The organism is Streptomyces sp. NPDC007346 (genome assembly GCF_040703535.1).
Classification (GTDB): Bacteria; Actinomycetota; Actinomycetes; order Streptomycetales; family Streptomycetaceae; genus Streptomyces.
Genome location: NZ_JBEYKR010000039.1, coordinates 1 through 49,233 on the forward strand (window position 1 = coordinate 1; position 49,233 = coordinate 49,233).

The 49,233-nt window shown below is 71.4% G+C and carries 48 protein-coding genes and 4 pseudogenes; 23 read left to right on the top strand and 29 right to left on the bottom strand.

Going from position 1 to position 49,233, the window contains the following annotated elements:
- The coding region (locus AB0917_RS13110; protein ID WP_366819589.1) for a class I SAM-dependent methyltransferase at nucleotides 1-813 on the bottom strand (813 nt) is incomplete at its 3' end.
- Between the two features lie 88 nt (nucleotides 814-901).
- Here AB0917_RS13110 and AB0917_RS13115 point away from each other — a divergent pair.
- Entirely contained in the window at nucleotides 902-1,522 is a 621-nt protein-coding gene (locus tag AB0917_RS13115) for a CGNR zinc finger domain-containing protein (RefSeq protein ID WP_366819590.1), read from the top strand.
- Here the strand turns inward: AB0917_RS13115 and sodX are convergent.
- Complete coding sequence (gene sodX, locus AB0917_RS13120) at nucleotides 1,435-1,986, bottom strand: nickel-type superoxide dismutase maturation protease (RefSeq protein WP_366819591.1); 552 nt, start codon at nucleotides 1,984-1,986, stop codon at nucleotides 1,435-1,437. The genes AB0917_RS13115 and sodX overlap by 88 nt on opposite strands.
- Nucleotides 1,987-2,107: 121 nt before the next feature.
- Here sodX and sodN point away from each other — a divergent pair, with 121 nt between their 5' ends.
- Nucleotides 2,108-2,503 (top strand): superoxide dismutase, Ni, encoded by a 396-nt coding sequence (gene sodN / locus AB0917_RS13125; protein ID WP_109163657.1) that lies wholly within the window; start codon nucleotides 2,108-2,110, stop codon nucleotides 2,501-2,503.
- Between the two features lie 7 nt (nucleotides 2,504-2,510).
- On the opposite strand, the pseudogene AB0917_RS13130 reads toward sodN, so the two are convergent.
- The 7 genes and pseudogenes from AB0917_RS13130 to AB0917_RS13160 form a co-directional block, all read right to left on the bottom strand.
- Nucleotides 2,511-2,900, bottom strand: a pseudogene (locus tag AB0917_RS13130) (site-specific integrase); the annotation flags it as partial.
- 13 nt (nucleotides 2,901-2,913) lie between these two features.
- A complete protein-coding gene (locus AB0917_RS13135; RefSeq protein WP_366819592.1) occupies nucleotides 2,914-3,447 on the bottom strand; it encodes an SMI1/KNR4 family protein in 534 nt (177 codons plus the stop codon).
- A gap of 82 nt (nucleotides 3,448-3,529) precedes the next feature.
- A complete protein-coding gene (locus tag AB0917_RS13140) occupies nucleotides 3,530-4,195 on the bottom strand; it encodes a hypothetical protein (RefSeq protein ID WP_366819593.1) in 666 nt (221 codons plus the stop codon).
- Nucleotides 4,196-4,311: 116 nt separating this feature from the next.
- Entirely contained in the window at nucleotides 4,312-4,857 is a 546-nt protein-coding gene (locus AB0917_RS13145) for an HAD domain-containing protein (RefSeq protein ID WP_366819594.1), read from the bottom strand.
- A gap of 15 nt (nucleotides 4,858-4,872) precedes the next feature.
- Nucleotides 4,873-5,565: a class I SAM-dependent methyltransferase gene (locus tag AB0917_RS13150; RefSeq protein ID WP_366819595.1), complete on the bottom strand. Its 693-nt coding sequence runs from the start codon at nucleotides 5,563-5,565 to the stop codon at nucleotides 4,873-4,875.
- Nucleotides 5,566-6,477, bottom strand: coding sequence for an aminoglycoside phosphotransferase family protein (locus tag AB0917_RS13155; RefSeq protein ID WP_366819596.1), 912 nt, complete (start codon nucleotides 6,475-6,477; stop codon nucleotides 5,566-5,568).
- A 76-nt stretch (nucleotides 6,478-6,553) separates the two neighbouring features.
- Nucleotides 6,554-7,302, bottom strand: a pseudogene (locus AB0917_RS13160) (hypothetical protein).
- A 202-nt stretch (nucleotides 7,303-7,504) separates the two neighbouring features.
- Here AB0917_RS13160 and AB0917_RS13165 point away from each other — a divergent pair.
- From AB0917_RS13165 to AB0917_RS13175, 3 genes are all read left to right on the top strand, one after another.
- Nucleotides 7,505-8,860, top strand: a complete 1,356-nt coding sequence (locus AB0917_RS13165) for a tetratricopeptide repeat protein (RefSeq protein WP_366819597.1) — start codon at nucleotides 7,505-7,507, stop codon at nucleotides 8,858-8,860.
- Nucleotide 8,861: 1 nt separating this feature from the next.
- Complete coding sequence (locus AB0917_RS13170) at nucleotides 8,862-9,392, top strand: NUDIX domain-containing protein (RefSeq protein ID WP_366819598.1); 531 nt, start codon at nucleotides 8,862-8,864, stop codon at nucleotides 9,390-9,392.
- A gap of 100 nt (nucleotides 9,393-9,492) precedes the next feature.
- Nucleotides 9,493-10,395: a hypothetical protein gene (locus tag AB0917_RS13175; RefSeq protein ID WP_366819599.1), complete on the top strand. Its 903-nt coding sequence runs from the start codon at nucleotides 9,493-9,495 to the stop codon at nucleotides 10,393-10,395.
- 352 nt (nucleotides 10,396-10,747) lie between these two features.
- Here AB0917_RS13175 and AB0917_RS13180 read toward each other — a convergent pair whose 3' ends face one another.
- Nucleotides 10,748-10,963, bottom strand: coding sequence for a DUF6243 family protein (locus tag AB0917_RS13180; RefSeq protein WP_366819600.1), 216 nt, complete (start codon nucleotides 10,961-10,963; stop codon nucleotides 10,748-10,750).
- A gap of 339 nt (nucleotides 10,964-11,302) precedes the next feature.
- On the opposite strand from AB0917_RS13180, the pseudogene AB0917_RS13185 reads away from it, so the two are divergent.
- The 7 genes and pseudogenes from AB0917_RS13185 to AB0917_RS13215 all read left to right on the top strand — a co-directional run.
- Nucleotides 11,303-11,473: pseudogene (locus AB0917_RS13185) on the top strand (alpha/beta hydrolase); the annotation flags it as partial.
- Between the two features lie 140 nt (nucleotides 11,474-11,613).
- Nucleotides 11,614-12,582: an alpha/beta hydrolase gene (locus AB0917_RS13190; protein ID WP_366819601.1), complete on the top strand. Its 969-nt coding sequence runs from the start codon at nucleotides 11,614-11,616 to the stop codon at nucleotides 12,580-12,582.
- The gene (locus AB0917_RS13195; RefSeq protein ID WP_366819602.1) at nucleotides 12,575-13,759 is read left to right on the top strand and encodes an acyltransferase; all 1,185 of its coding nucleotides are present in this window, start codon (nucleotides 12,575-12,577) and stop codon (nucleotides 13,757-13,759) included. Before AB0917_RS13190 ends, AB0917_RS13195 begins: the two co-directional genes overlap by 8 nt.
- A gap of 1 nt (nucleotide 13,760) precedes the next feature.
- Nucleotides 13,761-15,149: a sensor histidine kinase gene (locus AB0917_RS13200; protein ID WP_366819634.1), complete on the top strand. Its 1,389-nt coding sequence runs from the start codon at nucleotides 13,761-13,763 to the stop codon at nucleotides 15,147-15,149.
- The gene (locus AB0917_RS13205; protein ID WP_366819603.1) at nucleotides 15,146-15,823 is read left to right on the top strand and encodes a response regulator transcription factor; all 678 of its coding nucleotides are present in this window, start codon (nucleotides 15,146-15,148) and stop codon (nucleotides 15,821-15,823) included. Before AB0917_RS13200 ends, AB0917_RS13205 begins: the two co-directional genes overlap by 4 nt.
- A gap of 97 nt (nucleotides 15,824-15,920) precedes the next feature.
- Nucleotides 15,921-17,129: a DUF1266 domain-containing protein gene (locus AB0917_RS13210; RefSeq protein ID WP_366819604.1), complete on the top strand. Its 1,209-nt coding sequence runs from the start codon at nucleotides 15,921-15,923 to the stop codon at nucleotides 17,127-17,129.
- Between the two features lie 32 nt (nucleotides 17,130-17,161).
- The gene (locus AB0917_RS13215; RefSeq protein WP_366819635.1) at nucleotides 17,162-18,361 is read left to right on the top strand and encodes a DUF1266 domain-containing protein; all 1,200 of its coding nucleotides are present in this window, start codon (nucleotides 17,162-17,164) and stop codon (nucleotides 18,359-18,361) included.
- Between the two features lie 21 nt (nucleotides 18,362-18,382).
- Here the strand turns inward: AB0917_RS13215 and AB0917_RS13220 are convergent, their stop codons facing one another.
- The 5 genes from AB0917_RS13220 to AB0917_RS13240 all read right to left on the bottom strand — a co-directional run bounded on the left by AB0917_RS13220 (nucleotide 18,383) and on the right by AB0917_RS13240 (nucleotide 23,387).
- A complete protein-coding gene (locus tag AB0917_RS13220) occupies nucleotides 18,383-19,264 on the bottom strand; it encodes an NAD(P)H-binding protein (protein WP_366819605.1) in 882 nt (293 codons plus the stop codon).
- Nucleotides 19,261-19,473, bottom strand: coding sequence for a hypothetical protein (locus AB0917_RS13225; RefSeq protein ID WP_366819606.1), 213 nt, complete (start codon nucleotides 19,471-19,473; stop codon nucleotides 19,261-19,263). The genes AB0917_RS13220 and AB0917_RS13225 overlap by 4 nt, the downstream gene beginning before the upstream one ends.
- 22 nt (nucleotides 19,474-19,495) lie before the next feature.
- On the bottom strand, nucleotides 19,496-21,040 hold the full coding sequence (locus AB0917_RS13230) for a choice-of-anchor A family protein (protein WP_366819607.1): 1,545 nt from the start codon (nucleotides 21,038-21,040) through the stop codon (nucleotides 19,496-19,498).
- 145 nt (nucleotides 21,041-21,185) lie between these two features.
- The gene (locus AB0917_RS13235) at nucleotides 21,186-22,187 is read right to left on the bottom strand and encodes an NAD-dependent epimerase/dehydratase family protein (RefSeq protein ID WP_366819609.1); all 1,002 of its coding nucleotides are present in this window, start codon (nucleotides 22,185-22,187) and stop codon (nucleotides 21,186-21,188) included.
- A gap of 246 nt (nucleotides 22,188-22,433) precedes the next feature.
- On the bottom strand, nucleotides 22,434-23,387 hold the full coding sequence (locus tag AB0917_RS13240) for a LysR family transcriptional regulator (RefSeq protein ID WP_366819610.1): 954 nt from the start codon (nucleotides 23,385-23,387) through the stop codon (nucleotides 22,434-22,436).
- A gap of 285 nt (nucleotides 23,388-23,672) precedes the next feature.
- Here AB0917_RS13240 and snpA point away from each other — a divergent pair, with 285 nt between their 5' ends.
- Nucleotides 23,673-24,329, top strand: a complete 657-nt coding sequence (gene snpA / locus AB0917_RS13245; protein ID WP_366819611.1) for a snapalysin — start codon at nucleotides 23,673-23,675, stop codon at nucleotides 24,327-24,329.
- Between the two features lie 305 nt (nucleotides 24,330-24,634).
- Here snpA and AB0917_RS13250 read toward each other — a convergent pair whose 3' ends face one another.
- From AB0917_RS13250 to AB0917_RS13275, 6 genes and pseudogenes are all read right to left on the bottom strand, one after another.
- Nucleotides 24,635-24,991: a GntR family transcriptional regulator gene (locus AB0917_RS13250; RefSeq protein WP_366819612.1), complete on the bottom strand. Its 357-nt coding sequence runs from the start codon at nucleotides 24,989-24,991 to the stop codon at nucleotides 24,635-24,637.
- 2 nt (nucleotides 24,992-24,993) lie between these two features.
- Complete coding sequence (locus tag AB0917_RS13255) at nucleotides 24,994-25,965, bottom strand: DUF1648 domain-containing protein (protein WP_366819613.1); 972 nt, start codon at nucleotides 25,963-25,965, stop codon at nucleotides 24,994-24,996.
- Nucleotides 25,966-26,296: 331 nt separating this feature from the next.
- Nucleotides 26,297-26,956, bottom strand: a pseudogene (locus AB0917_RS13260) (DUF6304 family protein); the annotation flags it as partial.
- A 63-nt stretch (nucleotides 26,957-27,019) separates the two neighbouring features.
- Entirely contained in the window at nucleotides 27,020-27,616 is a 597-nt protein-coding gene (locus AB0917_RS13265; protein WP_366819615.1) for a GNAT family N-acetyltransferase, read from the bottom strand.
- A gap of 94 nt (nucleotides 27,617-27,710) precedes the next feature.
- Nucleotides 27,711-28,754, bottom strand: a complete 1,044-nt coding sequence (locus AB0917_RS13270; protein WP_366819616.1) for a family 2 encapsulin nanocompartment cargo protein polyprenyl transferase — start codon at nucleotides 28,752-28,754, stop codon at nucleotides 27,711-27,713.
- 93 nt (nucleotides 28,755-28,847) lie between these two features.
- Complete coding sequence (locus AB0917_RS13275) at nucleotides 28,848-30,254, bottom strand: family 2B encapsulin nanocompartment shell protein (protein WP_366819617.1); 1,407 nt, start codon at nucleotides 30,252-30,254, stop codon at nucleotides 28,848-28,850.
- A gap of 176 nt (nucleotides 30,255-30,430) precedes the next feature.
- Here AB0917_RS13275 and AB0917_RS13280 point away from each other — a divergent pair, with 176 nt between their 5' ends.
- The 3 genes from AB0917_RS13280 (at nucleotide 30,431) to AB0917_RS13290 (ending at nucleotide 33,161) form a co-directional block, all read left to right on the top strand.
- A complete protein-coding gene (locus AB0917_RS13280; RefSeq protein WP_366819618.1) occupies nucleotides 30,431-30,877 on the top strand; it encodes an Rrf2 family transcriptional regulator in 447 nt (148 codons plus the stop codon).
- Between the two features lie 99 nt (nucleotides 30,878-30,976).
- Nucleotides 30,977-32,173 carry a globin domain-containing protein gene (locus tag AB0917_RS13285; RefSeq protein ID WP_366819619.1) on the top strand — a complete coding sequence of 399 codons (1,197 nt, stop codon included), beginning with the start codon at nucleotides 30,977-30,979 and terminating at the stop codon, nucleotides 32,171-32,173.
- Between the two features lie 34 nt (nucleotides 32,174-32,207).
- Entirely contained in the window at nucleotides 32,208-33,161 is a 954-nt protein-coding gene (locus tag AB0917_RS13290) for a pyridoxal-phosphate dependent enzyme (protein ID WP_366819620.1), read from the top strand.
- Between the two features lie 44 nt (nucleotides 33,162-33,205).
- Here the strand turns inward: AB0917_RS13290 and AB0917_RS13295 are convergent, their stop codons facing one another.
- A complete protein-coding gene (locus AB0917_RS13295) occupies nucleotides 33,206-34,807 on the bottom strand; it encodes a Na+/H+ antiporter (RefSeq protein WP_366819621.1) in 1,602 nt (533 codons plus the stop codon).
- Nucleotides 34,808-34,842: 35 nt separating this feature from the next.
- Here AB0917_RS13295 and AB0917_RS13300 point away from each other — a divergent pair, with 35 nt between their 5' ends.
- The 3 genes from AB0917_RS13300 to AB0917_RS13310 all read left to right on the top strand — a co-directional run bounded on the left by AB0917_RS13300 (nucleotide 34,843) and on the right by AB0917_RS13310 (nucleotide 36,698).
- Nucleotides 34,843-35,103 (top strand): UBP-type zinc finger domain-containing protein, encoded by a 261-nt coding sequence (locus tag AB0917_RS13300; protein WP_030560950.1) that lies wholly within the window; start codon nucleotides 34,843-34,845, stop codon nucleotides 35,101-35,103.
- Nucleotides 35,104-35,334: 231 nt separating this feature from the next.
- Nucleotides 35,335-35,748: an anti-sigma regulatory factor gene (locus AB0917_RS13305; protein ID WP_014048265.1), complete on the top strand. Its 414-nt coding sequence runs from the start codon at nucleotides 35,335-35,337 to the stop codon at nucleotides 35,746-35,748.
- Nucleotides 35,749-35,771: 23 nt separating this feature from the next.
- Entirely contained in the window at nucleotides 35,772-36,698 is a 927-nt protein-coding gene (locus AB0917_RS13310) for an RNA polymerase sigma factor SigF (protein ID WP_366819622.1), read from the top strand.
- A 76-nt stretch (nucleotides 36,699-36,774) separates the two neighbouring features.
- Here AB0917_RS13310 and AB0917_RS13315 read toward each other — a convergent pair whose 3' ends face one another.
- On the bottom strand, nucleotides 36,775-37,224 hold the full coding sequence (locus tag AB0917_RS13315) for a hypothetical protein (RefSeq protein ID WP_366819623.1): 450 nt from the start codon (nucleotides 37,222-37,224) through the stop codon (nucleotides 36,775-36,777).
- A 158-nt stretch (nucleotides 37,225-37,382) separates the two neighbouring features.
- Between AB0917_RS13315 and AB0917_RS13320 the strand changes: the two genes are divergently transcribed.
- Nucleotides 37,383-38,351: a diacylglycerol kinase family protein gene (locus AB0917_RS13320; RefSeq protein ID WP_366819624.1), complete on the top strand. Its 969-nt coding sequence runs from the start codon at nucleotides 37,383-37,385 to the stop codon at nucleotides 38,349-38,351.
- Nucleotides 38,352-38,670: 319 nt separating this feature from the next.
- A complete protein-coding gene (locus AB0917_RS13325; RefSeq protein WP_003953983.1) occupies nucleotides 38,671-38,928 on the top strand; it encodes a WhiB family transcriptional regulator in 258 nt (85 codons plus the stop codon).
- Between the two features lie 180 nt (nucleotides 38,929-39,108).
- Here AB0917_RS13325 and AB0917_RS13330 read toward each other — a convergent pair whose 3' ends face one another.
- Both AB0917_RS13330 and AB0917_RS13335 read right to left on the bottom strand, forming a co-directional pair.
- Nucleotides 39,109-40,575: a PAS domain-containing sensor histidine kinase gene (locus tag AB0917_RS13330; RefSeq protein ID WP_366819625.1), complete on the bottom strand. Its 1,467-nt coding sequence runs from the start codon at nucleotides 40,573-40,575 to the stop codon at nucleotides 39,109-39,111.
- A 429-nt stretch (nucleotides 40,576-41,004) separates the two neighbouring features.
- On the bottom strand, nucleotides 41,005-42,087 hold the full coding sequence (locus tag AB0917_RS13335; protein WP_366819626.1) for an SIS domain-containing protein: 1,083 nt from the start codon (nucleotides 42,085-42,087) through the stop codon (nucleotides 41,005-41,007).
- Between the two features lie 230 nt (nucleotides 42,088-42,317).
- Here AB0917_RS13335 and nagB point away from each other — a divergent pair, with 230 nt between their 5' ends.
- Nucleotides 42,318-43,103: a glucosamine-6-phosphate deaminase gene (gene nagB, locus AB0917_RS13340; RefSeq protein WP_366819627.1), complete on the top strand. Its 786-nt coding sequence runs from the start codon at nucleotides 42,318-42,320 to the stop codon at nucleotides 43,101-43,103.
- A 237-nt stretch (nucleotides 43,104-43,340) separates the two neighbouring features.
- Here the strand turns inward: nagB and AB0917_RS13345 are convergent, their stop codons facing one another.
- The 4 genes from AB0917_RS13345 to AB0917_RS13360 form a co-directional block, all read right to left on the bottom strand.
- Nucleotides 43,341-44,864, bottom strand: coding sequence for a glycoside hydrolase family 3 protein (locus tag AB0917_RS13345; RefSeq protein WP_366819628.1), 1,524 nt, complete (start codon nucleotides 44,862-44,864; stop codon nucleotides 43,341-43,343).
- Nucleotides 44,865-44,873: 9 nt separating this feature from the next.
- The gene (locus AB0917_RS13350) at nucleotides 44,874-45,734 is read right to left on the bottom strand and encodes a carbohydrate ABC transporter permease (RefSeq protein WP_366819630.1); all 861 of its coding nucleotides are present in this window, start codon (nucleotides 45,732-45,734) and stop codon (nucleotides 44,874-44,876) included.
- Nucleotides 45,731-46,738 carry a sugar ABC transporter permease gene (locus tag AB0917_RS13355; RefSeq protein WP_366819631.1) on the bottom strand — a complete coding sequence of 336 codons (1,008 nt, stop codon included), beginning with the start codon at nucleotides 46,736-46,738 and terminating at the stop codon, nucleotides 45,731-45,733. Before AB0917_RS13355 ends, AB0917_RS13350 begins: the two co-directional genes overlap by 4 nt.
- Nucleotides 46,739-46,852: 114 nt before the next feature.
- Nucleotides 46,853-48,151, bottom strand: coding sequence for a sugar ABC transporter substrate-binding protein (locus AB0917_RS13360; protein ID WP_366819632.1), 1,299 nt, complete (start codon nucleotides 48,149-48,151; stop codon nucleotides 46,853-46,855).
- A gap of 279 nt (nucleotides 48,152-48,430) precedes the next feature.
- Here AB0917_RS13360 and AB0917_RS13365 point away from each other — a divergent pair, with 279 nt between their 5' ends.
- On the top strand, nucleotides 48,431-49,195 hold the full coding sequence (locus AB0917_RS13365; RefSeq protein WP_366819633.1) for a GntR family transcriptional regulator: 765 nt from the start codon (nucleotides 48,431-48,433) through the stop codon (nucleotides 49,193-49,195).
- Nucleotides 49,196-49,233 lie beyond the last annotated feature (38 nt).

Consider the following 49,233-nt stretch of genomic DNA (forward strand, 5'->3'; position numbering starts at 1 on the left):
GGCCGGGTCGAACTGGCGCACGATGGCCTGGCCCTTGAAGTCGAAGCCTTCGGTCATCACGGCCAGGACCAGGCTGTCCGAGGGCGAGGCCCAGACCGCCCGCGCCTCACCGAAGCCGGAGGCGAGCAGGGTGCGGGCGTGCCAGTCGGCGGAGGGCATGTCGCCGTCCGCGTGCTCGCCGTAGATCGCGAACCGTTCGGCGGTGGGACCGGCGAGGACGGGATCCTCGGCGGCGAGCGCCCACCACTCGGCCCAGTCCAGGGCGCCCGCGGCCTTGGCGCGGTCCATGGCGGCGTGCCGGTGGGCGCGTTCGGCGGCGTTGATCCGGGGGGTGTCGGGGTCGATGGTGCGGTCGGCGTTCATGAAGAGGCCGCCGTCCCGGACGAGCCCGCCGAGCTGCCCGTACAGCACCGCCAGCGGCTCGCTGTGGAGCCAGTGCAGGGCGGTGGCGGTGAGGACGGCGTCGTACGAGGTGTGGGGCAGCCGCGTGGTCCACTCCGGGTCCTTCAGGTCGGCGGTGACGAGGGTGACCCGGTCGTCGCCCTCGAAGGTGCCCCGGGCGATGGCCAGGAGCGCGGGGTCGAGGTCGACGCCGGTGCTCGTGGCCTCCGGGAACCTCTTGAGGAGCCGGTCCGTGATACTTCCCGTACCGCACGCGAGGTCCAGGACCCGGGGCGCGGGGCCGACGACCGCCTCGACCATGTCCAGCATCACCCGGAACCGCTCCTCGCGGTCGGGCATGTACCACTCCTGCTGCCGGTCCCAGCTCTCCTGCCAGGACTGCCAGTCGGTGCTCGTCCCCGTCTCCGTCACGCCATCCTCCAAGTAAGACTCATGAACGCCAGCCACCCATTACACTGACCGACACTCCGACCCTAGACCGACCCGGTAAGGACTACAAGTGGAACTGGCCTATTACTCGGACTACGCCGTACGCCTGGTCAACACCGAGGAGCCGGCCCGCAACAAGGACGCCCTCACCTCGGTCGAGGCGGTACGGGAGCTGTTCGGCGCCAACCAGCAGGCGGCGCGGCGGACGACGGACGCGGACGTGACCCGCTTCCGTTCCGTACGGGGCCGGCTGCGGGCGGTCTTCGAGGCGGCCGACGGCGACGACGAGACGCTCGCCGTCGACCTGCTCAACTCGCTGCTGCTGGAGTTCCCGGTGAGCCCGCAGATCTCGGGCCACGACGTACGGGACGAGGACGGCAGGCCGGACTGGCACATGCACCTGGCCGACCACCCGTCGAACGCGACCGCCGGATACGCGGCCATCGCGGCGATGGGCCTCGCCTTCCACCTGACCTCGCACGGCGTGGACCGGCTCGGCCTGTGCGAGGCGGCCCCGTGCCGCAACGCCTACCTGGACACCTCCACCAACCGCTCCCGGCGCTACTGCTCGGACCGCTGCGCGACCCGGGCCAACGTGGCCGCCTACCGGGCCCGCAAACGCGCGGAGGCGGACCGGACCGGCCTCACCGCCGAGACCGCCCAGCCGAGCACCGAGGCCACCGAGAGCTGACCCTTCGCCGGGGGCCGGTAGCGGGCCCGCACCCGGGCGAGCACCAGCTCGTCGGGGACCACCCCGTAGTCGGTGCTGTCCCCGCCCGCGAACGTGTTGTCGCCCCGCACCCACCAGCCGCCCGGCCGCCGTTCGACCGCCCGCTTCACCACCAGCAGGTCCTGCTGGAAGGGGTGACGCAGGATCACCACGTCACCGGGGCGCACGGGCACCCCGTACCGCACCAGCAGCAGATCCCCGTGGTAGAGCGTGGGCACCATCGAAGGCCCCGTCACCTCCACCACCCGCAACGGCCGCCGCCCGGCCCGCCCGCCTCCGGACACCCGTCCCCGCTCCGGCACCTCGGCCACCTCCCGCTCCTCCTCCGGCACCTCGGCCACCTCCCGCTCCTCCTCCGGCACCTCGGCCACCTCCCGCTCCTCCTCCGGCACACCGTCCCGCGTACCGCGTTCCGCTCCGTACATTCGGCCGACGGCCCGGTTCTCACCCCGGACTTTTGACCTAAGCCCCCGGGGCAGCCACGGAAAGCGGCGCCCCACGGAGTAATGTCCCACCTGAGAAGACGATCACGAGGAGGACAGCTCCATGCTTTCCCGCCTGTTTGCCCCCAAGGTGAAGGTCAGCGCCCACTGCGACCTGCCCTGCGGCGTCTACGACCCGGCCCAGGCCCGTATCGAGGCCGAGTCGGTCAAGGCCGTCCAGGAGAAGTACCAGGCCAACGAGGACGCGGACTTCCGCACCCGCGCCGTTCTGATCAAGGAACAGCGCGCCGAGCTCGCGAAGCACCACGTCTCGGTGCTCTGGAGCGACTACTTCAAGCCCCCGCACTTCGAGAAGTACCCGGAGCTGCACCAGCTGATCAACGACACCCTGAAGGCGCTCTCCGCGGCCAAGGGCTCGAACGACCCGGCGACGGGCCAGAAGGCCCTGGACCTGATCGCCGAGGTCGACAAGATCTTCTGGGAGACCAAGAAGGCTTGATCCCCGGCTAAACGGTCTGACCTGCGGTTTCGCGGGTCGTGCCGCTTAGCTGTCCGCACCCGGTCCGCAGGCCGCCGAGCATGGCGTCCATGACGGACCGGGTGCGGTCTTCTTCGCCCGGCCACAGGTGCGCGTAGATTCGCAGCGTGCTGACGGCCTTGAGGCCGAGCGACTCCCCTATCCGCAGACCAGATCCGGCGAGCGTGACGACGGCCGCGCGGATGTACGGCGGCATCACCCGCGCCATGGCCTCGACCTGTGCGACGGTGGGCGGAGTGGCCTCCTCGTCCGGCATGACCGGAAGGGTGATCCGGCGGCACGGGCTGGAGGCGATGGCCTTGTCGTCCACGGCCGCCGTCATGACGCGCACGAGGACGTCGTGGACGCTCCGGACGCTGATTAGTTCGCGTTCACCGGCAAAGCTTCATGATGGTGTCATCGAAGTCAGGGAACTCGTCCGCAGCCTGAGCGATGATCGCTGCGGCCGACGCACGGTGGTCCGGAGCAAATCGCTCCGCAACTGCCGCCAGGTCACCATTGCCCTGCGGAGCCCAATCAGGCTCGGGCTCGTCCGAAGTGGCAGCCTCCCACGGGCCGAAGCCGTCAGCCAGAAGCCAGAGGAAGGCACCCATGTCGCTGGCGACGACGCCCGTCTCACCTTCCGACCCCAGGAAGACGACAGGCTGCTGTACGAGTTCCCTACCCGGCCGGACCAACCAGAACGCCGCGTAACCGCCCGTGCCGTCCTGGCCGAAGACACGGAAGTCGTCTCCGTTCAGCTCGGCGTTGCCTGTCCACGCGCGAAACCAGTCGGTGGTCTCATCGGCAGTCAGAAAGGACCCGTAGGGCTCGAAATCGACCCTGTCCTCGCCGATGCAATCGAGCCGAATTGCCATCGCAGCGGCGAGGGCGGCAGGAAGCTGGCGATCACCGTTCGCGGTCATGCGACGAGGCTATCGATCGCCTCTTGGTTGGCGCCGCCGCCTACCTTGCCTCCTCCCCAGCCGAGACAAGGTGAACGACAGGTCAGCCGACGCCGGCCACACCTCCTCGCAGGCCCCACTCATCGAGGCCGGCGTAGATCACTGCAACGCGGCCTCTGGGGAAGTCCAGCGAAGCGGCCTCACCGCTGTAGAGGGCGACCAACGAATCGGGGCCTCGCCACCAGGTGTCGGTCAAGCCCATCACCTCGCGTACGGGCACATATCCTCCCAAGTCAACGCTGGCGACATCGTCTCCGACGAGCTTGGTGACCTGTTTCGCCCATTTGGATGCGTGGTGAGCCAAGGCCAGCGCTTCCACCCACCCCTCGATGGTCTTGTGGAGAGGAGCCCACTTTTCCGCCTGGATGCCGAACTCACCGGATGGATCGATCATGAACGAGTAGGGGACTGCGGCCCGCTGCGTCCCGGCTTCGAACCACCACCCTGCGGAGTCCTCTTCCGGCGAATCCGGATCGAGGTACTTGGGGCCTCCGTCGTACTGCGGTGCGGGTGGCAGGAGCAGACCGCCCCATCGGTCCTGGTAGGCCGCCATCCGATCAATCACCGCTGGTGGAACGTCTCGTTCGAGCCACCACCCCCGGTGCCCCTCAACGGGGCGAACGTCTACTTTGACGCCATGCGTGCCGACAAAGGTTCGCGCTCGTCGGGTCAGACCGTCGGGCACATCATTGATGAGATGAAGATTCATCCGAGGACGCTACCCCGGCCGGTGCAGGAGGGGCCTTGAGCTTCTCCCGGGGGAAGAACTCCCCAACAACGAGACTCGCTTTCCCTACTCGCCCGTGGCGGCGAGGGTATCGGTCGTCAGACGGCGCGGGCTGTGGGTAACTGCGAGACCCATGTCGTGAGTTCGGTCAGGTGCTCGGGTTGTAGACCGAGGTGCGGGTCGGGCTGAATGAGGAGGGTCGCCGTTCCCCTCGTAGTGCGCTCCATCGCCCAGTCATGATCAAGGCCGGTGAAGTCGTCGTCGATCCAGACGGCGGGGGCGTCTGCCAGCCAGACGGCGACGTGGTCGCGTTTCCAGAGGTAGCCATCGGGGTGACTGGTGGTGATCTGAGGATGAGGCAGGTCGAGGTAAGGGAAGTCGGGCAGTCCCAGGAGAGGGCCGATGATCGTGGTGGCGTCCTTGCGCCAGCTCGTGCACCACACGGGGGTGACGAGTCCGCTGGTCAGGAAGTCGGTGAGAATGCCGCCCTGGCTCGGATCGAGCCAGATGGGCACGGGATTGTCGGGGTGTCGGCCGGTGGGCAGGACGGTGTGGCGGACGTGGGTGGGCGGGGTGCTGCCGTCGGCGGCCGGGAACGGGATGAGGACGCCGTCGATGTCCAGGAGCAGGTAGGGCGGGGTCATCGTTGCCTCCGTCGGTCAGCGTTTGCGGGCGGTGATCAGGAGGGTGGTGGGCCACCGGTCACGGCGCGGGTGCCGCAGCTCCACCGTCGAGGTGGCACGCAGGCCCGTCCGGGAGAGGTGAGCTCCCCAGCGGCGGGCGTCGAACTCCCATCGGGCGAGGGGTAGTCGGGTGCGGTCGGGCATGGTGACGTAGTCCCCGCGCGGACGGTCGTCCGTGGATGGATGTCTTCCGGCCCGTGCCGGGTGAGGGACGGAGAAGGCCAGGACACCGCCCGGTTCCAGGCGTCGGGAAATGGCGGCGAGGAGGAGCTCGGGGGCGACGAGGCCGACGGCGCCGAAGACGGAGTAGATCGCGTCGAAGGTCCGGCCGGTGGCCTGCAGGTGGTGCAGTGCGTGGCCGGCGGCGAAGGTGGCGCCGTCGATGTGGCCGTAGTGGGAGCGGGCTCGGCGTACCTGGAGGCCGACCAGGTCCACACCGGTGACGCGGGCCTGGTGATGCTTCGCGAGGTGGGCCACGTTGTGGCCGGGGCCACAGCCCAGTTCCAGGACGCGTTTGCCGCAAAGGTCCTGGCCCAGGATCTCGGCGCCGGGACCGATGCCCGCGTGGGTGCTCCATTCCATCCGGGCCGGTGCGGTGAGGGCGTGCGCGGGGGCAGTGGCTGTGCGCTGGGCTGCGTGGGCGTACCAGGGGGAGACCTGGGCGAGCACCTAGACCTCCAGGAGTTGGACCACGTCGGTCAGGTGGCGGCGGACGACGGGGATGTACGCGGGGTCCTTGGCCGGGTCGCCGATCCAGCGGATGGCCTGCTCCATGAACCACTCCACGGCCCACATGCGGTGCCAGCCCAGGGCCCATGCCTCTGCGGCCAGGCCGCCCCGGGAGGCGAGGGCGTCTTCATGACCGCCTGCGGTGACGTACTGCTCCAGGAACACCCGCATACGGAAGGGGCTCGGTACGTCGGTGGTGCCATGGTACGAGGCCAGGTCGATCAGGCCGGGGCCGGTGAAGGCGCGTGCGAAGTCGAGGAGGTGCCAGCCGTTCTCCCCGATGTGGACGCTCGTGGGGTGGAACTCGGAGTGCACCCAGCCGAACGGGGCGAGCGTCGCCCCCTGGACACGCGCCTCGGCTGCGGCGGAGATCTTCCCCAGCGCGGTCTCGATGTCGTCGCAGTCCGTCCATCGGTCGGTCTTCCGCAGCCGCTGGAGATGATCTAGGGCTCGGCCAGGCAGGGCAGCGAGGCCCTCGCCGTCCAGGAGGGGCAGACCGCTGGCCGGGCGGGCGGCATGGAGCATGACGGCGGCGGCGACGCCGTCGAGGTCGTCGGCGTCTCGTACGGGGGCGCCGAGGTCGTCCATGAGCATCCCGAGCCACTTGTCCTGCATGGCGGTGGCGTGGAGGGCGGGGACCGGAAGCCCACGCTGGTAGGCCATCCGCAGGGCCTGGGCCTCACGGTCGAAGGGTTCCTTGGCGTACTTGAAAACGGCTGTGGTGCCGTCGGGGAAGGCGACGCGTTCGACGCCGGACATTCCCCAGACACGCATCTCGGTACGTTCGGGGAGGGGCTTGCCGACGAGGGTGCACAGCTCGTCCAGCAGGGTGGCGGACAGGTTCTGGTTCATGGGGGTCTCCAGGGGCGGGTGGGCCCCGGGGCGGGTACGCGCGAGCCGGCCCGCCCCGGGCCGTACTGGGGTGGGGCTACTCGACTGCGGTCACGCGGTGGGCGTAGACCTGCTCGATCCAGCCCGCCTTGAACGCGGCCAGGTCGTCGCGGAAGTTGGCCATCGAGGCACCGTAGGGCGCGACCACGCCGCCGGACTGGTCGGGCACGGACTGGCAGCCGTGCACGAGCCGGCCGCCGCGCGCGGCGTGGGCCTTGATGGACTCGATCCGGCGGTGCTCGTTGAACCAGCCGCCGTGGTAGACCTCGTCCAGCATTCCGCCCGTCTCGTCGTCCAGGTCGAAGACGACGGAGGTGGCGGCGGGAAAGAACCAGCACGGGCCGACGTTGGAGATGTGCCCGTCCAGCTCGACCTTGTTGAGCGCCATGAGCGTGGCCGCCTCGCGCAGCATGCGCAGGTGGTCGGCGGTGATCTGCGGGAGACCGATGCCCGCCAGGTGCTCCTCGCGGAAGAGGTACGAGTACACCCCGTACGCCGTCGCCAACACGCGGGCCGCGCCGGAGGTGGATTCGCCGTGGTTCTTGATGAAGTCGAGCGCGAGCTGCTCGACCGCGCTCTCGGTCGTCTCGTCCACGTCCAGGAGTTGGGCCTTCACCAAGTCCCAGTCGGTGACGAGCCAGGTGCTGGACTCGAAGCGGAGAAATACTCGGCCGGGTCGATGGTGATACGCCGGCCGTCCACCTGGATGCCGGGCAGGCGATTCCAGCGCGGGTCGAAGGCGTCGGGCAACTCGACCGTGATGGTCGCGGTGTCGATGGTGGTCACCGTTTCTCCGTCTCTGATCGTCCGGGCCAAGGCATAGAAATGCCCGAACCTGTTGGGGCGTACGGAACTTGGGAGCCGCCTAGCCCGCGATGCCGTGAGTCGGGCGGCTGTCGATAAGTGAACCGCCCGCTACGCAGAGTGGGTACGGTGTGACCGAGGCCAAGCGGTATACACCGTTTACGGATCCGGAGCGGAGGCGATCGTGCCGACACCGACCAGCGCCAACTCCCGCCTGCGCGACACGATCAACGCCACCGGGTGCACGTACGAGGCACTCGCCAAGGACGTACGCCGCATCGCCGCCGAGAACGGCGAACTACTCCAGACCAACAAGTCGGCCATCTCCCACTGGGTGGGCGGTGCCCGCACACCATCCGGCCAGGCAGGCCAGTACCTCGCCGAAGCCCTCTCCCGGCGTCTGGGCCGCGTCGTCACCCGAACCGAGCTCGGCCTCCACTCACCCGACACGGAGTCGCCACCGGACACCGACCCCGTCACCGCGGTCACCGACCTCGGCCGCGCGGACGTCGAGCGCCGCCGCTTCCTCGCCATCGCCGCGTTCACCACGGCCGGCGTGGCTATGCCGCTGCTGCACGACCACGAGGCCACCTCGCGTATGCTTCGTGCCCGCGCCGCCCGCTCCGTCGTCGGCAGCGGCGACATCGACGTCGTACGACAGATCACGGCAGCCTTCAGCGCCGCCGACGAACGCCTCGGCGGTGGCCACGGCCTCACCACAGTCACCGCCTACCTCGCCGACACAGCAGCCCCCATGCTGCGCGGCCGCTTCCCCACAGAAGCCTTACGCCAGGCCGCCTTCGGCGCCGTCGCCGAACTCGCCTACCTCGCAGGGTGGAAGCACCACGACCTCGGCCACGAAGGCGCCGCCCAGCGCTACTACCAGGTCGGCTACCAACTCGCCTGCGAAGCCGACCCCCACGGCCACGCCGCCTGGATGATGCGCACCCTCGCCCACCAGTCCCTCAGCCTCAAGCAACCCCACCACTGCGTGGACCTCGTCAAAGGCGCCCTCGCCCGCGGCCTCGGCCACGTAGACGGCCAGACGGAAGCGCTCCTCCACATCACGCACGCCCGCGCTTATGCAGCCGTAGGCGAGAACCCGTTGGCCACTCGTGCTCTCCTCGCCGCCGAAGACGCTCTCCTGCGCGAGGACGGTCCCCAGCCCAGCTTCTCCCGCGTCAGCGGCCCTGCCGCCGGCACCGTGGCCAGCCACACCGCACGCACCTTGACCGACCTCGCCGACCACATCGGTACGGAACAGCAGCACCGCGACGCGCTCACCCGCTGGGACCCGGAGAAGTACAAGCGCGTCCACGCCCTCACCTACGCCGACCTCGGCGACAGTCTCGCTGCTCAGGCCCGCGCCGACGAAGCCGTCACCGCCTGGACCCAGGCCCTGCTCCTCATGGAGGGCATGACCTCCGACCGAACCCGCAAGGCGATCACCTCGATCCGCTCCACCCTCGCGATCTACCAGCGCCGCCGCGTCCCTGGAGCCGCAGATCTCGCCCGCCGAGCCCGCGAGGCCCTCGCCTAACATGCCCAACAACCTGCCCGACGAAGGGAACCCCGTGGCTCAGCAGACCGACAACCGCCCCCCAGCCCTCAAGCCGGCGCTCGAATCGATGACCCTGCTGGTCGCGGCCGTCATCGTCCACGACAATGCCACCAACCGCGTCGTACTCCTCCAGCGCAGCGAGAACGCGAAGTTCGCCCAGGGGATGTGGGACCTGCCCGTCGGCAAGAGCGAACCGGGCGAGCCCATCACCGAGACGGCAGTCCGCGAGCTCTACGAGGAGACCGGCCTCACGGTGAAGCCGGAGTCCCTCAAGGTCGCCCACATCATTCACGGCGCCTGGGGCGTCGAAGCCCCCAACGGCTTCCTCACGGTCGTCTTCGCCACCCACGAATGGACCGGCGAACCCGAAAACCGCGAACCCCGCAAGCACTCCCAGGTCCGCTGGGTCGACGCCGACGCCATCCCCGAGAACTTCGTAGAGACCACCGACAGCGCGCTCCATCGCTACCTCGCGGGGGGCCCGCAGGTCTCGCTCAACGACTGGCGCTAGAGCGCCAAATGCGGTCCATTCGCCATCTACGCTCGGCAACCGAGTCGACCGCGTAATCATCAGCGATCCGTAACATCAACCCGCGTACTAGCATCCTTCTGTGACGATCGAGACAGAGGCGGATCTGCTCCTGGTCTGGCTGCGCAGGGAGTCCAACAGCGACACCCAAGCCCTGGTGGACGCGGAGCCCTTTTGGTATCCCCCTGGCGATGACCACCTGATCACCCTCATCGACTACCTCAGGGGCACGGGCATGGTGCACAACACCGAGCTCTGTGCCTCTGGAACGTCCTGCTCGCTCACTGCACGCGGAGTGGCTGAGGCTGAGCGGCTCATTGCAGACCGCGACAACCCCCGCATAAGGCTCGAACATGCCATCAACGGACTTGTCACAGCCGCCATGGAGAGCTACCCAACAAGTCGACTGGAGTTGATGGGCTTTCTGCTCTCCGTGCGCATGGCCGTTCTGGACGAAATTCTGGAGGTTGCCGAAGTCTTCCGGGCCGTCGATTACCTAGAGGCGAACGGGATCGTGACGGTTGATTCCCAGTCACCTCAAACAGTTCGTGCCATCACCCTGACCACCCTTGGCATCGAGTGCGGGTTCAAAGATCCCATCTCTGTGAGGAACTTTTTGAACGATCAGCGACAGCCCAGGATCCACAACGAGTGGAACATCACCGTTAACGGCGGCGCGCCCCAGATGGGCCAGGAGAACACCCAGAACAACACCTTCGGCTATGACCCCCAGCAGCTCACTCAGTTCGCGCGCGAGGTTCTGGCTGCCGCGCATTCCGCGGACGTGCCGGAGGAGGCCCGAGCCATGGTCGTCGCCGACGTGGAGGCTCTGCAGGCGGAGCTCGTCACAGCCGCGCCTGAGCCCGGTCGGGTTCGCCAACTCGCGGAGATACTGCTGCAGAGTGCCAGGGCCAACCTACCCGCCCTCGGCTGGACAGGGGTTGCGCAGTTGGTATCGGCAAGCCTCGGCATCCCACTCTTCTGAGCCGCGCCTAGCACTCGGCAGTCCGCACACAGTCCGCAGGACACCCGATCGGGACCGTCGCACCCCATCGCTGGCCAACAGCAAAAGGCCAGGTCAGCGATCCGCGGGGAAGACCCCCGCAGGTCGCCGACCCGGCCCATTACTTGGAGACCAAGAAGGCTTGATCATTCGCCCGTCCCTTCGCGGCTTTGGCCGCAGGTCAGACGGGTGAACAAAGTGCCCAGCCGCTTCGCGCGGCTGGGCACTTCGGTCGTTCAAGGCCGTTCAAGGCCGTTTGCGAGACGTCGGCGTGGCCCTGCTGGTCGCGGTCTACCGACGGGAGGCACCTGACGCCGGGTGCGGCGGCGGTGAGTCAGCTCTGCGCGGTGTCGTCGCCCGTCTGCCCGGTGCTCCCGGCCGCACCGGCCTTCTCGCGCATCTTGCGCACCAGCTCTGCCTTCTGGGCGGCTGCGCCCTGGCGGTCGAGGTTGCGGTGCGGGCCGTTGTTCTGCCGTTCGGCGCGGGACAGCTTCTTGCGCTGGCCGCCGCCCTGGCCCACGGGGTTGTTGATGTTCTTGCTCACGGTCATGGGTTCTCCCGGTAATGATGTGAAGTGATCTACGGATTCATCGGTGGGGGACGGGCGGCGACGTCGAAGGGCGTCGGCGGGGGCCCATCACGCTCTCAGTCGTGAATCGGCGTCTGGAAGAACATGGCAAAGACGTTACCCGGTTCCGTCGGCCCCGCGCACCAGCCGGGCGACCGGGGAGGTCCGGTTGCCCGGTTCGGGCTCTGGGTGCCCCGTTCCCTTCATTCTTCTCCGAGCGGACGAGTGGCTGAGCGGCTCACGCGTTACTGCGAGATGTTGACGATACGATACGTCTCGTCTCTCACTTGCTGAACAGCGAGGACCCTCATGCAACGCTTCGTCGTCGCCGCGCCCGCCGAACCCGTCCATCCGCCGCCCCACGCCCACCACATCGCCCAGGCGGTCCGAGGGGCGCGGCTCGTCGAGATCCCGAGCATGGGGCACGCGCTCCCCCGCGAGGTGCACGTCCCGCTCGCCGAAGCGGTCCTGGACCACACCGGGCGGAGCTGACGCCGTTGCGCGTACGCGGCGTCATACCTGAGAGCCACCCCGCAGGTGCCCTCCCCAGCGGGACGCCGACTACCCCGCCGCCTCCGTAACTTCTGTACCGGAAACAGGTAAAACCCCTGGTACGGAAGGAACTCCACCCCATGGCGGACCGCCTGCGCAGACGCCGTCTGCGCCGCACCCTGCTCGCCGCCCTCGTCACGTTCTCGGTGGCCGTTCCGGTGTCCGGGGCCGCCCGGCCCGCCGCCGTGCCCGCCCCCGCGCCGACCGCGCTCGGGCCGTTGCGGGACGCGAGCGCGGCGGCGCTGGAGGAGCGGTACGGGGTCGGCCGGCGGGACATCCTGGCCGCCGAGCGGGCGGCGTACGGGCACGGCGACCTCAAGCGGGCGGCCTCCCTGCGGGCGATGGCCGCGCCGGGGCGGCAGTTCCTCTCGTTCGACGGGCGCGACGGCGGGCGGAGCGTGGAGGTCGTCGGGGAGCTGTCGGCGGCTCGGCGCATCGCGGTGCTGGTGCCGGGGGCCGGTGTCGGGCTCGACGCGTACGGGCGGCTCCGGCGCGGGGCGGTGGCCCTGCGAGGGGAGTTGGGGCAGGGCGGGGCGGTCGTCGCCTGGCTCGGGTACCGCCCGCCCGCCACCCTGGGCCCGGCCTCGATGACCGATGCGCGGGCCGTCGAGGCCGCGCCGGGGCTGCGGGCGCTGGTGGACCGGCTGGCCGCCGCGCTGCCGGGTGCCCGGATCACGCTGCTCTGTCACTCCTACGGTTCGGTGATCTGCGCCCGGGTCGCCTCGGGGACCGCCGCCGACGCCGTCGTCCTCTACGGGAGCCCCGGCACCGGTGTCCGGGACGTGGGGTCCCTGCGCACCGAGGCCCGGGTGTGGGCCGGCCGCGGCGGGGACGACTGGATCGCGCGGGTGCCCCATGTGCGGGTGCGGGTGCCGTTCGTCGGGGCCGTGGGGTTCTGGACCGATCCGGTGGCGGACCGGTTCGGGGCCGAGGTGTTCGACGCGGGCGGCGGGGGCCACAGCGACTACCTGCTGCCGGGGTCGCGGTCCCTGGTGAACCTCGGGCGGATAGCCTCCGGCCGCGCACCCCTGGAGGCTCCCCGTGCGTGAGCTGTCCCGTGGTCTCGTCGCGCGCGTCGAGGCCGCCACCCCGCCCGGCCGGGACCGGGCCGTGGACGCCTTGCGCGCCCTGGCCATCCTGGGCGTGGTGGGCGGGCACTGGCTGGTGACCGCGCTGGTCGCCGACAGCGGCACCGTACGGACGGCGAGCCCGCTGACGTACGTGCCCCAACTTGCCCCGGTCTCCTGGGTGTTCCAGACCCTCTCGGTGTTCTTCCTGGTGGGCGGGGTGGTGGCGGCCAGGAGTTGGGCCTCGGCGCGGGAGCGGGGTGTGGCGTACGGGCGGTGGGTGGGCGGCCGGCTGACGCGGCTGTTCCGGCCGGTGGCGGCGGTGCTCGTGGTGTGGTCGCTCGCGGCGGGCGCGATGCTCGCCTCGGGGGTCGGTGAGCCCACGGTGCTCGCACTGGCCAAACTGGTGTGGTCGCCGCTCTGGTTCCTGCTGGTCTTCGCCGTGCTGACCGCGCTGACCCCGCTGGTGGCCCGGCTCCACCCGCTGTGGCCGCTCGCCGTGGTGCTCCACGTCGACCTTGTACGGTTCGGCCTCGGCGGTCCGCGGGAGCTGGGGTGGGTCAACGTGATCGCCGGGTGGCTGGTGCCCTACTGCCTGGGGGCGCTGGTCGCCCGGGGCGGGCTGCGTGGCCTCAGGAACCGTTGGGCCCTGCTGCTCGGCGGGGCCGCGGCGGCCGGCGCGCTCGTGGTGGGGGCCGGGTATCCGGCCTCCATGGTCGGTGTGCCGGGCGGCCGGATCTCGAACCTGGACCCGCCGAGCCTGGCCGCCGTGGCCTTCGGGCTGGCGCAGTGCGGGGCGGCCCTGCTGCTGCTCGGGCCGCTGCGCCGGGCGCTGCGCAGACCTGCGGCCTGGGCGGTGGTGGCGGTGGTGAACCTGGCGGCGATGACCGTCTTCCTCTGGCACCAGACGGCGATGATCGTCGTGACGATGAGCGCGTCGCTGCTCGCGGAGGGGCCGCTGCCGGGGCTGCACACCGTGCCGGACGGGGCCGGCTGGGTGGCCGCGCGACTGTTGTGGCTGCCGGTGTTCGCGCTGGTCCTGCTGGTGTGCGGGGCGGCGTTCCACGCGTACGAACAGGGCGGACGGAGAGCGGCCAGGCCGCCCCTCCTCGTACGGGAGTCCTTCCCCGAGCGGAAGCAGGAGGTGCGGCGTGCCTAGTCTGAGCGCGGGCGGGACGGAAGGGGCGGTAGGGGACGTGAAGGTTTCGGGGGTCGCGCGGCTGCGGGACGCCGTACGGCGGGCGTCTCGCGTCCTGTACGAGGACCTGTGGGCGGCGCCCGCCGACCGGGTGCCGCGTATGGGAGAGCCCGGCGCCCCGGTGTGGCGGCCGGCGTTGCTGGTCCTGCTGGTGATCTCGGCGGTCGCCGTCGCGGTGGTCCGTACCCAGGAACTCGTCTCTCACGGAAGCCAGGTCCATCTGTTCGCGGTGCTGGCCGCCGGGGCGCAGTCCGCGGCGCTGGTGGCCGGGATGATCCGCCCGGTGGGGGCGTGGTGGATCGCGACCGCGCTGTCGGTCGTGACCGTGCTGGCCACCGCGGCCACCGCGCCCTCGGAGGCTCCGTACCCGTGGATCCCTGCCTCCTTCCCCCTGCCTCCGGAGATGCTGTACCCGTCTCCCTACGCGGGGTTGGCGTTGCAGGGCGGCGCCCTGTTCCTGCTGGCGCTGCGGGTCCGGCCCCGTCGCGCGGTGGCCGCGCTGCTGATCACGATGGGGGCGGCGCTGTTCCTGGCCCTGTACACACCTCGGCTGCCCCACATCAACACCCTCGTCTGCGCGCTCGTGTTCGTCACGGCACTGGTCCTCGGCACCGCGCTGCGCAGCGTGCGCCTGGCCCGCAACGACCTCGTCGTCCAGGCCGAGCTGACCGCCGAGGAGCGGGCCCGGCGCACCCTGCTGGAGGAGCGCCACCGGATCGCCCGCGAGCTGCACGACGTGGTGGCCCACCACATGTCGGTGATCTCCATCCAGGCACAGGTGGCCCCGCACCTGGTGAAGGACCCCTCCGACGAGCTGAGGGAGAACCTCACGGGCATCCGCGAAAGCGCCCTGGAGGCCCTCGCCGAACTCCGGCGGGTCCTGGGCGTCCTGCGCTCGGAGGAGGCACCCGCTCAGAACGCCCGGCACACCCCGCAGCCCAGCCTCGACCGGCTCGGCGGCCTCATCGCCTCCGTGCGCTCCGCCGGTCTGGCGGTCACCCTCTCCACCACCGGCGAGCCGCGCCCCCTGCCGCCGGGCATCGAGCTGTCGGCGTACCGCATCGTGCAGGAGGCGCTGAGCAACGTGATGCGGCACGCCCCCGGGGCGAGCGCCCGGGTGGAGATCGGCCATCAGGCCGCCGCCCTGTCCGTCCGCGTCATCAATACCGCGCCGCTCCGCCCCTCTCCCCTGTCCCCCGGGGTCCGGCACGGACTGCTCGGGATGCGCGAGCGCACCACGATGCTCGGTGGCGACCTGATCACCGGCCCCACCCCCGCGGGTGGTTGGGAAGTCACCGCCATCCTGCCCACCATGCGCACACCCGCCGCCACGACCGAGGACGCCCCATGACGCCGCCGCCCATCCGCGCAGTGATCGCCGACGACCAGGTGATGGTCCGCCAGGGCTTCACCGTCCTGCTGAACGCCGAGCCGGACATCGAGGTCGTCGGGCAGGCCGTCAACGGTCTCGACGCCGTCGCCCAGGCCGACCGACTCGACCCGGACGTCGTGCTGATGGACATCCGGATGCCGGAGCTGGGCGGCATCGAGGCGACCCGCCGGATCACCGCGCGCGAGGGCTCCACGGCGAAGGTGCTCGTGCTGACCACCTTCGACCTCGACGAGTACGTGTACGAGGCGCTGCGCGCGGGCGCGTCCGGCTTCCTGCTGAAGGACGCCTCGGCCGACGAACTCGCCCACGCCGTACGGGTGGTGGCGGCGGGCGACGCGCTGCTCTCCCCCAACATCACCAAGCGGCTGATCGTGGAGTTCTCCCGGACGGCCGGGGCCCCGCGCGTGCCCCTGAAGGAGCGGATCGGCGATCTGACGGAGCGGGAGACGGAGGTGCTGTCGCTGATCGCGGCCGGTCTGTCGAACGCGGAGATCGCCGGGCGGCTGGTCCTCGCGGAGCAGACGGTGAAGACCCATGTGGGCCGCATCCTGGTCAAGTTGGGCGTCCGCGACCGGACCCAGGCGGCGGTGTTCGCCTACGAGTCGGGGCTGGTACGGCCGGGCGGGCTCTGACCACCCGGGCCCGAGCCGGCCGTACTCTTCCGGGCCCGAGCCGGCCGGGCCCCGACCGCCCAGGTCCGGCGCGGGGCCCGTTTCGTAGGATCGCACCGTGACCACGGGGAACGGGACAGGAACAGAGGGCAGCGGGGCGGTGGCGCCCGCGCACGCGTGTCCGGGCACCGTGCCGCCCACCGGGATCGAGCGCGCGCTGTCGGCGGCGGTCACCGGCGGGGACGCCGACGCGGTGGTGGAGGTGCTGGCGCGGACCCGGCTGTACGTGCTCGTCGCCCGGCTGCACGCGGACATCCCCGGCTGGACGGCCCCGCTGCCCACGATCCGCGACGAGGCGACCCGGCGGACCTGCGTCCCGGTGCTGACCCCGGGGATGCTGCCGCCCTGGCACCCGGAGTGGGTCTTCCGCGCGGTGAGCCTCGGCGAGCTGGCCCGGACCTGGCCCTACGACGTGCGCCGGCTCGCGGTGAACCACGGCACCCCGTACGCGGTGACGGTCGACGCCCGGCCCAAGCGCCTCAAGGCCTGGTTGAAGGCCGACGAGCACTCCGGCGGGCACGAGCACGGTGTCCTGCTCACCGACAACGGCGGGCCCCTGTACGGCCCGCTCGCGCACGGGCTGGCCCTCGGCGCCCACCTGGCCGTCACCAACGGCCTCGTCTGGAACCGTCTCGGCGCCGCCTACGAGGACTACGCCACCGACCGGGCCCGGCTGCGCAGCCCGTGGGGCATCCCGCACCGCGCCGAGTACCGCGACCGGCTCGCCTCGCTGATGAAGAACCAGCTGGTCGGACGCGTCCAGGAAACCGTCCTGCGCACCCGGCACACCCTGACCGCCCGGCTGGGGCGTACGCCGGTGCGTGAGGAGTGGTCCGACGCGGTGGCCCGCGCCTTCGCCACGCGCGACGCCGACGACCGGGCGCTGGCGGAACGGTCGCTGCACCACATCGCCCTGTACGAGGACCGGCTCCGGGCCGAGGGCGTGCTCGCCCCGGACGGCCGCGTCGACACGCTGGCCGCCTTCGACCTCGGCCGGGCGGTCAACGTCGTACGGCTCGCGCTCGGCGCCCGGTACGGCGATCCGCGGGAGGCCGAACAGGACGTGCTGCGGCTCGGCGAACTCGCCCGGGAGTCTTACGCGTCATGGGCGGACTTCTCCCTCGGCTACCTCATGGCCCGTCTGGTCCACCGGGCCGAGGACGACGGCCCGGAGGCGGCGGAGCCCACGTACCGGCAGTCGCTCGCCGAGCACCGCATCCTCACCGAGGACCCCACCAGCCCCTACCGGAACATCCCCTGGTCATGAACCCGACCCACCCGATGCATCCGAACCCCCCGATGCCCCCGGCGCACCCCACCGCTCCCCCGGCTGCCCCGGCCGCCGTGCCGGCCCTGCCGCCCACCTGGGTGCCGCCCGCCGAGACCGAGCAGTTCCTCCACGAGGCGACGCTGCGCGGCGACGCACGGGCCCAACTGGCCGCGCTGGCCGGGGCCGAGCTCTACATCCCGGCTCCGCGCGCCGAGGCGGACGCGAAGCCGGAGACCATCACCTGGCGCGCGCACCACGACCCGTCGGGTTTCGTCTGCCGGCCCGTACTCACCCGGGGCATGCTGCCCGCGTGGCATCCGGACTGGGTCTTCCACGGGGTCTCGCTGCGCTGGGCCGCCGAGTTCGGCTGGCCCGAGGCGGGGATGTCCCTGGGGGTGAACGTGGGGACGCCCGGCCAGTTGCTGCTGCCGGCGACCCCGACGGAGCGGGCGCTGTGGCAGCGGGCGTACGCGGAGAACGACCGCCTCCAGGAGAACCGGCTGCTCGCGCTGCGCCACGGTGCGCTGCACGGGCCGCTGGCGTACGGGCTGGCCTGCGGGGTGCACCTGGCGATCGGGAGCGCGGTGCCGTGGAACGAGGTCGGCACGGTCTACCGCGAGTACCTGACCGAGCGCGACCAACTCCGCGAGTCCTGGGGCATCACCGACCACGCCGGGTGGCGCAGGCAGCTGGATGCCCTCCTGGACGCCCGCAACAGCCCGCCGGAGCCGGACTTCGTGCTGCGCGCCCGCGAACAGCTGGCGGCCGGGCTCGGCGAGCTGCCGTCGGCCGACCTGTGGCGGGAGACGGCCGCCGGCCACGCCCAGGACCTCGGGGCCGACGCGGGCACGGTCAAGGGCATCGAGGACCTCGTACGCCGGATCATGCGCTACGAGGCCCGGTTCCGCGCGGACGGGCTGCTGGAGCCGGACGGCCGGGTGCGCACCACCGTCGCGTACGACTACGGGCGGGCGGTGAACCTGGCGCGCTGGGGGCTGTCGGCACGTTACTGCGCCCCGGCCGACGCCGAGCAGGCGATCGTGTACGCCGGGGCGCTGAGCAAGTCGGCCCACCGGTCGTGGGAGGAGTTCTCGGCGGGGTACGCGCTGGGGCGGGTGCTCCGGTTCGACGAGGAGGAGTACGGCCCGTTCTACGAACAGAGCGTCCTCGCCCACCGTCTGCTGACGGAGAGCGAGGGCAGTCCGTGGCGCCACATCCCGTGGCGGTGAACCGGGCGTGCCGCGTACGGCTCAGACGCCGGGCAGCAGGTGGCGGTAGCTGCCCCGGTTCTCCGCGAGGTACTCCGCGAAGCTCTTGGCCGGGTGGCCGGTGAGCGTGGGCACCGCGTCCGAGACCGCGGCCAGTTCGCCCTTGGCGATCGCCTCGTACGAGGTGACCCAGCCGGCCACCTCCCACTCCTCGGCCCCGTGTCCCGCCCGGGAGGCGTAGGCCTCCTCGACGGTCTCGGGGACGTAGTGGATGGACCGTCCGGTGACCCGGCTCAGCTCCTCGGCGGCCTCGGCGAGCGTGAACGCCTCGGGGCCGGTGAGGTCGTAGCCCCGGCCGTCGCGGGCGCCCGACTCGTCCAGCAGCACGGAGACCGCGGCGTCCGCGATGTCCTCGTGGGCGACGGCGGCGACCCTGCCGTCACCGCCGGGGCCCCGCAGCACCCCGTCCGCGCCGGTCATCGCGGGCAGCCCCGCCAGGTACCAGTTGTCCCGCAGGAACGTGTGGCGCACGTCGGCCGTGCGGATGTGCGCCTCGGTGTGCCAGTGGTCGCGGGCGAAGGTGAACGTGGCGTCGGGCACCGCGCCCTGGAAGGACACGTACACGATCCGCTCCACCCCCGCCGCCACCGCCGCGTCCACCGCCGTGATGTGCTCGCGCACCCGGTCGGGGCTCTCGTGCGCGGAGACCAGGAACAGGGTGTGCGCCCCGCCGAGGGCCCGGCGCATCGCCTCCCCGTCCCCGTAGGGGGCGGCGGGCGCCCGGTCGGCGCCGGGCAGGTCGGGCAGGCGCGCCGGGTCGCGGCCGAGGAGCCGTACGGGGGCGCCGGCACGGGCGAGCCGCTCGGCGACCCGGCCGCCGACCGCTCCGCTCGCTCCGGTCACCGCGATGAGGTGTCCGTTCACTGGGGTCCGTCTTCCTCTCGTCGTGCTCCGTACCAGGGCCGCACCTCGACGACCGCCCCCACCGGGAGCGTTCCGTACAGGTGCGGGAACTCCAAGCCCTCCTCCCGCCCCTGGGGGACGCGGCCGCGGGTGGACGTCTCGTACGTCCTCCTTCCGCGGGCCGCCTCCCCCAGGGGCGCTTCGGTGAGGTGCGGCAGCGGTCCGGTCATCGAACCACGCCGGCGGGCGCTGCTAGTAGGTGCGGCGGCGTGCCTTGCGTGTGGCCACGAGAACCGTTCCACCGGCGGCCACCAGCGCTGCCGCGATGGAGCCGATGATCCATTCGCCGCCCTGCGATCCGGTGTCGGGCAGTTCACCCGGGTGGGACGGCGAGGGGGTCGGCTTCCCCGTCGGCTTGTCGGTGGGGCCAGGCGTGGGGTCGGTCGGGCCCGGTGTGGGGTCGGTCGGGCCCGGTGTGGGGTCGGTCGGGCCCGGTGTGGGCTCGGTCGGGCCCGGCGTGGGCTCAGTCGGGCCCGGCGTCGGGTCAGTGGGGGTGGGAGTGGGGTCAGTCGGGGTCGGGGTCGGGTCAGTCGGGGTCGGGGTCGGGTCGGTGGGAGTCGGCGTCGGGTCGGTGGGAGTCGGCGTCGGATCCGTCGGGGTGGGAGTGGGGTCGGTCGGGGTCGGCGTCGGATCCGTCGGGGTGGGAGTGGGGTCGGTCGGGGTCGGCGTCGGATCCGTGGGAGTCGGCGTCGGATCCGTAGGCGTCGGCGTCGGGTCCGGGCCGCAGGTCGGGAGGTCGCCGTCGAACGGGTACGCGTGGATCTCCTGGCCGCCCGAAGGGCCCGACGAGGTGTGGGTCAGTGAACCCGCCGTATAGAAACGGCCGTTGGTGCCGCTCATGGTCAGCGTGGTCGTGCTGGCGGGCTGCCCGACCAGCACGCTGCCCTGGAACTGGGCCGGGCCGGTCAGCGTCAGGTCCGTCGCGTCCGGGAAGTTCCACAGCAGATGCTCGCGGAGCCCGGGGTTGGGGAGGGTGCCCATGAACGTGGCGACCGTGCGGGCGTCCCCGTACACATTGACCAGGACGGTCGCCCCGTCGGGGATGCCGTTGAAGGTGAAGCCCGCGTTGCCGCCCGTCGAGGAGACCAGGTCCGCGTCCACGTCGAAGATCTGGATCGCCGAGGTGCCGTCCCCGGTGAAGGTGAACGTGTCACCGACCCTCTCCCAGCCGCCGGTCGTCGCGCGGTGCTCGTCCCCCTCGTACGCGTAGCACTGGCTGGCCTCGGTGAGCTGCGGGCGCAGGCCCGCGAACGGGGTGACGGCCTCCGGATCGGGGCGGGGGGCCGTCAGCGGGTTCACCGTGCCGGTGAGACTCCCCGCGTAGGCGACCCGGCCCGAGTGTTCGCCCTCCTCCGCGAGGAGGCGCTCGCCGGGGGCGATGACGACGTCGCCGCCCACCGACAGGTAGTCGGAACCGTCCGGCGGCGGAACCCGCGAACCGACGCCCGCCACACCGACGTTGTAGATCTGCGAGGCCTCGGGCCGCTTGTCCATGTCGAACCGGCCGAGGGTGACGATCTTCCCCTCGGCCTCGGCGGCGGCCTCCCTGACCAGGAAGTCCCCGCCCACGTAGATGTTGATGTTCTCGTCGAAACCGGGGACCGGCCCGTTGTTCGGGTCGTTCCACACGGAGGGGCACCCGCTGCCGAGGCAGGGGCCGAGCCCTCCCGGCAACGGATCGGCGACAACGGCCGGGGCCAGCATGCCCACCATCGCCGCGGCCGTCGCCACTGTCACTGCTGCCCGGATTGCGTTGCCGCGCCTACGCGCCTGTTGTTCCATGCCGCGCAATATGCATCTTTAATGCTAGGCATTTCTTATGACACGCCGGATTTACCCCTATGCGTCGGCCTATAGGAGGGTGTCGACCCGTCAGGAGGTTTCAGAGCGTCAGCAGCTGCTCCTCCAGCCGGGGATCGAGGCCGACGGCCGGCCGGTCCGGCCGCTGGGGCGCGGTACCGCCGCGCTCGCACAGCCAGGACCACGTGTCGGCGACGGTCTCGCCGACCGGGCGGCAGCGCAGCCCCGCGGCCTCGGCCTTGGCGTGGCCGCCCCGGTGCACCGCGTCGTACAGCTCGCCCCGCGGCAGCCAGACCGGCAGCCCGGTCCACGGCTCGACCCCGGCGGCCAGCAGGGTGTCCGGATCCGTCCAGCGCAGCTCGGCGCCGGAGCCGGTGGCCCGGACACAGGCGTCGAGCAGTGCGCCCATGGTGGTGTGGCCGGGGCGGCTGACCGTGTTGTACGGGCCGTGCAGCCCGGCCTCCGCCGCGTCCAGGAGCCAGCTCGCCAGGTCGCGCACGTCGACGTACTGGAGCTCCGTGGCGGGCGGGCCGGGGGCGATCACCGGGCCGCCGCGGGCGATCCGCGTGAGCCACCAGGGCAGGCGGCCGATGTTCTCCCCGGGGCCGACGATCAGCCCCGCCCGTGCCAGCAGGGCCCGGTCGCCGAAGGCTTCGAGGGCCGCCAGCTCGCCGCCGCGCTTGGCCCGGTCGTACGGCACGTCCTCCCCCGCCTCCCCGGGCGAGGCGCCGGCCACCAGCGGCCCGTCCTCGTCCAGTCCGGCGGCCGCCGGGGAGGCGTAGACCGAACGGCTGGAGACGTACGTGTAGTGGCCCGCCCGGTCCGACAGGAGGCGGGCCGCCTCCCGTACGGCGGTGGGCGCCCCGCTCCAGGTGTCGACCACGAGGTCCCAGTCGCCCGCGTGGGCGGCCAGCGCGCCGAGGCCCTGCCCCCCGCCCGTACGGTCGCCCGTCAGCACACGTACGCCCGGCGGCGGCGCGTGGCGGCCGCGGTGGAAGACGGTCACCTGCCAGTCCCGCTCCAGGGCGGCCTCGGTGACGGCCCGTCCGACGAACTCCGTACCGCCCAGCATCAGTAGTCTCATGGTCCGAGCCTGCCCGTGCCGGCCGCCCCGGGGAACCGCCGCACGCTGCCGGCAGAACGGGGAACTTCTCGGGGCCTCGGAACGTGAGGGCCTCAGCGGCCAGGGCCGTCACGGCCGTCAGGCTGCCTGCCACGGCTGTCAGAGCTGCCAGGGCCGTCACGGCCGTCAGACTGCCACGGCCGTCAGGCTGTCAGAGCAGTCAGAGCTGTCAGACACGGCCGTCACAGCCGTCAGGCTGCCAAGCCGTCAGAGCGTGCGGGTCAGCGGGCTGCGGCGCTCCAGCAGCCACTCGTAGTAGCCGCTGGAGCGCCGGGCCGCCTCCCGGTAGGCCGCCTCCAGCTCCGCGTACGCCACCGAGATGTCCGTCTCCGGCCGGGAGGCCAGGAGCAGCCGGACGGCGAGCGGGTCGTCCCGCAGCGGGCGGATCGCCATGTCGTCGCGCGGCCCGGACGTGGGCTGGCAGGGCGCGACCGCCTCGCCGAGCACCACGAGGGAGGCGGCGGTGAGGTAATCCCCGTGCAGGACCGGCGGGTTCAGCCCGGCGGCGCCGAGCACCCGGCGTACCCCGTCCCACTCGCCGTCCACCGTCGGATCGACCATCCACCGGTCCCCGGCCAGATCCCCCAGCTCCACGACGCGGCGGCGGGCGGCCGGATGGTCCCGGGACAGGGAGATGAACTGCGGTTCACGGTCGACGAGTACGCGGTGGTCCAGGCCGCCGGGGAGGGTCAGCGGGCTCCCCTCCACCTCGTGCACGAAGGCCACGTCCAGCCGGCCCGCCTCGACCGAGCGCAGGAGGGCGTGGGCCGAGACGTCGACCCGCAGGGAGATCTCCGTACCGGGCAGGGCGACCCGCAGCCTGCGCAGCCAGCTCCCGACGACCCGGCTCGCGGTGGAGCCGATACGCAGCCGGGGGCCCCGGGACCGGGTGGCGTCGGCCTCCGCCAGGGCGTGGGCGACCAGGGCGCTCATCCCGTCGACGAGGGGCCGGGCCCGGCTGAGGACGGCCCGGCCCAGGGGGGTGGGGCGGCAGCCGGTGCGTTCGCGGCGGAACAGCTCGGCGCCGAGCGAGTTCTCGATCCGCCGCAGCTGGGTGGTCAGGGAGGGCTGGCTGACGCCGAGACGACGGGCCGCCTGGTGCAGACTGCCCGCGTCGGCGATGGCGCACAGCGCCCTGAGGTGCCTCACCTCAAGCTCCATGGAGCGGAGACTACGACCGGTCACGCCCCCTGCACCAGCGTCCGCAACCCCACCAAAGGGCGTTAATTCAGGGAGTGTTGGGCGGGGCGCCATGAAGGGATGACAGGGTGACGCTCCCCCGCCGGGCGGGTGGCCGGCGCGGGGATAGGGCCGCGCTATCCCCGGTTGGCATCATCCCCGGCGGCCGTCCGCTCCCCCACACTCTCCCCGTACCGCCCCGCGCCCCGTCCGTTCAGCGGACAACCCCCACGGCGCGGGTTCACCGGACAGTAGGAGAAATCCCCCATGAGACACCTCAGGACCGCCATCGCCTCCGCCATCGCCGGTCTCGGCCTCGTCGCCGCGCTGGGCACGGCTCCCGCGGTCTCCGCCGCTCCTGCCCCGACCGTCTCCACCCCCGCCACCATCGCCGCGTACAACGGGTCGGGGGAGAACGCCGCCGCGAACCGGGCGTTCTTCGACGCGGTCATGAAGTCGGTCGCCGAGAAGCGGGCCGCCAACCCGGGCACCCAGGCCGTGACCGTCACCTACAGCGCGGCCGCCGCCCCGAGCTTCCGCACCCAGATAGCCAACAGCACCCGGATCTGGAACAGCTCGGTCACCAACGTCCGGCTCCAGGAAGGCTCCAACGCCGACTTCACCTACCGCGAGGGCAACGACCCGCGCGGTTCGTACGCCTCGACCAACGGGCACGGCCGGGGCTTCATCTTCCTGGACTACCGGCAGAACCAGCAGTACAACTCGACCCGCGTCACCACCCACGAGACCGGGCACGTGCTCGGCCTGCCGGACACCTACTCCGGTCCGTGCAGCCAGCTGATGTCCGGCGGTGGCCCCGGCCCGTCGTGCACCAACGCCCAGCCGGACGCCAACGAGCGGGCCCGGGTGAACTACCTCTGGCAGAACGGCTTCGCCGCCGCGCTGGCCGGCACCGCCTCCTGACCCCGGGCGGTACGACCGCCTCACCCGCATGACGCCTCACCCGCATGAGCAGAGGGCCGTTCCGGACGCGGAACGGCCCTTCTGTGCGGCCGGGCCACCGGCTTCCGCCGGCCCCTGCGGTCTCTGCCGGGCTCCGCCGGTCTCTGCCGCGCTTGATCCGCCCCGCCGGCCTCTGCCGTCCCCGCCGGACTCCATCGGCCTCGGCCCCCGTCGTACGCCGGTGCCCCCAGCCGTACGCCGGTACCCCCGTCGGCCCCCGTCGGCCGCCGTCGCACACCGTCGGCCGCCGTCGTACGCCGGTGGCCTCAGGTGCCCAGTTCGGCGCGGACCAGCGTCAGCAGCTCCTCCTCCGTCATGCCCAGCTCCCGGGCGTCCGCGACCACCTCGCGGACCCGCTCCAGCAGATGGGCCCGGCGGGGGGAGGCCCCCTCGGTGACCACCGCGCCACGGCCGCGGCGCAGCTCGATCAGCCCCTCCTCGCGCAGCCTCTGGTAGCCGCGCAGCACCGTGTGGACGTTCACCCCGAGGGAGTCGGCGAGCACCCGGGCGGCGGGGAGCCGCTCGCCCGGGGTCACCGCGCCGTCGGCGACCGCGCGGCGCACCGAGGCCGCGATCTGGTCGCCGAGCGGCACGGTGGAGGTGGGGTCGACCCGGAAGAGCATGGTCAGCGCCCCGCCCGGTCCCGGTCGACGAGGGTGTTGAGCAGGGCCGCGCCGGTCGTGGAGTCCTCGACGGTGACCGCGAACTCGCGTCCGCCCGTCTGCCGGGCGACGATGGCCTCGCCCGAGCGGACGATGAAGCCGGTGCGGTGGGGGCGGATGCGGTAGCCGTAGCCGCCGAACTCCGCGACCGCGTTGACCTGCCGGCTGTCCGCCGCCTCGATGCGCTCCAACGGGACCTGGACCCGGGGCCAGGGCAGCAGGCCGGAGACGGTGAGGCCGCGCCGGTCCACGGTGACGTGGGCCCGGCTGAAGGTGAGCACCAGCAGGGCGAGGAGCAACAGAGGGGCGCCGACGAACCAGCTGACCCCGTAGCCGAGCCCCAGGCCGAGGCCCCCGACCACCACGGCGCTCAGCGGCAGCCACCAGGCGCCGGTGGTACGCGCCCAGCCGGCCACCTCGCCCTCGGCGAGCACGATCCGCTCGCGGTCGTCGGGGTTCCTCCCGGCGTCGGGGTCCTCCGGCGCCGGAACCAGCCGGGCCAGCAGCAGTCCGACCCCTCCGGCGAGGACCGCCGCCCCGAAGGCCACGGCCAGGTGCCAGAACGGGAAGCCGTCGACCGCGCCTCCGTCCGGGACGTCCAGGTTGACGATCAGGGCGGCGCCCAGCACGTACTGGAGGAAGGCCGCGACGGCCCAGCCGCCACCGATGAACCATCGGTGAGCGCGTCCGTAGATCTTCCCGCTGACCGCCATGAGGGCCCACATGGCGCCGAGCATGGGCATCACCGGGGCGGTGAGGAGGACGTAGGTGTTCCGGTCGACGTAGCCGTTCACGTCTCCGGAGAGGTCGAAGTGGCTGGCCAGGCGGGTGGGAAGGCGGTCCTTGAGGGCGATGAAGAGGATCAGGTCGATGAGAAGGGCGAGGACAAAGGGCAGGGCCGCGAGCGTGGCACGGCCAAGGTTCTTGCGTGTCATGAATACCTCCGTTGTTCGCATGCTAGTAGAACAACTAGAGCTATCGCAATGGGGTGGCGCCGGCAGGGCCCGCACGCTCTCCGGGGCCGGGAACGGCTCTGCCCCGTACCGGAATCGCGGTACGGGGCAGAGGGGGGCGTCCGTCAGGAGCGGTGTGACGTCAGGCGGGTTCCAGGGGCCCCAAGGGGCCGGCGGGTTCGAGGGATCCCAGGGGTTCCAAGCGCTCCACGGGAGCCACGGGAGCCGCGGGAGCCGCGGGAGCCGCGGGAGCCGCGGGAGCCGCGGGAGCCGCGGGAGCCACCGCTTCGGCCGGCTCCGGGGACCCCAGGGGTTCCAGGGGGAAGGCCCCCCGGTGGCCGGTTCCGGCGCCCCGGTCCGGGCGCGCCTCGAACTCCTCGCAGCTCCAGATCTCCTGGACGAAGCCGGTCCGCCGATCCCACAGGTCCAGCACCGCGTCCTCGCCCTCCGCGTCCCGGTAGGCGTCCTTGGCGCCGCGGAAGCAGGCGAGGCCGCCGGAGAGGCCGCGGCCGGGGGCCGGGAAGTAGTCGGAGAAGGCGCAGGCGACGCAGGTCTGGAGCCGGATGCCGTCCGGGAGGATGCGCTGTATCGCGCTCAGCGCGGCGGCGAAGTCCCGCTCGGCGCGGGCGGATTCGTAGGCCGCGCCGTCCAGGTGGAGGGTGAGGTAGAGGTCCGGGTCGACCCGGCGCAGGGAGAGCAGGCAGGCGAGGGTGGCCTGACGCAGGGTGCCTTCGACGAGGACGGGCAGCGGGAGGTCCCACTCCAGTACGCAGTCGGTGAGCGCGCCGTCCGCGAGGGCGAACATCCCGCTCTCCGGAGGCATGCCCGAGACAGGTGCCAGGTCGTCGAAGCTCTCGCCCTCGAAGTCGACCCCTCTGATCCGGATCCGGAGCTGCTGTCCGTCCGTGGTGAGGACGACCGCATCGGAACCGGCCCGGTCCCGGTACCAGCCGGCCCACGACTCATCTGTCATGAGCAGGGACTGTAGCCGCTGCCCGGTACGGGCCCCGTGCCGCCCTCCCCCTCCGCCGACGGGTCAACCCGCTTGCGGCTCACGCCACATGGGCCACATGGACGGGCCGTCCGGCAGCTCGACCGTGCGCCCCAGGAAGCGGAAGCCGAGCCGTTCGTAGAGCGTACGGCTGCGGGCGCTGCTCGCCTCCAGGTAGGCGGGTACGCCGTCACGGTCACAGCGCTCCAGCTCCGCCCGGATGAGCTCGGCCCCGACGCCCTGGCCCTGGCGGTGCGGGGAGACCCCGACCATGAGCAGGTAGGAGTGGGCGCGGTCGTGCGGGTGCACCTTCCCGGTCAGCCTCCCGACCAGCTCGCACCGCTCGTTGTCGGGGTCGGCGGTCCGCCGCATCAGGGCGGGCGTGGGGTCCTCCCCCTCCGGCGCACCGGCGGGCACCGGCAGCCACAGGGCCACCGCCGCACCGTCGTCCGCCACGTCGATACGGCCTTCGGCGAGGGTGATGTCGACGAAGACGCCGAGGAACGTGCCGTGGACCGCCCGCCGGTGCGCCTCGTCGGGGAAGACCCAGCTGCTGACCGGGTCGTGGTGGAAGGCCTCCTCCAGGACCGCTACGACCCGTTCCCTGTCGCCTCGGCCCGCCTGCTGTATCCGTATGCCCATGACCGGCTTCCGCCCCTTCGCCCGCTGCTCTCGACTCTCGACAGACCTCCGGAATACTAGAGTTGGGAGGCCCGAGCCGGCCGGGACGGCCCGGTCAGCTGGTGCGGCGGGTGACGAATTCGGCCAGGTCCAGCAGATCACCGGCGGCGTCGGGGTCGGGGACCGCCCGGGAGAGGTGGTGGACCGCCCGAGCCATCCGGTCGGCCGCGCAGACCTGGGCCCAGTCCCGGCCGCCGGCCCGGTCCACGGCGTCGGCCGCGCGGTCCACCTCGTCGGAGGTGGACATGGGCCCCCGGTAGAGGGCGGCGAGCTCGGCGGCGGCCGGAGTGCCGGAGGTCAGGGCCGCCACCACGGGCAGCGACTTCTTGTGGGCGGCCAGGTCCGCGCCGACAGGCTTGCCGGTGCGGGCCGGGTCGCCCCAGATGCCGATCAGGTCGTCGATGAGCTGGAACGAGAGGCCGGCCTCCCGCCCGAAGCCGTCCAGGGCGCGGACCACCCGGTCCTCCGCCCCGGCGTACAGGGCGCCGAGCGCGCAGGCGCAGCCGAGCAGGGCGCCGGTCTTGGCGGTCGCCATGGTCAGGCATTCGTCCAGCGTGACCTCGTCCGGTCCGCGCTCCTCGAAGGCGCAGTCGGCCTGCTGGCCCGCGCACAGCTCGATGACGCAGGAGGAGAGGCGGGCGGCGGCCCGCGCGGCGGCCGGGTGGGCGTCCTCGGCCAGCAGCCGCTGGGCGAGGGCCAGCATGGCGTCGCCGGTGATGATCGCGTCCGGGACACCGAAGACGGCCCAGGCGGTGGGCCGGTGTCTGCGGGTGGTGTCCTCGTCGATGACGTCGTCGTGGAGGAGGGTGAAGTTGTGCGCCAGCTCGACGGCGACGGCGGCGCGCACGGCGCGTTCCGGATCGCCGCCCAGCGCCCGCGCGGCGGCCAGCACGAGCGCCGGCCGGATGGCCTTGCCCGCCTGTCCGGCGGCGGGGGTTCCATCGGCGTTCTCCCAGCCGAAGTGGTACATCGCGATCCGGCGTATGCCACCGGGCAGCGATTCCACGGCCGATCGCAGATGCGGGTCGACGACCGCGCGGGTGCGTTCCAGCAGCGCCGAGGCCTCGTGCCCTTCCGTCGCTGCGTCCGTACTGGTCATGGTCACGGTCACTCCCTGGGGGCGGTGCGGTGGGGCGGGGCCCCGGGGGGCCGGCCGGTGTCGGCCGACCGGCCCCCCGGGGGTGACACGGGGTCAGCGCCAGCGGCTCACCTCGACGTTCTCCAGTACGCCGAGGGCGTCCGGCACCAGGATGGCGGCGGAGTAGTACGCGGTCACGAGGTAGGAGATGATCGCCTGCTCGTCGATGCCCATGAAGCGGACCGAGAGGCTCGGCTCGATCTCGTCCGGGATGCCGGTCTGCTGGAGGCCGATCACGCCCTGTTCGGCCTCACCGGTCCTCATGCAGATGATGGAGGTGGTGCGGGCGTCGGTGACCGGGATCTTGTTGGACGGGAAGATCGGCACCCCGCGCCAGGCCGGCACGTGGTGGCCGCCGATGTCCACGCTCTCCGGGACCAGTCCGCGCCGGTTGCACTCGCGGCCGAAGGCGGCGATGGCGCGCGGGTGGGCGAGGAAGAGCTTCGATCCGCGCCGGCGCGAGAGCAGCTCGTCCATGTCGTCGGGGCTGGGCACCCCGTCGTGCGGCTGGAGCCGCTGGCTGTAGTCGCAGTTGTTGAGGAGGCCGAACTCGCGGTTGTTGATGAGCTCGTGCTCCTGGCGCTCGCGCAGCGCCTCGACCGTGAGCCGCAACTGCTGCTCGGTCTGGTTCATCGGCTGGTTGTAGAGGTCGGCGACCCTGCTGTGCACCTTGAGCACCGTCTGCGCGACGCTCAGTTCGTACTCGCGGGGTGCGGCGTCGTAGTCGACGAAGGTGTGCGGGACCACGGCCTCGCCGACGTGTCCGGCGGAGAGATCGATCTCCGCCTCGCCGTACCGGTTGGTCCGCTGATGCGGGATCGCGAGGAGACCGGCGAGGTGGGCGCGGAGCGAGTCGGCCCGCTCCGCCAGGTTGAGCACGTCCGCACGGCTGAGCGTCAGCAGCGTGCACGCCGTGAGGGCGCGGGCGGTGTACTCCCAGACGGCGTCACCGTCGCCCAGGCTCTGGTCGCCGAAGTACGCGCCGTCGGCGAGGACTCCGAGCTCCGTCTCGTCCCCGTAGAGACCGACACCGATCTTCTCGACCTTGCCGTGCGCCAGCAGGAAGACCCGGTCCGCCGCGTCCCCCGATGCGGCGAGCACCTCCCCCGCGGCCACGTCCCGCTGCTCGCACCTGCGGGCGAGCTCGTTGAGGACCTCCTCGTCCTCGAAGTTGCGCAGAGCGGGCAGTTCCCCCAGCTCGGCGGGGATCACGGCCACCCGGTCCCCGGTCTGGACGAACGTCACCCGGCCGTCACCGACCGAATAGCTGAGCCGACGGTTCACCCGGTACGTACCGCCCTGTACCTGCACCCACGGCAGCATCTTCAGCAGCCACCGTGAGGTGATCTCCTGCATCTGCGGCGCGGATTTGGTGGTCGTCGCGAGGTTCCGCGCAGCTGCCGTCCCCAGACTCTGCTGCGGCGGCGCCTGCGTGTCGCGAACCTCTTCACCAACGGACATCTGACGTCCTTTCGATCTTGGGCTGACGTGCTGGAGAAGCCTTTCAGCAGGAGGACGCGGCCCGCCATTACACAAAAGAGTGTGACTAATCAGCCCTCAGGTGGGGCACGTTGCCCCTCGTCGCCCCGCGGACCGTGAAAGTTGCATCGCAGATACCAATTATCTAGGATCGAGCCATGCGGCTGACCAGATTCACCGATGTGGCGCTCCGCGTGCTCATGCGGCTGGCGGTCGCGGAGGGCGCGGACCCGCCCACCACGCGCGAGGTGGCGGACACCATGCGGGTGCCCTACACGCACGCGGCCAAGGTCGTCGCCCGCCTCCAGCACCTGGGCCTGCTCGACGCCCGCCGCGGCCGGGGCGGCGGACTCACCCTCACCACGGCCGGGCACACCGCCTCGATCGGCGCTCTCGTACGGGAGCTGGAGGGCGGGGGCGACGTCGTGGAGTGCGAGGGCGACACCCCCTGCCCGCTGCGCTCCGACTGCCGGCTGCGCGGCGCCCTACGGCGGGCCCAGGACGCCTTCTACGCCTCGCTCGACCCGATCACCGTCACCGATCTCGTCGCCTCCCCCACCGGCCCTCTGCTGCTCGGCATCGGCAGCGGACCGCCACCGGACTGAGCCGGGTCCGGCCCGCCGCCCGCCCGGACCCCCGGGTGGGCGACACTCCGCCCAAAAATATGCATTCCGAATACCAATTAACAGAGGAGCCCCTCCTTCATGCTCTCCGACCGGTCCACCGCCACCGTCCGTGCCACCCTCCCCGCCGTCGGCGCGGCCATCGGTGACATCGCCGACCTCTTCTACAAGAAGCTCTTCGATGCCCACCCCGAACTGCTGCGCGACCTGTTCAACCGGGGCAACCAGGCCTCCGGCGACCAGCGCAGAGCACTGGCCGGCTCCATCGCCGCGTTCGCGACCGCGCTGGTCGAGCACCCCGGCACCCGGCCCGACGTGATGCTGAACCGCATCGCCCACAAGCACGCCTCGCTGGGGGTGACCCCGGAGCAGTACGAGGTCGTCCACACCCACCTGTTCGCCGCGATAGCCGACGTACTGGGTGACGCGGTCACCCCTGAGGTCGCCGCGGCCTGGGACGAGGTCTACTGGCTGATGGCGAACGCCCTCATCGCCATCGAGGGGCGGCTCTACGCCCAGCAGGGCGTCGTGGCGGGCGATGTGTGGCGGGAGTGGGAGGTCGCCGCCCGGATCGAGGAGACCGAGGACGTCGCCACCTTCCACCTGCGCCCGGCGGACGGCGGTGACGCTCCCGCCTTCCGGCCCGGCCAGTACGTCTCCGTCCAGGTCGAACTGGCGGACGGGGCCCGGCAGATACGCCAGTACAGCCTCTCCTCCTCCCCCGGCTCCCGGCTGCGCTCCATCACGGTCAAGCGGGTGCGCGGGGAGGAGACCCCCGACGGCGAGGTCTCCCGCCACCTGCACGAGCACACCCGCGCGGGCGACCGGCTGCGCGTCTCCGTCCCCTACGGGGACCTGGTCCTCGACCACCTGGACGCGCCGCTGCTGCTGGCCTCGGCGGGGATCGGCTGCACGCCCATGCTGTCGATGCTGGAGTACCTGGCCGAACAGGGCCACGACCGCCCGGTCACCGTCGTGCACGGCGACCGCTCGCCCGCCGACCACGCCCTGCGCACCCACCACGTCCGGCTGACGGAAGACCTCCCGGAGGCCGAGCCGCACTTCTGGTACGAGACCCCGGAGGCCGACCACCCGGCCCACCGCACCGGGCTCGTCGACCTGAACGGCGTCACCGTGCTGCCGGGCACCCACGCCTACCTGTGCGGGCCCCTCCCCTTCATGCGCACGGTCCGCACCCGCCTGCTGGACGCGGGGGTGCGCCCGGCCGACATCCACTACGAGGTGTTCGGCCCGGACCTCTGGCTGGCGAGCGCCTGAACCCACCCGGACCGGGGCGGGCGACAATGAACGGGTGAACCGCCCGCCCCGCCCCGAGTCCCTTCTGCGCCCCCGGGTGCCGTCCCCGCTGCGGGAGGTCCGGGACGGCCGCTTCGACCGGCACGGGATCACGCTCCTCCTCAAGCGGGACGACCTGATCCACCCCGACCTGCCGGGCAACAAGTGGCGCAAGCTCGCCCTCAACCTGGAGGCGGCCGCCGGGCGGACCGTGCTGACGTTCGGCGGCGCCTACTCCAACCACCTGCGGGCCACCGCCGCGGCCGGCCGGCTGCTGGGGTTCCCCACCATCGGCGTGGTGCGCGGCGACGAGCTGGCGCACCGGCCGCTCAACCCCTCGCTCGCCCGGTGCGCCGCCGACGGCATGCGGCTGCACTTCATGGACCGCACGACCTACCGGGCGAAGGCCTCGTCCGAGGTCCTGGAGGGGCTGCTGAGCCTGTACGGGGACGTGGAGGTGGTCCCGGAGGGCGGCAGCAACGCCCTGGCCGCACAGGGCTGTACAGCGCTGGGGCGCGAGTTGCGCGGGCACACCGATGTGGCGGCCGTGGCCTGCGGGACCGGCGGCACCCTGGCCGGGCTGGCGGCCGGGCTGGAGAGCGGGCAGCGCGCCCTGGGCGTACCGGTGCTGCGCGGCGGCTTCCTCGGGGAGGCCGTCGCCCGGCTCCAGCAGGAGGCGTTCGGCGGACCGGCCGGTGACTGGTCGCTGGAGGAGCGCTTCACCTTCGGCGGCTACGCCCGTACGACCCCGGAACTGGACGCCTTCGCCGCGGACTTCGAGGACCGGCACGGGCTGCCGGTGGAGCGGGTCTACGTCGCCAAGCTGCTCTTCGCGCTGACGGCCCTGGCCGAGGAGGGCGCGTTCGCACCGGGCACCCGGGTGAGCGCGGTGATCACCGGCACGCCCGAAGCGCCGCCCGCCGAAGCGCCGCCCGCCGAGAAACCGTCGGCCCAGGAGTCGTCAACCTAGGAGTCGTCGGCCGCTCGGCAGAAGCCCTCCCCGGGCCCGCCCCCTCAGGAGTCGTCCGTCTCCCGGTAGGCGGCCGCCTCCTCCAGGTCCAGCCGGCGCAGCAGCGTACGCATCATCTCGTCGTCGATCCGCCGCTCGTCCCGCAGCCGGACGAAGACCTTCCGCTCGGCCTCGATCATCTCGCGGGAGAGCCGGCGGTAGGTGTCGTCCGCCGACTCCCCCGTGACCGGGTCGGCCGCCCCCAGCCGCTCCCAGACGGCGTTGCGGCGGCGCTCCAGGGCGCTGCGCAGCCGGTCGGCCAGCGGGGGCGGCAGGGTGTTGCCCGGGGCGGCCAGCAGCTCCTCCAGGCGGGCCTCGGCGGCCACCGAGGCCTCGCTCTGGGCCTGTGCCTCGATGAGGGTCTCGGCCTGCGGGTCGCGCCCCGGCAGTTTCAGTACGCGGACGAGGACGGGCAGGGTCAGCCCCTGGATCACCAGCGTGGCGATGACGGTGGTGAAGGCCAGGAACAGCACCAGGTTGCGGGCCGGGAACGGGGTGCCGTCGTGCGTGACCAGCGGGATGGAGAAGGCGACGGCGAGCGAGACGACCCCGCGCATGCCCGCCCAGCCGACGATCAGGGGCGCGGTCCAGTCGGTGTCCGGTTCCCGCTCCCGTACGCGCCGGGAGAGCCGTCGGGGCAGATAGGTCGCCGGATAGACCCAGACGAAGCGGACCGCGACGACCGCGGCGAACACGATCGCCGCGTATCCGAGCGCCGCCGCCGCGCCGCCCGCCTCGAGCCCTTTCAGCACGAAGGGCAGCTGCAACCCGATCAGGGCGAAGACCGTGGACTCCAGGACGAAGGCGACCATCTTCCAGACCGCGGCCTCCTGGAGGCGGGTGGCGAAGTCGACCTGCCAGGAGCGGTGTCCCAGGTAGAGGGCGACGACGACCACGGCGAGGACCCCGGAGGCGTGCACCCGTTCGGCCGCCGCGTACGCCACGAACGGGATCAGAAGGGACAGCGTGTTCTGGAGAAGGGCCTCCTTCAGGTGCGTGCGCAACCAGTGCAGCGGCACCATCAGCAGCAGGCCGACCCCCACCCCGCCGACCGCCGCGAGCAGGAACTCGGTGATCCCGGCACCCCAGCTCATCCCCTCCCCGACCGCGGCGGCCAGCGCCACCCGGAAGGCGGTGATCGCGGTGGCGTCGTTCACCAGCGACTCACCCTGAAGGATGGTCGTGACGCGGGCGGGCAGTCCGACCCGGCGGGCGATAGCGGCGGCCGTCACGGCGTCCGGCGGTGCGACGACGGCTCCCAGGACGAGGGCGGCGGTGAGCGGCAGCTCCGGGACGGCGAGGTACGCCAGCCAGCCCACGGCGACGGTGGCGAAGAGCGTGTACCCCACGGAGAGCAGCGCGACCGGCCGGACGTTGGCCCGCAGATCGAGGTAGGAGCTGTCCACGGCCGCCGTGTAGAGCAGCGGGGGCAGCAGCAGCGGCAGGACGACGTGGGCGTCCAGGTGGTACGTCGGGACGCCCGGCACCAGGCCCGCGACGAGGCCGACGGCGACCAGGACGAGCGGGGCGGGGACCGGGGTGCGGCGCGCCGCACCGGCGACCGCCGCACTGGCCGCGACCAGCGCCACGAGCGGCAGCGCGTCCATCTCACCGTCCTCGGATCCGTCGTAACCTGCCCATCATGAGCGAGTGTGCGCACGTAGCGGATCTGCCACGCCCCGAGCCCGTACCGCTCGGGGAGACCTGCCCCGAGTGCCTGGCCGCGGGCACCCACCCCGTGCAGCTGCGGCTCTGCCTGACCTGCGGGCACGTCGGCTGCTGCGATTCCTCGCCGCTGCGGCACGCCACCGGGCACTTCCGGGAGACCGGTCACCCGGTGATGCGGAGCTTCGAGCCGGGCGAAAGCTGGCGCTGGTGCTTCGAGGACGGTTCGATCGTCTGACGTCTGGGTACGTCAATCCGGCGCCGGTTCTTCGTAATTGGACGCCGCAGACCCCTAGCCACTGTGTGTACTCATGGGTTTACCATGAGTGACAGTCGGGGGATGGGGTGCGGGCGACACTGCATCATGGATCCGATAGCGTCGCCGAGCTGAGAACCGTCGACCGACCGCATGGCTCCGGGCCACCCTTCCCGGAACCTCGAAAGAGTTTGTGCCACCTTGGAGGTGAGGGTGTCCCAGATCGCAGGCGAGCCCGGGAATCAGGACTTCGTGGAAGTCCGGCTGCCCGCTGCGGGTGCCTACCTGTCGGTGCTGCGAACGGCCACGGCCGGTCTCGCAGCGCGTTTGGACTTCACTCTCGACGAGATCGAGGATCTTCGCATCGCGGTCGACGAGGCCTGCGCGATCCTGCTTCAGCAGGCCGTGCCCGGCTCCGTCCTCAGCTGCGTGTTCCGGCTCATCGACGACTCTCTCGAGGTGACGGTGTCGGCCCCCACGACGGACGGCCGCGCACCCGAGCGTGACACCTTCGCCTGGACGGTGCTCTCCGCACTGGCCGGCAAGGTCGACTCCACGGTCGCCGACGACCGTACGGTCAGCATCAGCCTCTACAAACAGCGCGGCGCGGGCCCCGGGCCGGCGTGAGCGAGGGGAACGGGGACGGTCCTGTGCGGGACGAGACGATCCGATCCGGGGTGGTGCGCCCAGCAGGCATCCCGGAGCAACAGGCCCGGCCGCATCCGGTGGACGGAGCGGACGGGTCCCAGAGCCTCAGCGTCGCGGCGGAGCAGTCGCAGGCAGAGCGGGCGGGCCAGATGAGCGAGCACGGGCACCACGATCCACACGACCGCAGCGGGGCGCGGGCCCTGTTCGTCGAGTTGCGGGCGCTTCCCGACGGCTCCGCGGAGAAGGCGGAGCTGCGCAACCGGCTGGTGCGGATGCATCTGCCCCTGGTGGAGCATCTGGCCCGGCGCTTCCGCAACCGCGGGGAGCCGCTGGACGACCTGACCCAGGTCGCCACGATCGGGCTGATCAAGTCGGTGGACCGGTTCGACCCGGACCGGGGCGTGGAGTTCTCGACGTACGCGACCCCCACGGTCGTCGGCGAGATCAAGCGTCACTTCCGGGACAAGGGCTGGGCGGTGCGGGTGCCGCGCCGCCTCCAGGAGCTGCGTCTCTCGCTGACCACGGCCACCGCCGAGCTCTCCCAGCAGCACGGCCGCTCGCCGACCGTGCACGAGCTGGCCGAGCGGCTCGGCATCTCCGAGGAGGAGGTGCTGGAGGGGCTGGAGTCGGCCAACGCGTACAGCACGCTCTCGCTGGACGTGCCGGACACGGACGACGAGTCCCCCGCGGTCGCCGACACGCTGGGCTCGGAGGACGAGGCGCTGGAGGGCGTGGAGTACCGGGAGTCGCTCAAGCCGCTCCTGGAGGACCTGCCGCCGCGCGAGAAGCGCATCCTGCTGCTGCGGTTCTTCGGGAACATGACCCAGTCGCAGATCGCCCAGGAGGTCGGCATCTCGCAGATGCACGTCTCCCGGCTGCTGGCCCGCACCCTGGCCCAGCTGCGCGAGCGCCTGCTCGTCGAGGAGTAGGCCCCTCAGGAGCGGACCGGGCCGCCCCGGGGAAGCCCTGCAGGGCCCGGACCCCGGGGCACGGGCTTCCGGGGGCTCAGGCCTCCGGGCCCCTGCCGGCGCCCCTGCGCAGGCCCAGGGTCTGGGTCGTCTCCGGGTTCAGGACGAGCGCCAGGCCGGTCACGGCGACCGCGGCGAGGACGATCCCGGTGGGGATCAGCGCGCCCTGGGAGCGCAGCAGCGTCCAGGCCACGGGCAGCGCCATGATCTGGGTGATCAGCGCCGGGCCCCGGCTCCAGCCGCGCAGCAGCATCAGGCCGCGGGCTGCGACGAGCGGGATGGCGCCCAGCGCGATCAGCGTGATGCCGACCGTCTCCGCCTGCTGCGGGCTCTCGGGGCGCCCGAGGATCCCCATGACCAGCAGGCAGAGCCCGCCGACCGCGAGCGCGGCGCCTTCGAGGGCGTTGATCCCGGCGAGGACGGTGATCCTTCGCGGGCGCTCCGTCGCGGCGGGCGAGGGGGTGGAGGAGGTCGCTTCAGTGCTCACGCCCTTCAGGTTGGCATCCCCGGGGCCCGGAAGTGAAGCCGGGGTGCGTGGGCGCGGCGCATGTCACGTACGGAGAGGGCGTCACGGAACGTCACCGGTCCGGAGCGCGGCGAACCGCGACTTCGGCACCGAACCGCCCGGTAGGTACTCTGGCGGGCATGCGCGCACTTCTCGTGGTCAACCCGGCAGCCACCACCACCAGTGCACGCACCCGTGACGTCCTCATCCACGCCCTGGCCAGCGAGATGAAGCTGGAGGCGGTGACCACGGAGTACCGGGGTCACGCGCGGGACCTGGGGCGGCGGGCGGCCGACAGCGACGAGATCGACCTGGTGGTCGCCCTCGGCGGTGACGGCACGGTGAACGAGGTCGTGAACGGGCTGCTGCACCGGGGCCCGGACGTCGACAGCCTCCCGAAGCTCGCCGTGGTGCCCGGCGGCTCCACCAATGTCTTCGCGCGCGCCCTGGGGCTGCCCAACGACGCCGTGGAGGCGACCGGCGCGATCCTGGACGCCCTGGAGAACCGGAGCGAGCGCACGGTCGGCCTGGGGCTCGCGGCCGGCACCCCGGGCACCGAGGACGAGTCCGTACCCGAACGCTGGTTCACTTTCTGCGCCGGTCTCGGTTTCGACGCCGGAGTGGTCGGCCGGGTCGAACAGAAGCGCGAGATCGGCAAGCGGTCGACGCACGCGCTGTACGTGCGCCAGGTGGTGCGGCAGTTCCTGAACGAGGCCCACCGCCGGCACGGGCAGATCACGCTCGACGTGCCCGGCCAGGAGCCTGTGACCGACCTCGCGCTCTCCATAATCTGCAACACCGCCCCCTGGACCTACCTGGGGAATCGTCCGGTGTACGCCTCTCCGAAGGCCTCGTTCGACACCGCCCTGGACGTCCTCGGACTGAAGCGTCTGTCCACCCCGGCGGTGGCTCTGTACGGCACTCAGCTGCTCACTTCGAGCCCCGACAGAGGGCCTCGCGGGAAGCACGCCGTTTCACTGCACGACCTCACGGACTTCACCTTGCATTCAAAGGTCCCACTGCCCTTCCAGATGGACGGCGACCACCTGGGACTGCGTACGAGCGTGACGTTCACAGGCGTACGCCGTGCACTGCGTGTGATTGTGTGAGTGGAAGGGCCGAAAGTCCTTTAACTCGAACGTTTGGCCTGGGTCCCACCCCTAAGAAGTGCGCCTGTGACCTAGTCGACACCGAGGAATCAAAAAAAACTTTCCAGAAGGGGTTGTATCCGCAGCCGAGGTTTGCGAATCTCTACATGGCGATCGGGACGGCCCGCAACACCGGCCTCCCTGAGAGCCAGAACCCCTCCTCACCATCACAGACCACACCCAGTCCTTCTGGGAGTCGGCCCGTCATCTGTGGGGGGATTCGTGAAAGCGTTCACATTCACAAGCAACAAGCGTGTAATACCAAGGAGAGGTAGCAGCCATGGACTGGCGTCACAACGCCGTTTGTCGTGAGGAAGACCCCGAGCTGTTCTTCCCCATCGGCAACACCGGTCCTGCGCTGCTGCAGATCGAGGAAGCCAAGGCCGTCTGCCGTCGCTGCCCCGTCATGGAGCAGTGCCTGCAGTGGGCGCTCGAGTCCGGCCAGGACTCCGGCGTCTGGGGTGGCCTCAGCGAGGACGAGCGCCGCGCGATGAAGCGCCGTGCCGCTCGCAACCGGGCGCGTAACGCCAGCGCCTGACCGACGCCCCCCACGAACACGCCTCAGCCAGGCGGCGCGTACAGAGCGTGCGCACAGCCCCGCCTTCGAGTCGCAGCGCGCAGTATCCCGGAGCGCATCGCAACGTGAGCATCACGGAGCGGGCCCGGACCGTCACCACGGTCCGGGCCCGCTCTGCTGTGTGCCGTGTGCCCCCGCGGGCTACTTGTCGCCGCGCACCGGCAGGTCCAGCACCACCTGGGTGCCGCGCTCCGGCGCCGGGACCATGCCGAACGTGCCGCCCAACTCGCCCTCCACCAGCGTCCGTACGATCTGGAGCCCCAGATTGCCGGCCTGCTGCGGGTCGAACCCCTCCGGCAGGCCCCGCCCGTCGTCGGTGACGGTGATGAGCAGCCGGCCCTCGGTGGGTGAGCCGCCGCGCACGGCGGAGACCTCCACCGTGCCCTGATCGGCCACGGCGAAGGCGTGTTCCAGGGCGTTCTGGAGGACTTCGGTGAGCACCATGGAGAGCGGGGTGGCCACCTCGGCGTCGAGTATGCCGAAGCGTCCGGTGCGCCGGCAGGTCACCTTGCCGGGTGAGATCTCGGAGACCATCGCGATGACCCGGTCGGCGATCTCGTCGAACTCGACGCGCTCGTCCAGGTTCTGCGAGAGCGTCTCGTGGACGATGGCGATCGAACCGACCCGCCGCACCGCCTCGTTGAGCGCCTCGCGCCCCTGTTCGGAGTCCATCCGGCGGGCCTGGAGGCGCAACAGGGCGGCCACCGTCTGGAGGTTGTTCTTCACCCGGTGGTGGATCTCCCGGATGGTCGCGTCCTTGGTGATCAACTCGCGTTCGCGGCGGCGCAGTTCGGTGACGTCCCGGAGCAGGACCAGGGAGCCGATGCGGACGCCCTTGGGCTTGAGCGGGATGGCCCGCAGCTGGATCACCCCGCCCGCGCCCTCCACCTCGAACTCGCGCGGCGCGTACCCGCTGGCCACCTTGACCAGCGCCTCGTCCACCGGCCCCCGGGAGGGCGCCAGTTCGGCGGTGGTGGTGCCCAGGTGATGGCCGACCAGGTCGGAGGCGAGGCCGAGGCGGTGGTAGGCGGAGAGGCCGTTGGGGCTGGCGTACTGCACGACCCCGTCCGCGTCCAGCCGGATCAGGCCGTCACCGACGCGCGGGGAGGCGTCCATGTCGACCTGCTGGCCGGGGAAGGGGAAGGCCCCGGCGGCGATCATCTGGGCCAGGTCGGAGGCGGACTGGAGGTAGGTGAGCTCCAGCCGGGAGGGGGTGCGCACGGTGAGCAGGTTGGTGTTGCGGGCGATCACACCGAGGACCCGGCCCTCACGGCGTACGGGGATGGACTCGACCCGTACGGGGACCTCCTCGCGCCACTCCGGGTCGCCCTCGCGCACGATGCGGCCCTCGTCCAGGGCCGCGTCGAGCAGCGGGCGGCGGCCGCGCGGCACCAGGTGGCCGACCATGTCGTCCTGGTAGGAGGTGGGGCCGGTGTTGGGCCGCATCTGGGCGACGGAGACGTACCGCGTGCCGTCGCGGGTGGGGACCCACAGCACCAGGTCGGCGAAGGAGAGGTCGGAGAGCAGTTGCCACTCCGAGACCAGCAGATGGAGCCACTCGAGGTCGGTGTCGCTCAGAGCGGTGTGCTGGCGGACGAGGTCGTTCATGGAGGGCACCTGTGGAGCGTACCCGGGGTTAACGGAAGTGTTCGAACCAGTCGGCCCGGCGGGCCGTGCGGAAAGGCAGGGCGCCGGCGGGCGGGGCGCCCACGGGCCGGACGCCGATGGACGGGGCGCGGCGCACGGCCGGAGAATGTCGTGCACATGGATGGACACGAGCAATTGGTCTAGTCCACAATGAGTTCACCACGACCTCCGCTCTCCCCGCACGGAGAGCGGACCGAGGCACCCGGCGCTCTCTGCCCTGACCGCGCAAGGTGCCTCCTGTGGCCGACGGCACCGCACACCGCCGGCCAGGTAGCTCCGGGCTGCGGTGCCGGGCGGGCTGAGGGTCCCGTCCTGGCGCCGCGGCCCGCGGGTGTTTCCGGGGGTCGTCCCGGCAGTCCCGCGGTGGCCTCGCCCCCCGCGTCCGTCCGCTCAGCGCGTCTCCGTGACCTTGGCCAGGGCGCGCGGGGAGTCCGGGTCCTGGCCGCGCGCGATGGTCACCTCGTACGCCAGCATCTGAAGCGGCAGGATCTCCAGGATCGGCTGCAACTCCTCCGGCACCCCCGTCGTCGGCAGCGAGAAGCCCGCCGAGGCCGCCTCCACCTGGGCCTTCGGGCCGACCACGAACAGGTCGGCGCCCCGCCCGCGCAGCCGGTCGAGCACCGGCTGGAGCGCCTCGCCGCCCCGGCCGTCGGTGACCACGGCGATCACCGGGGAGATGTTGTCGACCATCGCCAGCGGGCCGTGCAGCAGGTCGGCGCCCGAGTAGGAGAGAGCCGGGATGTAGCTCGTCTCCATGAGCTTGAGGGCCGCCTCCTTGGCCGTGGGGTAGCCGTAGCCGCGCGAGGTGATCACCATGCGCTCGGCGAAGCGGTAGCGGGAGGCCAGCGCCTTGACCTCGGCCCGGCGGCCCAGGATCGCGCCCGCCAGGTCGGGCAGGACCGCGGCCGCCTCGGTGCCGTCACCGCCGCCCAGCCCCTCCACGAAGAGGTAGAGGGAGAGCAGGGAGGCCGTGTACGTCTTGGTGGCCGGGAGCGCCTTCTCCGGGCCCGCCAGGATGTCGATGTGGTACTCGGAGACCGCCGCGAGGGCGGAGTCCGGGTTGTTGGTCACCGCGAGGGTGACGGCACCGGCGTCCCGGGCGGCCTTCGTGGAGGCCACCAGGTCCGGCGAGCCGCCCGACTGGCTGACGGTGATCACCAGGACGTCCCGCAGATCGGGCTCGGCCCCGTACGCCGTCGTGGTGGACATGGACGCGAGGCCGCAGGGCAGGCCGCGCCGGATCTCCAGCAGGTACTTCGCGTACAGCGCCGCGTTGTCCGAGGTGCCGCGCGCGGTGAGCAGGACGAAGCGGGGCGCGCGGGCCGCGATCTCCGTGGCCACCTCGCGGATGCGGGGCGCCCCCTGGTCGAGGATGCGCCGCAGCATCGCGGGCTGCTCGGCCATCTCGCCGGACATGATGCGGCCGGGCACGTCGCCCTGGTCGTCCGGGCCGGGCGGAGGGGTGGCTGACATGTGGGGTGCCTCCCATGCGGTGTCGTCGGCGGTGGCGTACGGAGCCGCCCGCGGACCGCGCCGCCGGCGCCGTACCGTCCAAGTCGACCAGGCAAACGCGGGGTCCGCCAGCGGGCAGGGCGGGGGGACCGACAGGCGGGCCGTTCACCGCACGGCTGCGCGATTCTGCTAGATTGACCCTTGATTGGTCTATACCACACGGTTCCACTCATCAGATCGGCAGGCACAGCGTGGAAGTTGTCATCGTCCCGGACGCCACGGCAGGCGGCGAACTGATCGCGGAGGCCATCGCCTCCCTGCTCAGCCGCAAGCCCGACGCCCTGCTCGGCGTTGCCACCGGCTCTACCCCGCTGCCCATCTACCGCGCGCTGGCGGCCAAGGTCGCCGCCGGTGCCGTCGACGCCTCGCGCGCCCGCATCTGCCAGCTGGACGAGTACGTCGGGCTGCCCGTGGGCCACCCGGAGTCGTACCGCTCCGTGGTCCTGCGTGAGGTCGTCGAGCCGCTCGGGCTCTCCGAGGCGTCCTTCATGGGCCCGGACGGCTCCGCGGAGGACGTCCAGGCCGCCTGCGAGGCGTACGACCGCGCCCTGGCCGAGGCCGGCGGGGTCGACCTCCAGCTGCTCGGCATCGGCACCGACGGGCACATCGGCTTCAACGAGCCGTGCTCCTCGCTCTCCTCGCGCACCCGGATCAAGACGCTGACCGAGCAGACCCGGGTGGACAACGCCCGCTTCTTCGACGACGACATCGACCAGGTGCCGCACCACGTGATCACCCAGGGCATCGGGACCATCCTGGACTCCCGGCACCCCGTCCTGCTGGCCACCGGCGAGGGCAAGGCGGAGGCCATCGCCCAGACCGTGGAGGGGCCGGTCGCCTCGGTCGTGCCGGCCTCGGCGCTCCAGCTGCACCCGCACGCGACGGTGGTGGTGGACGAGGCCGCCGCGTCCAAGCTGAAGCTGGCGGACTACTTCCGCGCCACGTACGCGGCGAAGCCCGCGTGGCAGGGGCTGTAACTCCGTACGGCTGTACGTACGGGAAGGGCCAGGACACCTCACGGTGTCCTGGCCCTTCCCGTTGTACCGCCCGTCCGGCGAGAGGCTCTGCCTCGATCGCCGGACGGGCTCGCGCGACCGGCCCGACGGCCTTGTCCCGGAACGCCGGACGGGTCCGATCCGCCCGGTCACCGCCGGACGGCTCGGCCTAGGGCGTGCCGGGCGTCGCGGACCCGGTCAAGATCCGCCGGACACGCCCTACGCCCCCGTCGCCGCTTCCGCCGCCGCCTGGCCGCAGACCCGGGAGGCGCCGTGGGTGGCGATGTGGAGGGCTCCCCGGGGGGTGGACGCCGGGACGCCCATCTCGACCACGATCGTGTCCGGGCGGGCCGCCAGCAGGGCGTCCAGCGCCCGGCCCATCCAGGCGTGGCGGTGTTCGTCGCGGACGACGGCGACGATGCGCCGCTCCCCCGCCGCGGCGACCACCTCGGCCGCCGGGTCGGCGCTCTCGTCGGTGTACGTGGCCGCCTCGGTGCCCGGCAGGAGCCGGGTGAGTCCGGCGGCGATGCCCCAGGGGGTCTCGGCGCCGACCGCGATGTTCGCGACCGCGGAGAACTCCGCGACGTAACCCGGCTCGGTGAGCCGGTCCCCGGTGCCGGTGACCGTGATCGCGCGGCGGGCGGCCACCAGGCCGACGTCGGAGCTGACTCCGGTGCCGGGCGCGGTCCCCTCCTGCACTTCCGCGCCCGGCTCCGGGACATCCCCCCGGGCCCCCTGCGTCCAGGACGCGAGGGCTCGTACACGGGCGGCCGCGTCGGCGAGCCGCTCCTCGGCCAGGTCTCCGTTGCGTACGGCCGCCACGAGGGCGTCGCGCAGACGCAGCACCGTCTCCTCGTCGGCCAGCCCGCCGCCGACGCAGATCGCGTCGGCGCCCGCGGCGATGGCGAGGACCGATCCGCGCTCGATGCCGTAGGTCCTGGAGATCGCTTCCATCTCCACGCCGTCGGTGACGATCAGGCCGTCGTAGCCCAGCTCCTGGCGGAGCAGACCGGTGAGGATCCGCGGGCTCAGGGTGGCGGGGCGGTCCGGGTCGAGTGCGGGAAGCAGGATATGCGCGCTCATCACCGATTTGGAACCCGCCGCGATGGCCGCCCGGAAAGGCAGCAGCTCACGGGCGTGCAGGGTGTCGAGGTCCACATCGATGCGGGGCGTCGCCAGGTGCGAGTCGACCGCGGTGTCGCCGTGGCCGGGGAAGTGCTTGGTGCAGGCGGCGACGCCGGCGGCCTGGAGCCCCTCGACGTACGCCGCGGTGTGCCGGGCCACCAGGGCGGTGTCGGCGCCGAAGGAGCGGACGCCGATGACCGGGTTGCCCGGGTTGGAGTTGACGTCCGCGGACGGCGCCCAGTTCAGGTTGACGCCGCACACGGCGAGCCGCCGGCCGAGCTCGTGGGCGACGGCCCGGGTGAGGTCGGTGTCGTCGACCGAGCCGAGGGCCAAGTTGCCCGGGAACGAGGAGCCGTCCCTGACCTCCAGGCGGGTCACATCGCCGCCCTCCTCGTCGATGGCGACGAGGACATCGTCCCGCTCGGAGCGCAGCCGCGCGGTGAGGGCGGCGAGCTGCTCGGGCGATTCGATGTTGCGCCCGAACAGCCCGACGGAGGTGAGCCCTTCACCGACGCGGCGCAGCAGCCAGTCCGGTGCGGTGGTTCCGGTGAATCCGGGCTGGAGCACCGCGAGCGCGTCGCGCGTCAGGGTGTCCGTGGTGGAAACGAGGGTGGTCATGGGCCCGCACTATCCCTTCACAGCGCCGGAGGTGAGACCTGCGGCCATCTTCTTCTGGATGATCATGAAGAAGATGACGACGGGCAGGGCGATCATGGTCGAGGCCGCCATGAGTGCGCCGTAGTCCGTTCCGCGCTCGGTGGTGAACGTCATCAGCCACACGTTCAGCGTGTACTTGGAGTTGTCGTTGATCAGGATGTACGCGAAGAGGTACTCGTTCCACGCGTTCACCAGGGCGAAGATCGACGCGGCGGCGAGCCCGGGGGCGAGCAGCGGGAAGATCACCTTGCGGAAGGCGCCGAAGCGGGTCAGCCCGTCGACCATCGCGGACTCCTCCAGCTCCACCGGGATGTTCACGACGAAGCCGCGGATCATGATGGTGGCGAAGGGCAGCGTGGAGACCAGGTAGACGACGATCAGGCCCCAGTACTCGTCGATCCCGCCCATGGCGTTGAGCTGGGCGTAGATCGGGATGAGCATCGCCGTCGGCGGCAGCATCTGGACCAGGATCATGATCAGCAGCAGGGGCTTGCGGCCGAAGAACCGGAACCGGCCGATCGCCAGGGCCGCCAGCGTCGCGATGATCATGCCGCCGACCACCGCGGTGACGGCGACGATCAGGCTGGACTGGATGGCGGTGGCGAAGTTGGGCATGTTGATCGCGCGTTCGAAGTTATCGAAGGTGATCGACGTGGGCCACAGGGTCTGGTCGTAGCTGCGGATCTCCTGGTTGGGCCGCAGGGCGCTGATGACCAGCCAGTAGACCGGGAAGATCATGACCACGGCGATGCAGAGGCCGATGATGTCCAGGTGGAGCCGGCTCTTCTTCCGGTCCGGGCGCAGCGCCTGTGTCTCGGTCGTGCTGCTCATTCGACCTCTCCCGTCTTCATGAGCTGGCGCAGGTAGTACACGGCCACACCGGACAGCAGCAGCACCGTGATCAGGGCGATCGCGGAGCCCTGGCTGAAGGAGGTGGACTCGAACGCCTTGGAGTAGGAGTAGAGGCCGAGGGTTTCGTACTCCGGCTCGGGCTTGTTGCCGCGCAGCAGCCAGATCTGGCCGAAGACGTTGAAGTCCCAGATCACCGAGAGGGTGGCGACCATGGTGAAGACCGGCTTGATGACCGGCCAGGTGACGAACTTGTAGATGCCGTAGGCGCTGGCGCCGTCGAGCGCGGCGGCCTCCTCCAGCTCCTGGGGGACCTGGGTGAGGGCGGCGTACAGGGTGACGACGACGAACGGGATGGCGCCCCAGACGACCAGCAGGGTGATGATGCCGAAGCCCTGGACCGGGTTGAGGTACCAGTTGTGGCCGAGCCAGTCCTCACCGACGACCTTGGCGATCAGCGTGTTGATCAGGCCGTAGTCGGAGTCGGCCATGAACCGGAAGATCGAGGCGGCGACCATCAGCGGCATCGACCAGGCGGCGATCAGTGCCACCGTCAGGACGAGCCGGACCCAGGTGGAGAGCTTGCGCATGAGCAGGGCGACCAGCAGCCCGATACCCATGGTGAGCGTCACACAGATGGCCATGAAGACGATCGTGCGGAAGGTGACCCACCAGAACTCTGGGTCGCCGAGGATGTTGGTGAACTGTTCGAAGCCCACCCAGGGGGCAGGCTCTCCGGACCACAGTTCACGCCGGCCCATGTCCTGGAAGGACATGATGACCGTCTTGCTGAGCGGGTAGAGGTAGACGGCGGCGATCGCCACGATCGCCGGGAGGATCAGGAAGTAGGGGAGGAGTGCACCCTTCTTCCGCTTCCTCTTCTGTACCCGGGGCGCATCGTCGTCGGAGGACGACTTCCCGGTCGGGTGCGGGTCGGGTGGTACAGGGACCGGCGGCCCGACGGCCTTGGTATCAGCGGCAGACACGTGGCTGACCTTCCATCGCGGGTCCGAGGCGGGCCCCGGAATTCACGGCGTTCACTTGCGAGAAGAGGGCGGGGGCCCGGCATCTCTGCCGGGCCCCGCCTGGCGACCGGAAGGTCAGGCCTTCTTGTTGATCAGGGCGTTGATCTTGTCGTCGGCCTTCTTGGTGGCGTCGGCGACGGAGGTGCCCTTGACGATCTCCAGGAGCATGTTCTGGAGGATCTCCTCCTTCTCGACGGAAGCCCAGCCCGGCGCGATCGGCGTGAACCAGGCGTCCGGCACCGCGTTGGCGATGGCGGCCGTCTCCGGCTTCGTCTTCAGCGGCTCGAGCTGCTTCTCGTTGTTGGGGAGGACGTTCTTCGAGGCGAGGACCTCGCCGCCCTTGGTGTTGGTGAAGAGGGCGATCCACTCCTGGCCGAGGTCCTGGACCTTGGACTTGGAGATCGTCGCGAGGTCCGAGCCGCCGATGAAGGAGGGGAGGGCCTTGCCCTCGGGGCCGGGGATGCCGGCCGTGGCGATCTTGCCCTCGAGCTTCGGGTTGCCGTTCTCGCCACCCGTGACGCTGCCGGCCTCCCAGGCCTGGCCGTAGATGACGGCGGCCTTCTCGTTGGCCATGACGTTGGCGTGGTCCTGCTCGTCCTTCGTCACGTCGGCCTTGTTGTACTTCTTGACCAGGTCGACGAAGTGCTGGATGCCCTTCTGCGCCTCGGGGGTGGAGAGCGCGCCCTTCCACTCCTTGGAGCCCTCGTCGTACGTGGCTATCTCGCCACCGTAGGCGGCGACGTAGGACATCGCGGCGTACCAGTAGCGGCCCGGGAAGTAGAGCGAGGAGGCGCGCTTGTCCGTCTTGGCCAGCTCGGCGGAGACCTTGTCCATCGCCTTGAGGAACTCGTCCTCGGTCTGCGGGAGGACGTCGCTGCCGGTACCGGCCTTCAGCATGTCCTGGTTGTAGACGGCCAGACGGGCACTGGCGTAGTAAGGAACGCAGTACGTCTTGCCCTCAAAGGTGCAGGTGTCCTTCAGACCCTTGATCCAGGAGTCCGAGTTCTCGTACTTCGAGGGGTCGATTTCCCCGAGCGCACCATTGAGGATGTACTGCATGGTCTCGGTGTTGCCGAGTTCGACAACGTCCGGGAATTTGTCGCCACCGAGGGAGGTGTCCAGCTTCTTGACCTTGTCGGCCCACTGCTGGTACTGAACCTTGACCGTGACACCCGGGTACTTCTTCTTGAACTCGGCATTGACGTCCTTGACCAGTTCGGGCCAGGTCGACTGGGCCTCGCCCATGAGCCAGACGGTCAGGTTTTCCTTGCGGTCCTTCGGGTCCTGCGACGATGCCTTGTCGTCGGAACCACATGCCGCGACCGAAACCAACATGCCCGCGACACCGATAGCCGCGATGAGCTTGCGCTTCACGTCAAACCCTCCTCAGGGATGCTGCAACCCCACCCACCGCGAAGACATTCGACGAGTTCTGCTGGGGCTGGACCTGGTCTTTAATGGTTTAGACCAGTACCGGGAGCTTGGCCTAGACCTTTAGGGGTGTCAAGGGTGTATAAGAAGTGCACTCGCGTCCGTTATAGGACCGACACCTAAGGGAGGGCGACGACCCGTGACCGGACCGTGCCACCATGTGAGCCGCGACAGACGGAGGAGCCGGTGACGGCAGCAACGCAAGCGTCGGGAAGGCGGGCCATGGGTGCCGACGACGGCAGTTCGGGGAGCGAGACCGGCAACGGTACGCGCACCGCGCGCGTACCGAAGTACTACCGGCTCAAGCGGCATCTCCTCGACATGACCGACACCTTGCCGCCCGGCACCCCGGTGCCGCCCGAACGCACCCTGGCGGCCGAGTTCGACACCTCGCGCACCACCGTGCGCCAGGCCCTCCAGGAGCTGGTCGTCGAGGGCCGGCTCGAACGCATCCAGGGCAAGGGGACCTTCGTCGCCAAGCCGAAGGTCTCCCAGGCGCTCCAGCTGACCTCGTACACCGAGGACATGCGCGCCCAGGGGCTGGAGCCGACGTCCCAGCTGCTCGACATCGGCTACGTCACGGCGGACGACACCCTCGCCGGCCTGCTGGACATCTCGACGGGCGGACGCGTGCTGCGCATCGAGCGGCTGCGGCTCGCCAGCGGAGAGCCGATGGCGATCGAGACCACCCACCTTTCGGCCAAACGCTTCCCGGCGCTGCGCCGTTCACTGGTGAAGTACACCTCGCTCTACACCGCGCTCGCCGAGGTGTACGACGTCCGCCTCGCCGAGGCCGAGGAGACCATCGAGACCTCGCTCGCCACCCCGCGCGAGGCCGGTCTGCTGGGTACGGACGTGGGGCTGCCGATGCTGATGCTCTCCCGCCATTCCATCGACGGCCAGGGCGAACCGGTGGAGTGGGTGCGCTCGGTCTACCGGGGTGACCGGTACAAGTTCGTCGCCCGCCTGAAGCGGCCGACGGACTGAGGGAACACAGCGTACGAACAGGCGGTGGCCCGGGGAAC

Excerpts from the sequence above, each read along its gene's own strand:
- sodX (WP_366819591.1), bottom strand. The coding sequence starts at position 1,986 with ATGTACGGAGCGGAACGCGGTACGCGGGACGGTGTGCCGGAGGAGGAG.
- sodN (WP_109163657.1), top strand. The coding sequence starts at position 2,108 with ATGCTTTCCCGCCTGTTTGCCCCCAAGGTGAAGGTCAGCGCCCACTGC.
- AB0917_RS13135 (WP_366819592.1), bottom strand. The coding sequence starts at position 3,447 with ATGACCGCGAACGGTGATCGCCAGCTTCCTGCCGCCCTCGCCGCTGCG.
- AB0917_RS13140 (WP_366819593.1), bottom strand. The coding sequence starts at position 4,195 with ATGAATCTTCATCTCATCAATGATGTGCCCGACGGTCTGACCCGACGA.
- AB0917_RS13145 (WP_366819594.1), bottom strand. The coding sequence starts at position 4,857 with ATGACCCCGCCCTACCTGCTCCTGGACATCGACGGCGTCCTCATCCCG.
- AB0917_RS13155 (WP_366819596.1), bottom strand. The coding sequence starts at position 6,477 with ATGAACCAGAACCTGTCCGCCACCCTGCTGGACGAGCTGTGCACCCTC.
- AB0917_RS13170 (WP_366819598.1), top strand. The coding sequence starts at position 8,862 with ATGCCCAACAACCTGCCCGACGAAGGGAACCCCGTGGCTCAGCAGACC.
- AB0917_RS13180 (WP_366819600.1), bottom strand. The coding sequence starts at position 10,963 with ATGACCGTGAGCAAGAACATCAACAACCCCGTGGGCCAGGGCGGCGGC.
- AB0917_RS13190 (WP_366819601.1), top strand. The coding sequence starts at position 11,614 with ATGGCGGACCGCCTGCGCAGACGCCGTCTGCGCCGCACCCTGCTCGCC.
- AB0917_RS13205 (WP_366819603.1), top strand. The coding sequence starts at position 15,146 with ATGACGCCGCCGCCCATCCGCGCAGTGATCGCCGACGACCAGGTGATG.
- AB0917_RS13215 (WP_366819635.1), top strand. The coding sequence starts at position 17,162 with ATGCCCCCGGCGCACCCCACCGCTCCCCCGGCTGCCCCGGCCGCCGTG.
- AB0917_RS13225 (WP_366819606.1), bottom strand. The coding sequence starts at position 19,473 with ATGACCGGACCGCTGCCGCACCTCACCGAAGCGCCCCTGGGGGAGGCG.
- AB0917_RS13235 (WP_366819609.1), bottom strand. The coding sequence starts at position 22,187 with ATGAGACTACTGATGCTGGGCGGTACGGAGTTCGTCGGACGGGCCGTC.
- AB0917_RS13240 (WP_366819610.1), bottom strand. The coding sequence starts at position 23,387 with ATGGAGCTTGAGGTGAGGCACCTCAGGGCGCTGTGCGCCATCGCCGAC.
- snpA (WP_366819611.1), top strand. The coding sequence starts at position 23,673 with ATGAGACACCTCAGGACCGCCATCGCCTCCGCCATCGCCGGTCTCGGC.
- AB0917_RS13250 (WP_366819612.1), bottom strand. The coding sequence starts at position 24,991 with ATGCTCTTCCGGGTCGACCCCACCTCCACCGTGCCGCTCGGCGACCAG.
- AB0917_RS13255 (WP_366819613.1), bottom strand. The coding sequence starts at position 25,965 with ATGACACGCAAGAACCTTGGCCGTGCCACGCTCGCGGCCCTGCCCTTT.
- AB0917_RS13265 (WP_366819615.1), bottom strand. The coding sequence starts at position 27,616 with ATGGGCATACGGATACAGCAGGCGGGCCGAGGCGACAGGGAACGGGTC.
- AB0917_RS13270 (WP_366819616.1), bottom strand. The coding sequence starts at position 28,754 with ATGACCAGTACGGACGCAGCGACGGAAGGGCACGAGGCCTCGGCGCTG.
- AB0917_RS13275 (WP_366819617.1), bottom strand. The coding sequence starts at position 30,254 with ATGTCCGTTGGTGAAGAGGTTCGCGACACGCAGGCGCCGCCGCAGCAG.
- AB0917_RS13280 (WP_366819618.1), top strand. The coding sequence starts at position 30,431 with ATGCGGCTGACCAGATTCACCGATGTGGCGCTCCGCGTGCTCATGCGG.
- AB0917_RS13285 (WP_366819619.1), top strand. The coding sequence starts at position 30,977 with ATGCTCTCCGACCGGTCCACCGCCACCGTCCGTGCCACCCTCCCCGCC.
- AB0917_RS13295 (WP_366819621.1), bottom strand. The coding sequence starts at position 34,807 with ATGGACGCGCTGCCGCTCGTGGCGCTGGTCGCGGCCAGTGCGGCGGTC.
- AB0917_RS13300 (WP_030560950.1), top strand. The coding sequence starts at position 34,843 with ATGAGCGAGTGTGCGCACGTAGCGGATCTGCCACGCCCCGAGCCCGTA.
- AB0917_RS13320 (WP_366819624.1), top strand. The coding sequence starts at position 37,383 with ATGCGCGCACTTCTCGTGGTCAACCCGGCAGCCACCACCACCAGTGCA.
- AB0917_RS13325 (WP_003953983.1), top strand. The coding sequence starts at position 38,671 with ATGGACTGGCGTCACAACGCCGTTTGTCGTGAGGAAGACCCCGAGCTG.
- AB0917_RS13330 (WP_366819625.1), bottom strand. The coding sequence starts at position 40,575 with ATGAACGACCTCGTCCGCCAGCACACCGCTCTGAGCGACACCGACCTC.
- AB0917_RS13335 (WP_366819626.1), bottom strand. The coding sequence starts at position 42,087 with ATGTCAGCCACCCCTCCGCCCGGCCCGGACGACCAGGGCGACGTGCCC.
- AB0917_RS13345 (WP_366819628.1), bottom strand. The coding sequence starts at position 44,864 with ATGACCACCCTCGTTTCCACCACGGACACCCTGACGCGCGACGCGCTC.
- AB0917_RS13350 (WP_366819630.1), bottom strand. The coding sequence starts at position 45,734 with ATGAGCAGCACGACCGAGACACAGGCGCTGCGCCCGGACCGGAAGAAG.
- AB0917_RS13365 (WP_366819633.1), top strand. The coding sequence starts at position 48,431 with ATGGGTGCCGACGACGGCAGTTCGGGGAGCGAGACCGGCAACGGTACG.